The following is a 56,313-nucleotide window of genomic DNA, read 5'->3' as shown; positions in this document are numbered from 1 at the left end:
CGTTCACGTCGGCAAAATGCTTCTGCAGCTTGAGCACGCGGTCTCGCAGGCGGCCGAGGTCGTCGCCGAGCTTGATCACCTCGGTGCGGATCTGGTCGGCGGCATCGCGCATGCGCGCGTCCTTCATGATCTGCTGCATCACCTGGATCGCCAGCATCAGCAGCGACGGCGACACCAGCACGACGCGGGCGCGATAGGCCTTCTGGAACACGTCATCGAAGCCGTCATGGATCTCGGCGTAGACCGATTCCGACGGCACGAACATCAGCGCCATCTCCTGGGTCTCGCCGGTGACGAGATATTTTTCGGCGATGTCGCTGACATGCTTCATCACGTCGCTGCGCAGGCGCTGCGTGGCAACGCGCCGCTCCTCGTCGGTGCGGGCGTCGTGCAGCGCCGTCATCGCCTCCAGCGGAAACTTCGCGTCGATGCAGAGCGGGCGCTGGTCGGGCAGGAACACGACGCAGTCCGGGCGTTTTCCCGTCGAGAGCGTGAACTGGAACTCGTAGGAGCCCTTGGGCAGACCGTCCTGGACGATCGCCTCCATCCGGGCCTGGCCGAACGCGCCGCGCGACTGCTTGTTGGCGAGCACGTCGCGCAGGGTGGCCACCTGCGTGGTGAGGTCGGTGAGGTTCTTGTGCGCGTTGTCGATGATGCCGAGCCGTTCATGAAGCGCGCGCAGGCTCTCCATGGTGTTGCGGGTCGAATGTTCCATGGACTGGCCGACCCGATGCGTCACCGAATCCAGCCGCTCGTTGACCGCCCGCGCCATCTCGGCCTGGCGGCCGGCGAGTGCCTGGGTCATGGCATCGACCCGGCCCGACGACTCGCTCTGCGCCCGCAGCATCTCGCTCAGCCGTTCCTCAAGCTCGTCGGCACGGATAGCATTCGCCATGGCGAGTTCCGCGCCACGCCGCCCCGACCGCGCGATCACCACCGCGATCACAACCAGCAGGATGAGGACGAGGGCGCCGAAGCCGATCAGCGCATCGACGGTGCGCACCGGCCAGTCGCCAACCATGAAAATGATTTCGTTCATGCAGCCTTGTAGCCGATTCGCGGGCCGATGCGAACGAAGAGGGAACGATGAGGGTCACAACCCACTGATTTCTATGGTTAATGAAAGCTGAAGTTTCATGGTCAATGGAGGGTTAACGGGTTCCGGTCCGCATTGACCGCATCCGGCGCGCGGCTTAAATCGCGGCCATGGCCTTAAGAGAAATCATCATCCTGCCCGACAAGCAGCTGCGCCTGATCTCCAAGCCGATCGAGAAGGTCACATCGGAGATCCGCAAGCTTGCCGACGACATGTTCGAGACCATGTACGACGCGCCCGGCATTGGGCTGGCGGCGATCCAGGTCGCGCAGCCCTTGCGTCTGATCACCATGGACCTCGCCAAGCGGGACGAGAGGGGCGAGACCAAGCACGAGCCGCGCGTCTTAATCAACCCTGAAATCATCGCCTCGTCCGAGGAACTGTCGGTGTACGAGGAAGGCTGCCTCTCGATCCCCGAATATTACGAGGAGGTCGAGCGGCCCGCGAGGGTGCGCGTGCGCTTCACCGATCTCGACGGCAAGGTGCATGAGGAGGATGCCGAAGGCCTCTACGCCACCTGCATCCAGCACGAGATCGACCATCTCAACGGCGTCTTGTTCGTCGACTATCTGTCAAAGCTCAAGCGCGACCGCGTCATGAAGAAGTTCGAGAAAGCCGCCAAGCGCGCGGCGGAGTAAATTGCAAGCGCTTGGTGTCGCGACACGCTCCGCTCCCTCCCCCTTGTGGGTAGGGGAGGGGTAGCCCAGCAAATGGTTTAATTGGGCGAAGCATTAATTCGCGCTTGAGCCGTGAGAGCGCGTCGTGTGGCACCCCCCTCCCTAGCCCTCCCCCACAAGGGGGGAGGGAACGTACCTGAGTCCTTGTCATGCCCCTCCGCCTCATCTTCATGGGCACGCCCGATTTCTCCGTGCCGACGCTGCTCGAGCTGGTCGCGCATGGCCACGAGATCGCGGCGGTCTACACCCGCGCGCCGAAGCCGGGCGGGCGGCGCGGCCTGCAATTGCAGCCGACCCCGGTTGAGGAAGCCGCGCGGAAACTCGGCATCCCCGTGCTGACGCCGAAGACGCTGAAGACCCAGGAGGCGCTCGAAGAATTTCGCGCCTTTGAGGCCGATGCGGCCGTTGTCGTCGCCTACGGCATGATCCTGCCGCAGGCGATCCTCGATGCGCCAAAACTCGGCTGCTACAATCTGCACGCCTCGCTGTTGCCGCGCTGGCGCGGCGCCGCGCCGATCAACCGCGCCATCATGGCCGGCGACGCCGAGAGCGGCGTGATGGTGATGAAGATGGATGTCGGCCTCGATACGGGTGACGTCGCCATGGCCGAGCGCATCGCGATCACGGACAATATGACCGCGCTCGACCTGCACGATCGCCTCTCGCGCCTCGGCGCCGACCTGATGGTGCGCGCCATGGCCGCGCTCGAACGCGGCGGGCTCCAGCTCAAGGCGCAGAGCGAGGACGGCGTGACCTACGCCGCCAAGGTCGAGAAGGCCGAGGCGCGGATCGACTGGAGCAAGCCGGCGCGCGCGGTGCTGCGCCACATCCATGGCCTGTCGCCGTTCCCCGGCGCCTGGGCCGAGCTCGAGAATGCACGCGTCAAGATCCTTCGCTGCGAATTGGGACAAGGCTCCGGCGCCCCTGGCGAAGTGCTCGACGATCTTCTTACTATCGCCTGCGGCGACGGCGCCATCCGCATCATCGAGCTGCAGCGCGAGGGCAAGGCCCGCATGCAGGCCGCGGACTTCCTGCGCGGCGTGCCGTTGAAGTCGGGATCCAAGTTCACCTGACACTTCGTCATACGCGGGCTTGACCCGCGTATCCATCTTCCAACAAGACTCTTTCCTCGGCGATGGATTGCCGGGTCAAGCCCGGGAATGACGTCGAATAGACTGGACACGATGCCCCGCTACAAGCTCACCATCGAATATGACGGCGCGCCGTTCTTCGGCTGGCAGGTGCAGGACACGCTGCCGTCGGTGCAGGGGGCGCTTCAGGCGGCCGTGAAGGCGATGACCGGCGCGGATCTGCGCGTGCACGGCGCCGGGCGCACCGATGCCGGCGTGCATGCCCGCGGCCAGGTCGCGCATGTCGACGTCGAAAAGCCATTTCCGCCGGGCCGTTTTCGCGACGGGCTCAACGCGCATCTGCGACCACATCCGATCGCGGTGCTGGAAGCCGAGATCGTGCCTGACGATTTCGAAGCGCGCTTCTCGGCGGTCAAGCGCCATTACCGCTATCGCATCGTCAACACCCGCGCCAATCTCGCGCTCGATCTCGGCCACGCCTGGCGCGTGCCGCGCAAGCTCGATGCCGACGCGATGCATGCGGCGGCGCAGCGCCTGCTCGGCAAGCATGATTTCACCACCTTCCGCGACACCGAGTGCCAGGCCAAGTCGCCGGAGAAGACGCTCGACCAGCTCGACGTGATTCGCGACGGCCGCGAGATCAATGTCATCACCTCGGCGCGCTCATTCCTGCACAGCCAGGTGCGCTCGATGGTGGGATCCCTGGTCTGGGTCGGCGAGGGCCGCTGGACCGCCGACGATCTCTCCGCCGCCCTCGCCGCCCGCAACCGCGCCGCCTGCGGCATCGTCGCCCCGCCGGAAGGGCTGTATCTGATGAAGGTGGAATATTGAGCGCCTGATACCGCAACGGGCATCATGGCAAGCGCACCCAACGGCATTCTGTATGTCGGTGCGACGAGCGACATTGTCCGTCGCATCTACGAGCATCGAAATGGACTCGTGCCTGGCTTCACAAAGAAGTACGGCGTTAAGCTACTGGTCTATTTCGAGCGTTATGAAGACATTCAAACTGCCATACAGCGCGAGCACAACATCAAGCACTGGTCTCGGACGTGGAAGGTCAGGCTGATCCTCAGGGATAATCCCGAATGGAAGGATCTGTACGACACGATTATCCAGTAAGGGTTGCCAAGCTCTCTCCACATCGTCATGGCGGGCCTGTCCCGGCCATCCACGTTCTTGTTGTTAGTGGCGCCGAAGAACGTGGATGCCCGGGACAAACCCGGGCATGACGGCAGAATGTATGGCGATATCCAGTCTAAGCAAAATACCTTGCCAAAATCCCGCGATACACCTTCGTCAGCTTTTCCAGATCGGCCACCGGCACGCGCTCGTCGATCTGATGCATGGTCTGCCCGACCAGGCCGAACTCGATCACGGGGCAATAGAAGGAAATGAAGCGTGCATCCGACGTGCCGCCTGAGGTCGACAGCTCGGGCTTGCGGCCCGTCACCTCCTCGATCGCGGACACCGCGAGATCGGTGAACGGTCCCGGCTTGGTCACGAACACGTTCGAGTTCGAGGGCTCCCAGACGATGCGGGCCTTGATGCGGTTGCCGCAGGCTTTGGCAAGGCGCGTCTCGACCAATTCGCGCAAGGAGCCTTGCGTGTGGTTGTCGTTGTAGCGGATGTTGAATCTTGCGCGGGCCTCGCCGGGAATGACGTTGAAGGCCTTGTTGCCGACGTCGACCGAGACGAATTCGAGATTGGACGCCTGGAATTGCGCGCTGCCATGGTCGAGCGGCTCGTCAGAGATCGCAACGATCAGCCGGGCAATATCCGGCACCGGATTGGAGGCGCGGTGCGGATAGGCGACATGGCCCTGCACGCCGTCGACGACGAGCGTGCCGGATTGCGAGCCGCGCCGGCCGACCTTGATGGTGTCGCCGAGCGTCTCGACGTTGGAAGGCTCGCCGAGCACGCAATGGTCGAATTTCTCGCCGCGCTCGGCGACCCATTCGAGCAGCTTGATGGTGCCGTTGATGGAGACGTCTTCCTCGTCGCCCGTGATCAGGAACGAGATCGAGCCCGCCCCGTCCGCGCGCGGCTTGCCGCCATTGGCCGCGAGATGCTCCAGCACCGCCGCGACCGAGCAGGCGATGCCGCCCTTCATGTCGACCGCACCGCGGCCATGCAGCACGCCGTCCTTAACGTCTCCGGAGAACGCACCGACGCTCCAGGCGCTCTCGTCGCCGGGCGGCACCACGTCGGTGTGGCCTGCGAAGGTGATGTGCGGACCGTCGGTGCCGATCCGAGCGTAGAGATTGTCGACGTCGGCGGTGCCTTCCTCGCTGAACGTCACGCGGTGACAGGTGAAGCCGGCAGCGCCCAGGACTTTTTCGAGCACCCCGAGCGCGCCGGCATCGGCCGGGGTGACCGAGGGACAGCGGATGAGGTCGCGGGCGATCGAGAGAGCGTCGGTCATGCGCGTCGGATCAATCCCGCAGCAGCTCGTTGATGCTGGTCTTGGAGCGCGTGCGCTCGTCGACGCGCTTGACGATGACGGCACAGGCGGTGCTCGGGCCGATCTGGCCGTTCTTCATCGGCTTGCCTGGCAGCGCGCCGGGCACCACCACGGAATATTCCGGCACTTCGCCCATGAAGACCTCGCCGGTCTCGCGGTCGACGATCTTGGTCGAGGCGCCCAGGAACACGCCCATCGCCAGCACCGCGCCCTTGCGCACGATCACGCCTTCGGCGACTTCCGAGCGCGCGCCGATGAAGCAATCGTCTTCGATGATGACGGGCTCGGCCTGCAGCGGCTCGAGCACGCCGCCGATGCCGGCGCCGCCCGAGATGTGCACGCGCTTGCCGATCTGCGCGCAGGAGCCGACGGTGGCCCAGGTGTCGACCATCGTGCTCTCATCGACATAGGCGCCGAGATTGACGAAGGACGGCATCAAGACGACGTTCTTGGCGATGAACGCCGAGCGGCGCACCACCGCGCCGGGCACCGCGCGAAAGCCGGCATCGCGAAAACGGTTCTCGCCCCAGCCTTCGAACTTCGAAGGCACCTTGTCCCACCAGGTCGCCTTGCCCGGGCCGCCGGGAATGACGCCCATGTCGTTGAGGCGGAACGACAGCAGCACGGCCTTCTTCAGCCATTGATTGACCTTCCACTTGCCGTCGCTTCCGCGCTCGGCAACGCGGGCCTCGCCCTTGTCCAGAATCTCCAGCGACTGGTCCACGGCCTCGCGCACCTCGCCCTTGGTCGTGGTCGAGATGCCGTCACGCGCCTCGAAGGCGCTGTTGATGGTGGATTCGAGGGCTGCAAGGGACATCGTGATTTCCTCTGGGGAGCGCGTGGTTTCGCGGGAATTGGAGCGCTTTTTCGGGATTTGACAGAGCGGAGTCAAGGCAAACTCCACCGTTACCCATACTCCGCTGTCGTCCCGGACAAGCGCGCCCTAAGCGCGCGCCGATCCGGGACCCATACCCACAGGAAAAGGTTTTGCGAAGACTCGGAGTTGCCAATCCGGTGCTACGACTGGATCCTGTGGTTATGGGGCCCGGGTCTGCGCTGACGCTTGCCCGGGACGACGCCGGTTATTGTGGCGACAGCCGCGCCAAAAACCCCGCCAGATCATCCGTGACGTGGTCGACATGGGCCGCGTCGCGGCCTTCCAGCTCCCAATCCTCGCGCACCACCTCCTTGGTGCCGTCGGGCACCACCAGCACGGTGGTCATGCCGAGCCGGTGCGGGACGGTGAGGTTGCGGGCGAGGTCCTCGAACATGGCGGCGCGGGTCGGATCGACGGCATGGTCGCTCAGGAACTTGCGATAGGTCTGCTCCGCCGGCTTCGGTTCGAACTCGGCGGCGATGATGTCGAACACGGCGTCGAAATGGCCGGCGAAGCCGAGCCGCGCCAGCACGGCATCGACATGGTCGACCGAGCCGTTGGTGAGGATCAGCTTGCGGCCCGGCAGCTTTGCGATGGCCGCGCCAAGCGCCGGGTTCGGCTCCAGCGGCGAGTGGTCGATCTTGTGGACATAGGCGAGGTAGTCGTCGGCGGAGACGCCATGCAGGGTCATCATGCCGCGCATCGTGGTGCCGAAGCGCCGGTAATAGTCCTTCTGGATCGCCCGCGCTTCCTCCGGGCCGACATTCAGCCAGTTGCAGACGAACTCGCCGATTCTAGCATCGACCTGCTGCCACAGATTGACGTGATGCGGATAGAGCGTGTTGTCGAGGTCGAATACCCAGGTGTCGACATGGGCGAAGCTGCGGGGGGAGGTCATATCGGCATTCTCAACTCGTCGTCCCGGGGCGCGCGAAGCGCGAGCCCGGGACCCATAACCCCAGGGAGGAGTTCGGCGAAGACTCAGGGTGACCAGCTTCCTGCCGTAACCCCTCCCTGGGGTTATGGGTCCCCGCCTTCACGGGGACGACGACGGAGCTTGTAAATGCTTGCGTGCTGATCATGACGTCAATCTCATGGCACGGCGAAGCGCAGCGTTTTGCCGCCGCTCGACATGTCCACGGCGCCGAAGCCCGTCGGCGCAAAGCCGCGCGCGCCGCAATCGGTCTGCTCGCTGGTCTCGAACTTGGTCTCGCGTGTGCAGAGCTGCCTGTCGCCGCCCCAGTTCAGCGGCTTGTCCTTCAGCTTCACGACGCGGTTGTCGGCGTCGACCGCTTCCGCGAAGCTGAAGATCTGCTTCGGCTGGCCGGTCACATCGGGGTGCAGGCAGGTCTTGGGATCGATGCGATACCAGCCGCGGCTCGTCACCGCCTTGCCGTCGTCGGTCGCGATCGCCGCCATCACCTTGTGCGGGGTGTCGTTGCACCAGGTCAGGCCGGTCGCGGATGGCGTCTGCACGGCATCCACCATGGTCTTGAAGAAGTTTTGCGAGCCCACGATGTCGGACGACAAGCCCCGGCTCTTCAGGAATGCGGCCAGCGCCGCTTGCGTCTTTGGCCCGTCGACGCCATCGATCGGCGCGGCGTCGTAGCCTGCGATCACCAGGAGCCGCTGGATGCCGGCGAGGCGCGCCTGCTCGTCGTCATATTCGGAATCCTCGGCGAGATAAGCGACGAGGTTGCCGTCCGCGGCTTGCGTCGGCGTCACCTGCGTGAACGGGACCTGGGTCTGGCCGCTGCGGCACTGCCGTGCCGCCGCTATGACGAAATTGTCCTGCGCGACGCACAGCATGTCGTTGCCGCTTTGCGGGATCGGGGACGCGCCGTAGACGCCGAGCGCGCGGGCGTTGAGCAGGATGCGGTCGGCGGTCAGCGTGCCCTGCACCACCACGCGGCAGGCGGCGGGATCGATCCTGAACCAGCCGCGCGTCGCCGTGGCCGCCTTGTCGTCGATGCCGATCGCGGCCTCCACGACATAGGACATGCGGTTGCAGATCTTGAGGTCGGCGATCGCCGGCGCCGAGGAGAAGAAGAAGGAGGCAGCTGCGGCAGGCAGCGTCATCAGGAAGCGGGTGAGGGGAGAGCGGCGGTGGTGCCGCTCTCTCCGTTCGTCATGGCCGGGCTTGACCCGGCCATCCACGTCTTTGCCACGAGAAGAAAGATCGTGGATGCCCGGACCTTTGCCGCGCCGAAGCGGCTTCGGCCGCGCAGGCGGGACAAGCCCGGGCATGACGGCTCTCGTGCGTGGCGTCTCCCGTCTCACTTGTGGATCAGCGTGCCGGTGCCCTGGTTGGTGAAGAGCTCGAGCAGCACCGCGTGCTGCATCTTGCCGTCGATGATGACGACGCCCTCGACGCCCTGCTCCAGCGCGTAGATGCAGGTCTCGACCTTCGGGATCATGCCGCCGGAGATGGTGCCGTCGGCGATCAGCTTGCGCGCGTCTTTCACCGACAATTGCGGGATCAGCTTCTTCGACTTGTCGAGCACGCCGGGCACGTCGGTGAGCAGCAGCAGGCGTTTTGCCTTCAGCGCGCCGGCCACGGCCCCTGCAAAGGTGTCGGCGTTGATGTTCAGCGTCTGGCCTTCTTTCGAGGTCGCGAGCGGCGCCAGCACCGGGATCAGCTCGTAGCCGATCAGCTGGTTGAGCAAAGTGAGGTCGACCTTCTCGGGATCGCCGACGAAGCCGAGGTCGACCGCCTTCTCGATGTGCGAGTCCGGATCGACGATGGTGCGCGTCGTCTTGGTCGCCTTCACCATGTTGCCGTCCTTGCCGGACAGGCCCACCGCCTTGCCGCCGGCCTCGTTGATGTAGCCGACGATCTGCTTGTTGACGGAGCCGGCGAGCACCATCTCGACGATCTCGATGGTCGCGGCATCGGTGATGCGCAGGCCAGCGGCGAATTCCGAGACGATGCCGAGGCGCTTGAGCATGGTCGCGATCTGCGGCCCGCCGCCATGCACCACCACCGGATTGATCGCGGTCTGCTCGAGCAGCACGATGTCGCGGGCAAAGTTCTTCGCGGTCTCCTCGTCGCCCATGGCATGGCCGCCATATTTGATGACGATCGTTTCCTCGTCATATTGCTGCATGTGCGGCAGCGCTTCGGACAGGATGCGGGCCTGGTCGAGCGGAGAGATGTCGGTCATGTCGCGGGTCTCGCTGGCGGGATTGACGCGGCCTGCGTTCTATCCGATTGGCGGGGACAGCGCAAAGCGTGGTGTTCGCTCTCTTACCCGCCCCTGGAGGGGGAGGGTCGATCGCGCGAAGCGCGAGCGGGGTGGGGTGATCTCTCCACACGGGCACTGCTTCTGGGGAGAGACTGTCACCCCACCCCGCTACGCATTTCGCTTCGCTCCATGCGTAGCGACCCACGGGCGAGCTGCGCTCGTCCCGGACCCCTCCAGGGAGGGTAAGAAAGAGCGTCACTTCCTTGCCGTCACCGCCGCCAGCGTCAGCGCGATCCAGCCCAAGATCATCACCGTCCCGCCCGTCGGCGCTGCCATCGGAAACAGCGCGTGCCCGGCATATTGCCGCAAGGTGAGGTCGCCTGCGAACAGCGCGGCACCGATCGCGAAACCGAACGCTGCCACGAGCCCAATTCCGCCGTGCAGAAGACCGCGCGTCAGCAAGGCGATGGTCGCGAGTATGGCACTTGCATGAAACAGCAGCATGGCGCTGGCGGAGGCAAGACGGCTCGCGTCCGCGCCATGGGCGGATGCGGCGGCCAGCGCGACGCCGGCGGCGCCCATTAAGCCGGCAAGCCCGATCAGCAGGCGCTGCGCGAGCATCACGAGGCCCGCTCTTCCAGGAGCTTCGCCATGGCGGCGCGAAGCTCGGCCATGCCGGTCGCGCTGCGCGACGAGGTCGCGAGCACGGTCGGGAACGCGGCCGGGTGCTTGGCCAGCGCGGCCTCGGTCTCGGCGATGCGTGCTTGCAGCTCGGTGGCCTTCACCTGGTCGGCCTTGGTCAGCACGATCTGGTAGCTGACGGCGGAGCGATCAAGCGTCTTCAGCACCTCGAGATCGACGTCCTTGATCCCATGCCGCGCGTCGATCAGCACGTAGACGCGCGCGAGGCTGGCGCGTCCCAGCAGGAATTTGTGGATCAACTCGGTCCAGGACGCGACCTGGCTCTTCGGCGCCTTGGCATAGCCGTAGCCGGGCATGTCGACGAGGCGCAGGTCGTTCTTGCCTGGAACCTCGAAGAAGATCAGCTCCTGGGTGCGGCCCGGCGTATGCGAGGTGCGCGCCAGCGCGTTGCGGCCGGTGAGCGCGTTGATCAGGCTCGACTTGCCGACATTGGAGCGCCCCGCAAAGGCGATCTCCAGCCCCGCCATCGGCGGCAGCGTTTCGATCGAAGGCGAGGCCCAGATGAACTGCCAGTCGCGGGCGAACAGTTTGCGCCCCGCCTCGATCAGTCGCTCGTCGATCTTCTCGTTCATGCGAGCGGTCTATCCTCTCGTCATGGCCGGGCTTGTCCCGGCCATCCACGTCTGTCTGTCGAGCATCCTCCTAAACGTGGATGCCCGGGACGAGCCCGGGCATGACAACGTGGAGGCATTTGCGCCCGCAATGACGACGCTTACGTCGCCTTCCTCGCGAACGTCGCCTTGAGATTGTCGAATAACTCCACCTTCACGCCGTTGCGGCGCATGATGTAGCTCTGCTGGATCACCGAGAGCAGGTTGTTCCAGGCCCAGTAGATCACGAGACCTGCCGGGAAGCCCGCCAGCATGAAGGTGAAGATCAGCGGCATCCAGTTGAAGATGATCTGCTGTGTCGGATCCGGCGGCGTCGGATTCAGCTTCATCTGGATCCACATCGTGATGCCCATGATGATCGGCCAGATGCCGAGCGCGAGGTAATGGCCGAACACCGGAATCGTGGTCGGATCGAACGGGATCAGCCCGAACAGGTTGAAGAGGTTGGTCGGATCCGGCGCCGAGAGGTCCTTGATCCAGCCGTAGAACGGCGCGTGCCGCATCTCGATGGTGACGAACAGCACCTTGTAGAGCGAGAAGAACACCGGGATCTGGATCAGCACGGGAAGACAGCCGGCGACCGGATTGATCTTCTCCTTGCGGTAGATCTCCATCATCTCCTGCTGCTGCTTCACCTTGTCGTCGGGATAGCGCTCCTTCAGCGCCAGAAGCTGCGGCTGGATCGACTTCATCTTCGCCATCGAGGCGTAAGACTTGTTCGCCAGCGGGAAGAACAACAGCTTCACGATCACCGTCACCAGCAGAATCGAGATGCCGAAATTGCCGAAGAAGCGGAAGAAGAAGTCGAGGCCGAGGAACATCGGCTTGGTGATGAAGTAGAACCAGCCCCAGTCGATCAACAGGTCGAATTGGTTGAGGCCGAGCGCCTTGTTGTAGCCGCCGAGGCCTGCGAGCGGGAAGTTGATGCCGACCACGCCGGCTTCCTTGGCGCCTGCGAACAGCCGCGCGTTGGCCGTCGCGGTGCCGCCGATCGCGACGGTGACGGGGTCGAGCAGATAGTCGGTCTGGTAGGTATGGACCCTGCCGACCGGGTTCGACGAGAAACGCGCCTGGAGCTGGGCGTTGGTATCGGGCAGCAGCGCGGAGGCCCAGTATTTGTCGGTGATGCCGAGCCAGCCATTGGTGGCCTTGAAGTTCACCTGCTTGGCTTCGTCGATCTTGCTGTAGGCATATTCCTGCAGCCTGTGTTCGCCGAGATAGCCGATCAGGCCTTCATGCAGGATGTAATAGCCCGAGACCTGCGGCGCGCCATGGCGCGAGATCAACGCGAACGGATAGAGCGTGACCGGCGCGTTGCCGACATTGCTCACCTCGTCCTTGATGGTGAAGAGATAATGGTCGTCGACGGTGATGGTGCGGCGGAAGGTCAGGCCGTCGCCATTTTCCCATTTCAGCACCACGGGTGTCGACGGCGTCAGGCTGCCGCTGCCCTCCTGCTGCCAAACGGTCTGGGCATCCGGCATCTTTGCCGTCACGCCCGTCGCCGCAACCCAGCCGAACTCGGCGTAATAGGGCTCCGCCGTGCCCGACGGCGAATAGAGGACGATCGGCGGCGATTTCGGATCGACCGTCTCCCGATATTGCACCAGCGCGATATCGTCGATGCGGCCGCCCTTCAGCGAGATGCTGCCGGCGATCCGCGGCGTCTCGATCTTGACGCGCGGGCTCGCTGCAATGGCGGTCTCGCGGGAAACGACCAATTGGGGCTGGCTCGCGGCCGGCGTTGCCGGCTGGGCCGCACCGCCCGGCTGCGGCGCGGTGCCCGGCGTCGCCGGCGCGCCGCCTGGCGTCGCCGAGGCGGTTGGCTGCGGCGTCGTCTTCTGGAGCTCGGCCTGCGCCTGCTGTTGGGCGCGCTGCTTCTCCATCTGCGGCACATTGTAGAAATACTGCCAGGCGATCAGGACCAAGCCGGACAGAATGACGGCGAGGATGGTATTGCGATTGTCGGTCATCTCGATTGTCTCGTCATCAATCCGGTTTGCGGCTGGTCGCTGCGGCGTGACCCGGCCTGTGGCCGCGCGCTTTGGCCGTATGCCGCGCGGGCTTCGTGAACGCTATGCGCAGATCGTCGAGCATGGTGGCGAAGTCGCGCGAGAGCGCGTCCCTTCGTCCGACCAGGACATAATCATGGTGGGGCTGCATCGATGTCGGATCGAGCCGCTTCACCAGTTCGCGCAACCGGCGCCGGATGCGATTGCGCTCGGGGGCGTTGCCGTTCTTCTTGGTGACGGTGAAGCCGATCCTGACAGGGCCGGAATCATCGCGGCGGCGGCTTTGCAGGACGAACGCGGGACTATTCACCCGCGCGCCATTGGCAACGGCGAGGAAATCCGCCCGCTGCCTCAGCCGATCCATGATGAAATCCCAAAAAGGGGGTCCGGCTCAGGCGCTCAGACGCTTGCGGCCGCGGGCGCGGCGGGCGGCGAGAACCTTGCGGCCGCCGGCAGTGGCGAGACGGGCACGGAAGCCGTGACGGCGCTTGCGCACCAGTTTGCTGGGTTGATAAGTCCGCTTCACGGGTTTTTCTCCGCTGACCGGGCAATTTGCCTGTAGAATTGATGGTAAAGTCCGGAAGATGCGGCCCAAAACGGGCCCTTTTTCGGCCCCAAGAGAGCCGCTCCCGGTGTCGCACCGGGTCATCGCGGACAATTCGCGCGGCTTATAAGGGAGCGCCTTGTTTTCGTCAACGCCGCACAAGCGCGCGATTGTCGTGAATATCGCTGTTTGCGCGCCGTTTTTAACCCTTGAGGTGGCGACTCGCGCTATCAGCGCTTACATCCCACCTCGGCAGATTAGCGATCCGTAATTTGACCGGGCTTCGGTCGGGTCGCATCCTCCATCAGCCAAGGTCAACAGGGGCGAGTTTCGTGGCAGCCACAGATCGCCAGCCGATCCAGGATCTGGATCAGCCGGACCAGCCGGCGACGCGGCCCCGCGGCTCTCGCGGGCTCGGGCTGTCGGGCAAGCTGCTGCTGCTCACCGTGCCCCTGGTGATGATCGCCGCCAGCCTGCTTTACGTCCCCGCCATCGCCAATTTCTGGGTCAACCGTCTCAACGATCGCGTGGCGGCCGCCAACACCGCGGCGCTGGTGCTGGATGCGGCGCCGCTCGGCATGGTTCCCGATTCGCTGTCGCGCCAGATCCTCAAAAGCATCAATGCCCGTGCCGTCGCCATCAAGATGGGCCAGCAGCGGCGGCTGCTCGCCAGCGACAACATTCCGGCCGCCATCGAGCACGACATCGACCTGCGCGACATGACGGCCTGGGAGGCGATCACCGGCTCGTTCCGGATGATGCTGGAGACCGGCAACCAGGCCATCCGCATCGTCGGTCCCGGCGTCGGCAATGCCCAGTTCATCGAGATCGTCACCGACGAGCTGCCGCTGCGGCAGCAGATGTACCGCTTCTCCCGCAACGTCGTCGTGGTTGCACTGATCATCGCGGTGCTGACCGCCGGCCTCGTCTATCTCGCGCTTCATTATCTCTTCGTGCGGCCGATGCGGCGGCTGACCGCCAGCCTGGTCGGCTTCCATGAGAATCCCGAGAGCTCGGCCGGCATCATCGTGCCGAGCCAGCGCAGCGACGAGATCGGGGTGGCCGAACGCGAATTGTCGGACATGCAGCGCGACCTGATGTCGATGCTGCACCAGAAGAGCCGGCTCGCCGCCCTCGGCCTCGCCGTCTCCAAGATCAACCACGATCTGCGCAATCTGCTCGCCTCGGCCCAGCTGCTGTCGGACCAGCTCGCCAGCGTGCCGGATCCGCGCGTGCAGCGCTTTGCGCCCAAGCTCGTGCGCTCGCTCGAGCGCGCCATCGCCTTCTGCCAGTCGACATTGTCCTACGGACGCGCCCAGGAGGCCGCGCCCGACCGCCGCATGATCCTGATCGAGCCTGTGGTGATGGAGGTGCGGGAGACCGCGGGGCTCGCCAACGACGCCTCGATCGCCTGGGTCGCTGCGATCGAGCGCGGGCTCACGGTCGATGCCGATCCGGACCAGCTGTTCCGCGTCTTGCTCAACCTCGTCCGCAACGCCGCCCAAGCGCTCGAAAGCCATGCGGCGGGCGAGGGGGGTGTGCAGCAGATCCGGATCACCGGGAAGCGCGAAGGCGCCGTCGCGATTCTCGAGGTCTCCGACACCGGCCCCGGCGTCCCCCCGAAGACCCGGGAGCGCCTGTTCGAGGCCTTCCAGACCTCGGGCCGCCCCGGCGGCAGCGGCCTTGGCCTCGCCATCGCCGCCGAGCTGGTCCGCGCCCATGGCGGCGACATCCACCTGGTCGAAGGCACCATCGGCGCTACTTTCCGCATCGTCATCCCCGACCGTCCCGTGGAACTGCTCTCCATCCGCAACGAGCGCCAGAGGGCGTAGTCGGCCGGCGGCCGACCGAACGAGCGGACGCGATCTCCATGATTTCCGTCATTCCGGGATGGGCCGAAGGGCCAGGCCCGGAATCCATAACCCCGGCTGGTGGTCATGGATTCCGGGCTCGCGAATTCGTCGCGCCCGGGAATGACGGCCTGAGATGCGGAAATGCGCAAAAATCTCCCTCTCCCGGACCTTGCCAATCGGGACAAGAGCGGTTAGTCAGAGCGCTCTTTCGCACCCCCTCCGGCTCCGCCGGGGGCTGCTTGCGGGCCCTGCCCGCGCTGTTTGCGAAACACGCGCCCGTAGCTCAGCTGGATAGAGCATCAGACTACGAATCTGAGGGTCGGACGTTCGAATCGTTCCGGGCGCGCCATCCTTCGCCGAAAGGTCAGGACAGGACAGCATCTGGTCGCCAGACCGGCCCGAAACCGGATGGCCATGCCGTGTGGGGAGCTGGATGAGGATATCGCAGGCGTTCAAGTTCGAGGCGGCGCATCGGCTGCCAAACGTGCCCGAGACTCACAGGTGCAGCCGGCTGCATGGTCATTCCTATCGGGTCGAGGTCCAGCTGGACGGACCGGTCGACCCGCACACCGGCTTCGTCGCTGATTTCTTCGATATCGAGAAAAGCTTCGCCGGCATCATGGCCGCGCTGGATCACCAGTGCCTGAACGAGGTCGATGGCCTCGCGAACCCGACCGCTGAGAATATCGCGGTCTGGATCTGGGACCGGCTGAAGCCGAGCCTGCCGCAGCTGTGGGCGGTCCGGGTCTATGAGACGGCGGATTGCTGGGCCGAATATCAGGGGCGGTGACGACGGCCCGGCGCTGAGCCGGCGCCGGCCTCGCCGCCATGAGCTGCAGCCGCTCATCGTGTGGATGGAGCATCAGGCTGCGAAGCGGCGGGGGCAGACGTTCGAAGCGTTCCTGATCAGCCGTATGCGCGGAGTGCCGCTGCCTGCACGCCGCCGGACGGGCTCATACTCACGCATATATGAGCTGTGTTGATAACCGTATGCGGTCCGGAAGGTTTAATTTCAAGCTGGCGTCGAATGTCCGCAATGCCAGTTTGTGCCTGGCCCCTGTACAGGGAAACCGTTAATGGAACGCAAGCTCGCCGCGATCATGGCCGCCGATATCGTCAGCTACAGCCTGATGATGGCCGAAAACGAGGTCTCCACCTATAAAGAGCTGTGCACCGTCTTCGACAATCTGATCGAACCCACGGTCGCGCAGCATGGTGGACGCATCTTCAAGAAGACCGGCGACGGGTTTCTGGCGATGTTTCCCAGCGTCAACGAAGCCGTTGATGCCGGCACCGCTATCCAGCAAGGGTTCGACAACGCCCCGTTTGAGCTGCGCATAGGCATCAACCTCGGTGATGTCATCGAGGATAATGGCGATATGTACGGCGATGGCGTTAATGTCGCCACACGGCTTGAGGCGATGGCCGATCCCGGTAGCATCTTTGTCAGCGGCGCTGTCGTCATGGCCGCAGACCGCAATCGCGGCGACGTGTTCGCGCGTGTGGGCCGCAGGCGCGCCAAAAACATTCCCGAGCGTCTTAATGTCTACCGGGTCCGGCGCGCGCAATCCTCGTGGTCTCGCTGGCGAAAAATCCCGCGCGTTCTACACGGTACCGCTGCGCGCTGGTCGTATGGCGTCGTCGCCGTAGCCCTTGTCCTCATCGGTACCCAGATCCAACCGCTTTCCCTGGCGGCGATGGTCAGCCGGCTCCCGGCCGCGCTGTTTTCCGACCAGACCCGCACCGACCCGCGGCCGTCAGTCGCGGTCATGCCCTTTGCGACCATGGGCGGCGACCAGTCGTACTTTGCAGACGGGCTGACCGAGGATGTGACCACGGCGCTTGCAAGGAATTCCGAGCTTCAGATCATCGCGCGCGACTCCACATATGCCGTGCGCGGGCAAGAAAGCGATATGCGCAGGCTCGGGGCAAAGCTGGGCGTTTCCTACGTGGTGGAAGGCAGCGCGCGCCGCGAGGGGGACCGGCTTCGCGTCTCGGCGCAGCTGATCGACGTGAAATCGGGCGCGCATCTTTGGTCGCGCAGCTTCGACAGGCAGGTTGCCGACGTCTTCACCGTACAAAGCGAGCTGACCACGGAAATCGTCTCTCAGCTCGCGCCGTATATCGGCCGAAATGAAGCCGCCGCTGCCGCGCAACGTCCGACCGACAACCTTCAGGCTTACGATCTTCTCCTGCGGGCTCGTCATCGATACCGGCATGGCGTCCAGGATGCGGAAGCACTCATGGAGGCACGCGGCCTATATCAGCGCGCGCTGGAAATGGACCCGGCCTATGCCGCCGCCCGTGCGGGGTTGGCTCTCACTTACATCGCGGATGTGGCCAGGAGGTCGAATGGTCGGGCGACAGCGCATGAGCTGGAACTAGGTCTTAGCGAAGCGCGCCAGGCTGTGCGCCTCGATCCCAATCTCTCGCTCGGCTATCAGGTGATCAGCTTCGGGCTGGCGGTGCAGGGCGATTATGCGGGCGGCTTGCAGGCCGCCAAGCGCGCTGTCGAACTGAATCCCAATGACCCGGATAGCATGATGGCATTGGCAAAAGCGCAAGTCCGTTTCGGGGACTACGCGGACGCCGTTGCCAATGCCGAGCGGGCACGTCGCCTTCATCCCATGGCGCCGGAATATTACGCCTATGTGCATGGCCAGGCTCTTTACGCCGCTGATCGTCGCGATGACTCGGCTACCGTGATCTCCGAATGCCTTGTAAGGGCGCCGCGCGATGCCAACTGCCTGCTGATCCAGGCTGCGCTGCAAGGCCGGCGCGGTGATATAGAGGCGGCGCAGCTGACGATGGCAAACCTGGTAGCGGCCCAACCGACATTTTCGTTGGAGGCAGAGCGCTCTTATCGCCGGTTTGGCAACAAGCCGCTCATGGAGCAGTTCCTAAAGGACCTGACGGTGGCGAAGGCACCAGGGGCTGCGTAATAGGATTTTGTGTAGCTTCTCAGTTTCATCTCGTCGGGCGCGCCGTTTCGATAGTAAGTTCGTCCGATGCGCATTATCGATTATCTGTTCTCCCGCCTCGTTTTATTCCTTGCCATCGGAGCCGCCCCGGTGCTCCCCGTGCGCGCAGCCGAGACCTGCCCGTTCATCAGCGCCCAGGAGCTCGCCCGCGCGATGCCGGCGCACAAATGGACGCTGATCTCGAACCAGGACGGCCGCGGCTGCATCTACCAGGCCGGGCGCGGCGACACGATGATGCTGTCCGTGTTCCGCAATCCCGACAAGGACCGCGCCAAGGAATTGTACGCGACCTTCGTCGAGACGCTCAGTGAGCGCATGAAGCTGAGCGCAGTGGCTGACATCGGCGACGAGGGCCAGGGCGGAACCAGCGCCGCCGGCGCCGAGCGCCAGGAGGCCTCGGTCGTCGCTCTCTCCGGCGACTACATTCTGCAGATCAGTGTCTATCCGATCGGCCGCCGCGCCGACGATGCGCTGCTCGGCCCCATCACCGAAGCCGCAAGAATTGCCGTCGCCAACGTGAGCAAGAGCAGCGAGCGGTTCGGCAATTGCGAGTGGCTCACGGCCGCCGATGCCGACGGCTTTCTCGACAACAGCACGCTGACGGTACAGCGGACCGGCGCGGGCAGCTGCCTGATGTTCGATCGCGAGGCCAACACCATGACGGTCGCAGTGATCGCGATGTCGCGCGACACCGTCCTCGGCATGATGAAGCGGGCGGGTCCCTGCACGCACGTGGCGATACCCGAGCTCGGCCGCGAAGCCTTCGGCGAGCATTCCTGCACCAAGGGCAACGGCAACGCCGTCAACATCTATGTCTGGAGGAACGGCAGGCAGGCCTCGATCCTGTTCGCCCCGGTCAAGCCGCATCCGCAGTCCGGCTCCGTCGAGCGCCTCAAGGCGGTGGCCGCGCGGGTGTATGGGAAACTGTGATGGTGCTGCGAGGCATTGCGGGCGCATGCGCCCGTCGCTCGGCCGGAAACGGGATTTCGGTAGGAACGGTTCGCTACCGAGCGCGAGTCAGCTCCACGCCATCGACCACCATCTTCCATGTTCCCGCCTCCTGGTGAGGCGGTTTCGAGACCTCGAATATCGTCGACAGGAATGGAATTCCAACGACGAAATTATCACCCTCGAACCGGCGCAGCGGCGCATTGATCGTCGTCGAGACCTGGCCGATCGCGGTGTCCTTCCTGACGCGCTTGTAGTGGACGGTCCCGTCCTTGGTGATTTGCACGTCCATCGCCTGGGCGTGCCATTCGCCGACATAAGCGGCCTTGTCTTCCGTCACCGGCTGTCCGCACGCGGAGAGCAGCGGCACGGCCGCAACGAGAACCGTCAAAGAAGTCAGCTTTCTCATATTTCGCTCGACAGCAGCAGGCATCACGAAGATGCAGGTAGCACCCCTCTTCGTCGGCCATGGCGTCATTTCGGTTCACGGTCTCCCAGCACCTCCTTGCACTTTGCCGCGAACGCGTTGAGGTATGCGCCGAGCTCGCTCGCCAGCGCGTCGGAGCGCTCGACGTTCTGCAGACTCATGTTGAGCGCGTAGACCGGAAGGCCGTCGAGCACGATGGGTGTTGCGACCGCGAGAACGGCGGGCTGCCACGACACCGCGCAATAGCCGTCGCGTTCGACGGCGCTGATCGATCGCCTGACCTCTGCCAGCAGCGCCCTGGTCGCAGCAGCGCTGCGCCGCTTGAACTGCTTCAGCAATCGCTCGCGCTCAGTCTCTGTAATGCCGGCGAGGTAGGCGCGGCCCAGCGACGTCAGCTCCATCGGCACCTGCTGGCCGGCGACCACATTGCGCAGCGCCGCGCGCGGGCTGTAACGGATCGACTCCAGGTAAACCATCATGGTCCTGTCCGCAGTCGCGAGCCCGACGTTCAGCCGGCGCCTGGCCGATTCCGCCCGCATCATCGGGCCGATCGCGTTGAGCACGGGCGATCCCGTCCGCATGGCGTGACCGATGCTGATGACCGATGCGGCAAGGCGGTAGGCCCGCTCGCTGCGGACTTCGTCGAGCATTCCGGAATTGACCAGCGTCCGGGTCAGCCGACTGACGGTTGATCGCGGCAAGCCTGTTCGCTCCGCGATCTCGCCGTTGCCCAGCGTATCGACGCCGGGGCGGAACGCCCGGAGGATCTCGATGCCCCGTTCGAGCGAACGGTTGCCGTCGACCCCGCCCGCATATCTGCGCGCCATCTTCGCTCTCCCGGGCGTTTCCACTAAGTGGAATTAAGGGGATGTTCGGTTGGCTGCAAGCCGCTATAGGCAGCGGAAAGAATAATGCCGGGCTGCGCACGGCTCGACGAGGAAACCGCAGTTGCGGAGCTCGCGCCGATCATTCGTCGCGCGCCGACCGATCCGACTCCCAGGAGTTTGCCATGGCCTATCAGCTCATCGAATTTTCCGTCGAGGACGGAATTGCGACGATCGCCTTCAACCGGCCGGACCGGCGCAATGCCATGAGCGACGAGATGCGCGCCGAGTTCTCAGGCGCGCTGGAAACCGTGTCCCGCGACAGGGCGATCAAGGCGCTGGTGCTGACCGGGCGCGGCAACGCCTTCTGTGCCGGCGGCGACATCGCCGGCATGAAGCGCCGGCTCGAAGCGCCGCAGGGCGAAGTCGCATTCAACGGATGGAGTCGTCAGCAGGGCGTGCATCATGTGCAGTCGCTGCTGCTGGGTCTGCCGAAACCGACCATCGCCGCCGTCAACGGCGCCGCGGCGGGCCTCGGCGCCGACACCGCGCTCGCCTGCGACTTCGTCATGGGCACGGAGCGATCGAAATTCACCTGGTCCTACATCAAGCGCGGCTTGATCCCCGATGGCGGCGGGCTGTATTTCCTGCCGCGCCGGGTCGGGCTTGCCAGGGCCAAGGAGCTGATCTTCACCGGCCGCGTCGTCGAGGCCGACGAAGCGCTCGCGCTCGGCATCGTCGATCGCAAGGTGGCCGCGACCGAGCTGCTGTCGGCCGCACAGGCCTGGGCAGCGGAACTGGCTCAAGGGTCTGCCACCGCGCTCGCGCTCGGCAAGAAGATCCTGAACGAGACGTTCGAGCATTCCGCGCACGATATCTTCAATCTGGGCAGCCAGGCGCAGGCCATCTGCTACACCAGCGCCGAGCATCGCGAGGCCGTGGCGGCGTTCCTCGCGCAATCCTCGGCGAAGGGTTGAGCGATGAGTGCGATCGAACGCCTGATCCGGCCGCGCAGCATCGCCGTGATCGGTGCATCGGCGGACCCGGGCAAGACCTCGGGGCGACCGGTCTCCTATCTCCGGAAGCACGGCTTCGCGGGAGCGATCTATCCGGTCAACCCGAAGGTCAAGGAAATCGGCGGTCTCGCCTGCTACGCCGACGTCGCCTCGCTGCCCGACGTGCCTGACGTCGGCCTCGTCCTGCTCGGCGCCGAACGCGCCCACGTCGCGGTGCGCGAATTGTCCGCGCGCGGGGCTGCCGCGGCGATCGTTCTCGCCAGCGGCTTCACCGAAACGGGAGCGGAAGGCGCCGCGCGCCAGCAGCAGCTGATGCAAGCCGCCGGATCCATGCGCCTGCTCGGGCCGAACACGATCGGCCTCGTCAATCTCACCGACAATATTGTGCTGTCGGCCTCGGGCGCGCTGGCCATGGACCATTTTCCGGCAGGTCCGGTCGCGTTGGTCTCGCAGAGCGGAGGCATTCTCGGCGCCATCTTGTCGCGCGCCGCGGCGCGCGGGGTCGGGCTGTCGAAGCTGGTGTCGACCAGCAACGAAGCCGATCTCGAACTCGCTGATTTCATCGACTTTCTCGCCGACGACAATGCGACCAAGGTCATCGCGCTCTACATCGAGGCGATCCGCAATCCGGCCCGCTTCCGCGAGGCGGTGCTCAAGGCACGAGGTGCCGGCAAGCCAATCGTCGCCTTCAAGATCGGGCGATCGGAAGCGGGCGCAAAGGCGGCTATCTCGCACACGGGCGCGCTCGCAGGCTCCGACCGCATGTACGATTCCTTGTTCAGGCAGCTCGGCGTGATCCGCGCGAATACGTTCGAAGACCTGCTCGACATTCCGGCAGCGCTTGCCGCAGGACGGAAACTTTCCGGCCGGCGCGTGGCGATCCTTACCTCGACCGGCGGCGCCGGCACCATCGTGTCCGACAGTCTGGGCGTCGCAGGCTTCGCAACGCCCGCTCCCGACGCGGATACGGCCGCGCAACTCCGCGCCTTGCAGTCGGGATCGCACGCCATGCTCGACCGCAACCCGATCGACGTGACCCTGGCCGGCCTACAGCCGGATCTGCTGCGCGCCGCAATCCGCATCCTGCTCGCCAGCCCGTCCTACGATGCGCTGGTCGTCATCGCCGGCTCGTCAGCCGTGGGTTCGCCGGCGCTGATGGCCGACGCCATCTACGACTGCCTGCCGCTCAGCGGCAAGCCCGTCATTGCCTATGTGAGCCCTGACGCGCCCGACGCGGTCTCCGTCCTCACGCAACGAGGCGTCCCCGCCTATACCTCCGCCGAAAGCTGTGCCGCTGCGCTCGACGGATTGTTGCAGGCCGGAATGTCCGAGCAGGTCCCGACGTCCGGCTCGGCTGGGGCGGCCGTCGACATCACCGATCTCCCGGCGGGATCGCTGGACGAAGCACAGGCCAAGGCGTTGTTCGCCCGCTTTGGTATTCTGATCGCTGCAGAGCAGGTGGTCGCAACGGCTGAAGACGCGGAACGGGCGGCGCGAGACTTCGGCGGCAAAGTCGTGCTCAAGATTCTCTCGCGCGAGATCGCGCACAAGAGCGACGTCGGCGGCGTCGCGGTCAACCTGACAGCCGAGACCATTGGCGGCCGGCTGACGGCGATGGCCGACGAAGTCGAGACAAGGACCGGGAAGCGGCCCGAGCAATTCCTGGTTCAGGAGATGATTTCAGGCGGCATCGAAATCATCCTCGGGATGCACCGGGATGCCTTGGGCGTCGCCATCCTCCTCGGCATGGGCGGCGTCGCCGCCGAGCTGTTCAAGGACACCACGATGCGCCTGCTGCCGCCGGAAGGCGGCCTCGGCCTCACCGAGGCGCGCGCGATGGCGCGCGACCTCGTCACATGGCCGTTGCTGGACGGCTTCCGCGGCCGGCCGAAATGCGATGTCGAAGCGCTCGCAGCAGCGATCGTCGCTTTCTCGCAGATGGTCGCGCAGCTCGGCGACCGGCTCCTCGAGGCCGAGATCAATCCGGTCTTCGTGCTGCCGGCCGGCCAGGGCGTGAAGGCGGCCGACGGACTGGCTGTTCTGGGCGCAAGCAAATGAAGCCGCACCGCTGTCGCTTGCCAAGAACGCGCAAGATGGCAGGCGGCTGCGTTCGTCGAAACAACAAGCCTCGTTGAATAACCCGAAAAGAGCCGGATGGGAGGTCCGCATGGCAATCGGCAAGATCATCAGTCGCGACCGCGCTGCACGGAGGGGTTGGCCGCGCTCCGCCGTTCTCGTCTCGTCGGCGTTGCTGGCGGTGGCGGGATTGAGCGCTGCGCCGGCGCGGGCCGAGTATCCCGAGAAGATCGTCAAGATCGTGGTGCCCTTCGCGGCCGGCGGCGGGACCGACATTGTCGCGCGAACGACCGCCCAGGAAATTCAAACGGACCTCGGCAAGCCCGTCATCATCGAGAACAAGCCGGGCGCCGGGACGATCGTCGGAACCCAGACGGTGGCGACGAGCGAGCCTGACGGCTATTCGCTGCTGCTGGCGACGTTCGCGCACGCGGTCAACCCGAGCCTCTACAACAAGCTGCCGTTCGATCCGCACAAGGATTTCGCTGCGGTGTCGTTGATCGCGCGGTCCTTCAATGTCGTCGTCGTCAACCCCACGTCCAAGATCAACTCGATCTCCGATCTGATCGCTGAAGCCAAGGCCAGGCCGGGCAAGCTCAATTTCGGCACGTTCGGCATCGGCACCTCGGCCCATCTCGCCGGCGAGCTGTTCAATGCCATGGCGAACGTCAAGATGACGGCGGTCCCCTACAAGGGCGCGGCGCCTGCGATCAGCGATCTCTTAGGGGGGCAGATCGACGTGATGTTCACCACCGTGGCGAGCGCCGCGTCGCTGGTGGCGGCGGGGCAGCTCCGCGCCTTGGCCGTCACCTCGGCCGAGCGTTCGGCCGCGTTCCCGCAATTGCCGACCGTTTCGGAGGCCGGATTGCCCGGCTACGCCGCCGAGTCCTGGTACGGATTGTACGCGCCGGCCAAGACGCCCGCTCCGGTGATTGCGCGCCTTGCCCAGGCGATCGCGAAGGCCATTCGGTCCGGTGCCTTCAAGCAGCTGTCGACCAACGAAGGCCTCATCATGGTCGGCAGCGCGCCCGAAGAGCTCGACCGCTACGTTCGGCAGGAGGAGGAACGCTGGCGCAAGCTGGTCAAGGACGCGAACATCGAGGTGCAATAGCCTGGAAACCAGCAACATCCGGGACCCAACAGAGGTCCCGGATGTCATCCGCCTAGACCGTCAGTCCGCAAGCCCGCCGGATCGCGATCTGAACGGGCGAAGGTGGCAGCGCCGGATCGAACGCGCGCTGCGGCAGCAGCGGAGGCTGTGCCATGAAGCGCGGCCGTTTCCCGCGGTGGGGTTGCGCGGCGTGAACAAGGAACGGGTGGCACAGATAGACGGTGCCTGCCTTGCCGGTCGCAAGTTCAACCTCGCAATCCTTCGTCGACGCCCAGTCGCCGGCAGCAAGCTGCCGGAGGGTTGCGCCCGCCTCGCCATAGGGCAGTAGCTCCCGCGCGATGGCCGCATGCGAGCCTTTCCGGATTCGCGTGGGCGCATCATCGTTTCCGACATCCGACAACAGGAAGAGCATCAGCAGCGCACGCCCGCTGCTCTTCACATTGGCACGCCATTCCATGAAATCCGGAACGGCGGTGCCGAAGCTCATGTCCACATGCCAGCCGTCATCGCCCGGCGATTGCGATGACGGGAAGCGGATCGGAAAGGTACCGAGGCCCCTGGGCGCAAACCAGCGCCCTTCGCCGACGAGCTGATCATAGGCCTTGTGCAGAAGCGGCGTATTCGCGGCTTCAATGAAGGGGGGCGTTGCCTTGGACGCTACCCGGACAACGGGCTGGGTCCAATGTTCGGGCTCGTCCGGCGACAAGCCGATATCCGCCCACAGTTCGTCCCTGCATTGCTTGGCAAGGTCGGCGCTGAAGGCACTCTCCAGTTTGGCGAAACCGTCGTCGATGAAGGTCTGGATCTGATGGGGCGTCAGGCCAGCCTGTTCGGTCTTGGGCATTGCACATCTCTCCGTTCGGCTACCGCATTGCGCGAAGCCGTTTGATCTGAGTGGCGCAGGAGCGCCGGAACGACGTTCGGCCGTTCAGATCAGCGGGAAGGATGTGGAGATGAACATCATGGCAGGAACGTATAGCCCGGCGGAGCGCGGAATCAAGTCACGGACAAACCGATGGGCGAGGCTTTCACCGCAAGCCCTGCTCGTCGATCAGGATGCGGTGGATCTCGATGCGCTCCGGCAGCTCGATCAGGAACTCCGCGTCGCGCGCGAGATGATGGACGTTGGTCGGCTCGCCCTTGGTGAAAGCCGCCATGGCTGCGATGTCCGCCCAATAGGAAATGGTGGTGAACCACGTCTCCTCGTCGCGGTCCTCGCGCAATTGCTGCACACCGAGCGCGGTCTTGAGCAGCGGCGGGATGCCCTCGGCTTGCAGATAGGCCTGGTAGTCGTCGGCGAGGTCGCGGCGGGTACGGCCGCGCCAGATGCGGGCGATGGTCGGCTTGATCGGCATGGCAGGACTCTCCTCGCTGCCGAACGCCGTCCGGGCGATTCTCGTTCCAGCGTCCCCATGTCACGGCGATTGGCGGCCGCAGCTGGAACCTGGCGACGGTCGGTCCGGCGAATCGGCGGCCGGTTCTTGACGGACGCCGTCGCACCACTTCCACATCATTGATCTGAAACAATGATGGTCACCGCCACAAATGCTAGGGCGAGTCGCAAGGTCACGTGCGAGGCTCCCCCAGGCCGATCAAGACACACTCCGCGCGTGATGAAATCCGAGGGCTCAATGGGACGACTGCTGAACATCGTGACGCCACTGCACACTGCGACCAAGCGCGACTACATGGGCCGAATGAACGACGACAAGATCGGCTGCTCGCTGAAGGCGCGGGAATACGAGGCCGATTACTGGGACGGCGACCGCCGCTTCGGCTATGGCGGCTACCGCTTCATCGAGGGCCGCTGGGCCCCCGTCGCCAAGGCGCTGATCGAGACCTATGGTCTAAAGGACGGATCGAGCGTGCTCGACGTCGGCTGCGGCAAGGGTTTTCTGCTGTACGAGATGCAGAAGATCCTGCCGGGCCTGAAGGTCACCGGCTTCGACATCTCCAGGCACGGTCTTGCCAATGCGCACGAGCAGGTGAAGCCGTATCTGTTCAACTATCGCGCCCAGGACGTCTATCCCTATGGCGACGGCAGCTTCGATCTCGTCATCTCGCTCGGCACCCTGCACAATCTCAGGCTCTACGAGCTCGAGGCCGCGCTCAAGGAAATCGAGCGGGTCGGCAAGAACAAATACGTCATGGTCGAGGGCTACCGGAACGTCGCCGAGCTGCACAATCTCGAATGCTGGGCGCTGACGGCAGAATCCATCCTGCACACCTCGGAATGGATCTGGCTCTACGGCAAGCTCGGCTACACCGGCGATTACGAATTCATCTATTTCGAGTGACCGCGCGCGACCCATGGACATCAAGACTGCCAAGGCGGCCATTCTCGTCGAATCCGGCAAGCCGCTGATCGTCGACGAGTTCACCCTGCCCGACAGGCTCGAGCACGGTCAGGTGCTCGCCCATGTGCACACGTCGAGCATTTGCGGCGCACAGATCAACGAGATCGACGCCGTCAAAGGCGTCGACAAGTTCCTGCCGCATCTGTTGGGGCACGAGGCGCTGGCGACCATCGTCGAAACCGGACCCGGCGTCGTCTCCTGCAAGCAGGCCGACACCGTCGTCATGCATTGGCGGCCCGGCAAGGGCATCCAGTCGAACACGCCGGTCTATTCCTGGCGCGGCAAGCGCCTCAATGCGGGCTGGGTCACCACCTTCAACGAATACGCCGTGGTGTCGGAGAATCGCGTCACGCCCGTGCCCGCCTCGATCGACCGCACCAGCGCGCCGCTGCTCGGCTGCGCCGTGACGACCGCGCTAGGTGTCGTCAACAACGATGCGCAGATCGCGATCGGCGAGGCGGTCGTCGTGTTCGGGGTCGGCGGGGTCGGATTGAACATCGTGCAATTCGCCGCAATGGTCGGCGCCTGGCCGGTCATTGCGATCGACCGTCTCGACAACAAGCTGGCCATGGCGAAGGATTTCGGCGCCACCCACATCATCAATTCCGAGACGGTGAAGGATGTGGCCGCCGAGGTCCGGTCCATCACGGGGGCCGACGGACCCGACAAGGTCATCGAGACCACCGGCGTCAAGAACCTGATCGAGCTCGCCTACGAGATCACGGCCAAGAAGGGCCGCTGCATCCTGGTCGGCGTGCCCCGCGAGAAGGCGGAGATCTATACTCTGCCGTTGCACTTCGAGAAGGTGCTGAAGGGCTCGGAAGGCGGGCAGTGCCAGCCCGCGCGCGATTCCCGCGCCTGGTTCGCCTCAGCGATGCCGGCAAGGTGAGCTACCGCGGCATCGTCACCCACGAGTTCGCGCTCGACGACATAAACGACGCGCTGGACTTGATGCGCAGCGGCACATCGGGACGGATCCTTCTGAACATCAGCTGAGCGCTGCGCTCGCCGCGCACGCGCGAACATCGAGGTGCAATAGGTCACTAGTCGATCTCCGCCTTGGTCTTCAGTCCGGGCAACACGGTGCGGACGTGCTCGGCCAGCGTCGTCGCCAGCAGCGAGGGCCTCGTCTTCGAGAATTCGAGCGCGATGCCGATGGTCGGAAGCAGGGGCAGTCCGGCCGAGACGACGTGAAGATCGAACGGAACGGCGGTTCGTGTCAGGACGCTGATCGCATGACCGGACCGCGCGATCGCGATCAGGCCGGCGAGGCTGTTGCTCGCGTAGGCGACCCTGTAGCGCCGATTGACCGCGTCCATTGCGGCGCAGGCGGCGCGGTAGTCCAGGCTCATCGGCGCCGCCAGCGCCAGCGGCAGCACATCCTGCGTCAGTATTTTCGGTTCGGCCTCGTTCGCGACCCAGACGAAGCGCTCCTCACGGATCACCTCGCGCGCTCCGGCATCGGACAGCGAGACCAGCGCCATGTCGATCTGGCGCCGCACCAGCATCGGGCGCAGCTCGGAGGTCGGTGCGCAGACCATGCGCAGCTCGACATTGGGATGCAGCGCGCAGAACCCCTTCAGCAGCGCCGGCAGGAAAGCGATCGAATAGTCCTCCGGGCAGCCGAGGCTCAGCGTCCCCTTGAGACTCTCGCCGCTCATGTCGGCGAGAATCTCGTCGTGCTGCGCCAGCAGCGTCTCGGCGTGGGCGAGCAGTTTCTCGCCGGCCGCGGTCAGCCTCATGCCGGATCCGCTGCGGTGAAACAGCGGCTGCGTGATCGTCTCTTCCAGCCGTTGCATCTGCATGCTGAGCGCGGACTGCGTCCGGCCAATCTGCAGGGCCGCCAGGCTGATCGAGCCGGTGCGGGCCACGACGACGAAATTCCTCAGAAGAGTGAGATCTAGCACCGACATCAGAAAGATTGATATCCAGATTGAATTATATCAATTAGCCTGAAGCCAAATTCTTGACTAGAGGTCAGACATCCCAAGCGCAGGTGGCTGTCATGACCTTGAATGCCGATCCCGATTTCTGGGCGTCCGCCAACACGCATCTGACCCGCTATGGGCCGAGTTTCGAACCCGTCATCATCGAGCGTGCGGCCGGCAGTTTCGTCTACGACGCCGACGGACGCGCCATCCTCGACTTCACCTCGGGTCAGATGAGCGCCGTGCTGGGGCACACGCATCCCGACATCGTCGCCACGGTCGCACGGCAAATGGGGGCGGTCGCTCATCTCTTCAGCGGCATGCTCTCGCGTCCGGTGGTGACGCTGGCCGAGCGTCTCGCTGCGCTTGCGTCCGGTCTCGACCGCGTGCAGCTGCTGACGACAGGCGCGGAAGCCAATGAAGCGGCGATCCGGATGGCCAAGCTCGTCACCGGCAGGCACGAAATCGTCGCCTTCGCGCAAAGCTGGCACGGCATGACCGGCGCGGCGGCGTCGGCGACCTACAGCGCGGGCCGGCGCGGTTATGGGCCGGCCGCGGTCGGATCGTTCGTCATTCCCGCGCCGAACGCCTATCGGCCGCGCTTCAGGAACGTCGACGGCAGCAACGACTGGCAGACCGAGCTGGACGATGCGTTTGCCCTGATCGACAGCCAGTCGACCGGTAATCTGGCGGCCTTCATCGCCGAGCCGATCCTCTCCAGCGGCGGCATTCTGGAACTGCCGCTCGGCTATCTCGCGGCCTTGAAGCAAAAATGCGAGCAGCGCGGCATGCTGCTGATCCTCGACGAAGCTCAGACCGGAATTGGCCGCACCGGGCACATGTTCGCCTTCGAGCGCGACGGCGTGGTGCCTGATATTCTCACGCTGTCGAAGACGCTCGGCGCCGGCCTGCCGCTCGCCGCGGTCATGACGACAAAGGCCATCGAGCAGACCGCGTTCGAGCGCGGCTTCCTGTTCTACACCACGCATGTCTCCGATCCCTTGCCCGCCGCGATCGGCGTCACGGTGCTCGACGTGGTCGCGCGCGACGGGTTGGTGGCGCAGGCAACCGCCAGGGGCAACAGGCTCCGGGATGGATTGCTGTCGCTGCAGCAAAAGTTCGAATGCGTCGGTGACGTCAGGGGCCGCGGGCTTCTGCTCGGTCTCGAAATCGTCGTCGACCGGCAGTCTAAGACGCCGGGGTTTGAACTCGGCGCGCGGATCATGGAGGAGACCATGCGGCGCGGTCTCAGCATGAACATCGTCAAATTGCCCAGCATGGGCGGCGTATTCCGCATCGCGCCGCCGCTCACAGTGTCCGAGGCCGAAATCGATCGCGGTCTCGAGATCATGTCAGAGGCGATCCAGGCTGCTGCGACAACGCACTGATCGGCGGAAGGCCTTTTCCGGATGCAACTCGCCAGGACATATGGGCGTCCGACGCTGTTCTCGCGGCACGGCATGGTCGCCGCCGCGCATCCGCTCGCGGCACAGGCCGGTGCACGAATCCTGATGCAGGGCGGCAATGCGTTCGATGCGGCTGTCGCCACGGCGGCCGCCCTCAACGTGGTCGAGCCGTTCATGTCGGGGCTTGCCGGGTTTGGACTGGCCACGATCTGGGTGGCGATCGAGCAGCGCGTTCGCGTGCTCGACTTCGCGCCGCCGATGCCCGCGAGCTTCCCGGTCGGCAGATACACCAGCAGATTCGAGCTCGAGCGCGGCGCGCAGGCGGCCTCAACTCCCGGAAATCTCGCGGGCTGGTGCGAGCTGCTCTCGCGCTATGGACGCAAATCGCTTCCAGACGTCTTTGCGCCGGCAATCAGGCTGGCGCGCGACGGCTTTGCGCTCTCGGACTTCGGTGTTGACGAGATCAACGAGCAGGTGCCGCTGCTCGAACCCTGGCCGGAGCTGCACGCCGCACTGATCAGGAACTATCTCCCGGATGGAATGCCGGTGAAGCTCGGCAGCATCGTCGCGCAGCCTGATCTCGCGCAGACTCTTGCCGAGATCTCCGAATGGGGGCCCGAGTATCTGTATGGCGGCAAGCTCGGCCGGCGGATCGTGGACTATCTCGCCACGCTCGGCGGCAGCCTGACGCTGGACGATGTCATCGCCGTCAAGCCGCATTGGTTCGATCCCCTGACCGTGTCCTATCGGGGGCTCGAGCTTCACGTCCCGGCGCAGCAATGCGGCGGCTTCCAGTTCGCCCTGACCCTCAAGATCCTTGAAGGCTTTGACGTCGGGCGTCTGCCGAAGGACGGCGCCGATCATCTCGATACGGTCTATCGCGCGATCCGTCTCGCCGCCGGCGAGCGCATCGCCCATGGCAATCTGGGACCGGATCAAGCCGCTGGAGGAATGTCCGAGGCGACGATCGCGCGGCTTCGCCAGCGTGTGAGCGACGGCCAGCCGATCACGGGCCCGACAGAGCAATGGATGCCGCAGGATCGTGCCGATCCCGGCCACACCACCTCGTTCTCGATCGCCGACGCGGAAGGCAATCTGGTCTGCATTACGCAAAGTCTCGGCAGCCCGTTCGGCAGCGGCGTCGTGGTGCCGGGGACCGGCGTTTGCCTCAACAATCATCTGCATTGGGCCGACGTGCAGCCGGGAAGCCCGAACCTCGCCAAGCCGGGCGACGCGTTGCCGGTGACGATGGCACCGTCGATTGCGACGCGCGGCAGCCGTCCGGTGCTCGCGCTGGGGACGCCCGGCAGCTACGGCATCCCGCAAACCCAAGCCCAGGCTTATGTGCAGCACATCGAGTTCGGCCTTCCGCTGCAGCAGGCGATCGAGGCGCCGCGTTCACGGCTGTGGGACGGCTGCTTCATTCAGGCAGAGAACCGCATCGCGCCGGAGACCATCGCCGAACTGAAGCGCCGCGGCCATGAGATCGAGATTTTGGACACCGGATGGACCATGCTCTGCGGAGGCATGCAGGCCGTCGCGCTCGATCCGGTAACCGGCGTGATGACGGGTGCCGCCGATCCGAGGCGGGACGGGTATGTCATCGGATTGTGAGAGGTCGCACATCGAGGCGAGCGCAGGCAGGCGCCGCCGATGTGCGCCCCCGCCTGAGTGGCTGGCCGCGTCTCGTTAACGAATCGTTCACCGCCCAAGACCAGCCAAGGCCAGCCCCGCCGTAACCGGCGGTTAACCATGGATATTTACGGTGTAGCAAGCCTCTGAGCTATGACTGTCAGTTGATTTCGAGTCCAACCCATGGCGTTCGGTAGCCGCGCATCTCCGCGAAGCATCGCCCCGACGGAGCAAGCGGCTTCGTGGGAAGCGCCGCGGGCTGCGAAGGCGAAGCCTGACGGCGCCTCGCCGGGACTGACCAAGGGATCGCTGACCGTCTCTGGGACGCTGTCCTTCCTGCGCGAGAACGGCCGGCGCATTCTGACGCTGGCCTTGGCGCTGTTCGCCCTCGGCGTCGTCGCTCTGATGGTGCTTCCGGTCCGCTATGCCGCAACGGCGCTGGTCGTGCTCGATCCGCGCGAGCTGCGCGTGACCTCGGAGCAGGACGTGCTGCCCGGCATCGGCCAGGATGCCGCGGCGCTGCAGAGCCAGATCGAGATCGCCAAATCCGACGGCTTCCTCCGTCCCCTGATCGAGCAGCTCAAGATCGCCAACGACGAGGACGTCGCGGGCGGTTATACCGACATGACGCGCCTGCTCGAGAAATTCCGCAACCGCCTCGAGATCACCCGGCGCGGGCTGACCTACGTCATCGCGATTTCCTTCACCTCCAACCGGCCGGATCGCGCCGCTTACTACGCCAATGCCATCGCCGAGGCCTTCGTTGCCAGCCAGGGCCGCGTCCGCACCGAGGCGACGGACGAGGCGGCCGACTGGCTCAAGGACCGGCTGAAGACGCTGAGCGAGCGCCTGCGCGCGTCGGAAGACGCCGTCGCCGCCTTCCGGCTCGAGCACAACATCGTCAATGCCGGCAAGGAATCCACCACGCAGCAATTGCGGGTGACCGACCTGACCCAGCAGGTCTCCGCCGCCCGCGCGCGCACCGAGGAGGCCAAGGCGCGCTACGAGCAGGTGCAACGCGACGTCAAGGCCAATGTCGAAGGGCCGGTGAAGCAGGATCTCCTCAGCATGCTGCGCGCACAGCGCTCGGCCCTGAACGACCAGATCGCGCAGAAGAAGGCGGTCTATGGCGACCGCCATCCGGACCTTGCGATCTCCTACAGCCAGCTGGCGGATATCAACCGGCAGATCGAGATCGAGCGAAAGAAGAACATCGACACGGCCAAATCCGAATATGAGGCCCAGCTGGAGCAGCAGAACGCGCTGGAAAAGCAGCTCAAGGCGGTCGAGACCAAGATGCTGCGCGACGGCCAGGCTCTGGTGAAGCTGCAGGAGCTGCAGCGCGACGCCGATGCCAACCGCAACATCTACGAGCAGTTCCTGTCGCGGTTCAAGACCACCAACGAGCAGCGTCAGCTGCAGGCGTCCCAGACCAAGATCGCCTCGGTTGCCATTCCGCCGTTGCGCTCGACGCGTCCGCCGCTCGCTTTGCTGCTTGCGGCGCTGGCGATCGGCTCGCTGTTGACGTCGACCGCCGCCGTTGCGGTGACGACGAGCCTGTCCGCCGACGAGGCGGCATCCGTTCAGGCGCCTGTCTCACGTGAAGCGGAGGAGGCGCCCAACCGGCAAGTTCCCGCGGCCTCCGCCGCGCGCCCGGCCGAGGCGATGCCCCGCCTTCCTGTCTGGGCCCGCATCCCCGAGCTGGCGCCAGGAGGCGGAATCAACACGGTTTGGCAAAGACCGGTCAGCGCGTCGGCCGAGCTCGATCTCGGCCCTCATCTGCGGCCGCTGCTCGAACGCATCGACCGCGTGCCGGTGCGCGGCTGCAAGGTCGCGCTGGTCCTGTCGGTCGGCAAGAGCGCCGGCGGCAACACCGTGGCGCGCTCCCTCAATCGCGCCGTCGTGAACCGGGGCATGATGAGCGTGCTGATCCGGCTCCAGCCGGAATTTGCCGGCGCCCAGCCGCCCGTGACCGAATGGCAGGACGGCTCGACCACGGCGGGACTTCAGTCGATCGATGAGCTGCTCAGTGCCGGCCGGAAGCCCGATGCGCGGCCCGAGGACGATATCCGCTCGGAGTTCGACCTGATCGTCGTCCACGCCGGCAACCTCGCCTTGCAGCCCGACGCCATCGCGCTGGCCGCGCATGCCGACCTGATCGTCCTGGTAGCGCGCGCCGGCGAGCTCGGGTCGTCCGCGATGCGGAGGGTGACCGCGGCGCTGTCGAAATATGCGGCGGTGCCGACCGGCCTCGTCGTCAATCACGTGCCCGCCGATTCCGTGGCGCCTCAGCCCGACGGTGGCGCTTTGGGTCTTGCGGTTTGACGATGACTGCCTTGCGCCGCCGTCTGCTGGATGCGGCGATGCTGTTGTCGATCTCGGTCGGCCGGCCGGTGTTCGCCGGCGATTGCGTGCCCCTGCCGTCGACGGTCGCGCCCGAGCGGCTTGCCGCGCTCTCGCGCGGCTTCAACGCCGACGGCTGGATCAACGGTGCGCCGCCGAGCCGCGAGCTGCTGCAGCAGTTGCGCAAGGCGGGCATGAGCCATGTCCGTCTGCCGGTGCCGGCGGAGCGCGTGATGCCGCGCTTTGCCGCAAAGGACGAGCGCGAGGCGACGCAGCGCGTGCTCGACAGCGCGTTGAAGCAGCTGACCTCGCTCGGCTATTCCAGCTCCGTCGACCTTCATCCGGGCGAGCGCTTCAATCGCCTGCACAAGGACGATGCGGATGCGGCGATGGGCGAGATGCAGGAGGCATGGCGCGCGCTTGCAGCGGTCATTCGGTCCTATCCTGCCGATCGAATCTTCGCCGAACTGCTCAACGAGCCCGATATCGAAGCGGACAGATGGCAAAAGGAGGTCGAGGCGCTCGCTGCCTTCGTTCGCCGGTTGCTGCCGGCCACCACGCTCATCGTCGGCCCGGTCAATTGGCAGCGCGCGGATTCGCTGCCGCGGTTTCGCCCGCTGGCGGACCCTGACGTCGTCTACGCCATCCATTTCTACGACCCGATGGTGTTCACTCATCAGGGCCACTGGGACGTGCGCGATCCGCTGCACGACATCATGGATCTGCCTTATCCGATCAACGCCGGCGATCCCAAGGTCCAGGCGCTTCGGCAGGATTTGCAGGCTAGGGCCGCGGTCAAGGCGCTTGCCATGCTCGATACCGCGATTGCCGCCGCCAAGGACAAGCCGGAAGCCGATCGCTGGCTCGCGCCTGCGCTTCAATGGCAGCAGCAATTTTCGCGGCCGATCATCGTCAATGAGTTCGGCGTGTTGAAAGCCGGCGCGCCCCGCCAAAGCCGCTTGCGCTGGCTGGCGGAGGTCACTGCCTATGCCCGCGCGCATTGCTGGGGCTGGGCGCATTGGGAACTGGCGCAAGGCTTTGGGCTCGTCGACGCCGCAACCGGCAAGCCTGACGCCGACGTGATGCGGGCGCTGCTCGGCACGCCCGGCCGGCTTGAAGGGGCTCCCACCGCGCGCCGTGATCGTTAACGGATCCTTACACCTCGCGCGGCTATCGTGTCCCGGCGCGATGGCAAAGGACGATTGATGAGCGCCGGGTACTCACCGCAAGGCCAGAGCGTGCAGGCCGCGTCGCCTCCGGCCTGGCGCGAACTGGCCGCGACCTTCTGCATCGCCATCGCGGCGATCGGCTCTGCGCCGGTTCTGCACCTCGCCAATCCGGCCCTGGCCATCACCATCGAGGTCCTGATCGGCATCGCCATCGTCGTTGCGGTCCCGACCTGTGCGCCGGCCGTCGCGATCTTCGTCCTGTTCTTCCAGAACCTGTTCGTCTCCGTCCTGTCGCCGCTGGTGCCGCTGCCGTCCGATCTCGATTTCATCAAGGGTTACAATTTCCTGGTTTGCTCCGTGATGTGGCTGGCGACGCTTGCGCTCTACGTGCTGGGCCAGAGGAATCAGTCGGCTGAAGTGAACAGGATCATGCGCTGGGGCGTCATCACCCTCGCCGTGGTGTCGCTGTATTTCGCGATCGGCTTCGTCCAGGACGGACAGCCGGCGGCGGTCTATTTGCGCAACATCGTTCTGCCGCTGTTTCTGTTTCAGCTGTCGCTCCTGACCGCCGCGACCTATGAGGTGCGCATCACGCCGTTTTTGGTGACGCTCGCGATCATCCTCATGCTGTGCGGCTATGTCGAGCTCGTCTTGCGCGATGTCTGGCTGGCCATCACCAACGGCCATACGTTCTGGGGCTTCGACGAGCTCAAGGCGACCCATTCGGGCGTCTGGGAGGCCCAGATGCGGCAGACCGGCAACGTGCCCGTCACGCTCAAGGATCGGTTCAGCTTCGACTTCCTCAACACGCCGTTACTCGAAGGCTTCGGCCTGTCGAAGATGCTGCGCATCAACGGTCCGAACATGCACCCGATCAGCTTCGCCTACGGGCTCGGCTTTCTCGCCCTGTTCCTGTTCTCGGTCGGACGCCCGCTGCTCGCCCTGGCAGCCCTGCCGCTGCTGGTCTTCTGCAGCGTGAAGGGAGCACTCATCACGGTCATCTTCGTGGCTGCGGGCTGGATCGGGACTCGCCTCATCGGTGCCGTAGCGACGTTATTGCTGGGTTTCGCCGGCATGATCGGCTTTGCGATCCTGGCGATCCGCCTCGGCCTGCAGATCGGCGACTATCACGTCATCGGCCTGATGGGCGGCCTCGACGGATTCGTGCAGAGACCTTACGGCCGGGGCCTCGGCATCGGCGGCAATCTGTCGGACAGCTATTTTTCCATCGATTGGAGCGCTGCGCAGGCGGCCGGCACGATCGATGGCGCGGTCGAGAGCGCGATCGGCGTGCTCCTGTACCAGATGGGCGTTGCTTCCTTCGTGCTGCTGGCGTTCTATTTCGCGATCGCGCTCAAAGCCTGGCGCCTGTACGCGTCATCGGGATATCTGACGCAGGGCCTCGCCGGCTTCGGCGTCCTGGTCGTTCTGCTCAACGGATTGTTTCAGGAAGAGGCGCTGTTCGCGCCGCTTGCGCTGGGCCTGATGCTCTCGCTCGCCGGCCTCGTCATCGGCAGCCATGCGAGGGTGCAGACCGTCGCGGAGGCCGAGCCCGCTCGGCTCACCGGTTACCAGCCCGTGACGTAAGCTGCGGCGCGGCGACGGTCCGGGTACTCGGACCTCGCCATCCAGGAACTTCCATTTTTTCCCGGCGTTGAACCGGACCCGCAGAAGCGGCCGACGCACGCGATGAAGAATTTTTCCAACGCCGAGTTTTCTCCCGAGGTGATCGAGATCATGACGACAGCCCTGGAAGCTGCCGTTGCAACCCTGCCGGAGCCCGTGCATTCCTCGCACGTCAACGCGCTCGCCGAATCCATCCTGCGCACCGCCAGCGCTGGCGAGCGGAACGTCTCCGACCTGCAAAGGATCGCCCTGATGGAGCTGCAACTGGCGCCGCGCAAGTGACGAGGCAGACATGAAGACACTGCTTGCCGCAATCATCGCGCTCTGTGCGACGTCATCAATTGCCTCGGCCAACGGCTGGAGGACCTACCGCATCCCGGAATCCGGAACGTCGGTCGACATTCCCGCCGCGATCTTCACCGAGTCGGCCGGCAAGCCAGATGGATATGGGCAGCGGTTTCGCAGCTCCGACGGCAGTGCGGACCTCACTGTTCAAGCCGTCGAGAACCAGCAAGGTCTGTCGCCGGCCGAATTCCTCGCCAGGAAGAATCCGCCGAGCGGGATCATCTACCAGCGGATCACGTCGAACTTCTTCGTGGTCTCCAGCATCAAGCGCGACAAGATCTGGTACGACCGGTGCAATTTCTCGCGCGGCTATGTGCACTGCGTTCTGATCAATTATCCGGCCGCCCAGAAGCGGCGATGGGATGCCGTCGTGACCCGGATCAGCCGCAGCCTGCGTGGCGGCTGAGCGAGGTCGCAAGCGGAAAGAGCTGCCCGAGCAAGCCGGGCAGCAGGTCGTGAGGAATAGAGCCGCGCGAATTCTAGCGCGCCGTCGTCGAGGTGGTCGACATGGTGGGCTTCGAACCCGGCACATGCGACATCGTCTTGGTGGTCGAGCCGACTTGCTCGCCGGCCTTGACCTTGGTGCGCGTATGCGAACGGCTGAACGTGCCGCCCTCATGGGCTTGCGCGCGGGCGTTGGAGTTCAGCACCGGACCGTGGCCCTTGTTCATGCTGACGCCGGTCTGCGTCTTGCCGCTGGCGGCAGCCGCGCTTCCGCCGGCGGCGATCGAAGAGCCGGTGCGGCCCGTCGCCGAGGTCGACGTTCCGCCGGTGCCGACGGTGGAAGCGGAGGTGCCGCCTGCTGCGGCCGAGCCGCCGCTGCCGCCGGTGACGCTGGTCTGCGCCAGCACTGGTGAAGTGGCGGCAAGCAAAAGCGCGACCGCCGAGGTCGTGACAAGCATTCTCATGGTTCAATCCTCTGTTCGATGGCTACTGGTGTTAAGGCGACGAGGTCGAGATCGTGCAGCCGTTGACGGTGATGGTGCTGGCGCTGGTGGAGCCAGGCCCGCCCGCCGTCGACGAGGAGCTTGAGACGTGGCCGCCGCCTGCTTGCACATGGACCGACGATCCGCCGGCCGAGCTCGAGCTCGACAGCGAACCGCTCGATGCGGTCGAGCCCGTCGTGCCCGAAGCCGACGCGCCGGCCGCGCTGATGCTGCCATCTGCGTGCTTCACCACCGTCACCTTGCAGGTCTCGCCCGACGCCGTCTTGCCGGTCTTTTCCATGGTTTCTGCCGATGCAGCGCCACCCATCAGGGCCAGCGCCGTGATCGCAACGATTGACTTGTTCATTGCGTCTCCTCCTCAACATGGACAAAGGGAGCGGCACCGTGCCGCTCCCCGGATCGGACTAGTTCTTGTCCTTCTTCCACTCGTCCTTGTTGTGGCCCTTGCCCTTTTCGAGGCCCATGTCGCTCGCGTGGCTGCCGGACTTACCGTCGCCCATGCCGGGCGATTTCGACGAACCGGACTGGCCAACCGTGGAGCCGCCTGCAGCGGAGCCGCCGGTGCCGACGCTGGACGAGCTCTTGCCGCTCCCCGCCGATGAACCACCGGTGCCGAGCGTCGAAGCCGAGCCGCTCCCGGAGCCACTGCCGGCCGCCGAGCCGCCGGTGCCGACCGTCGAAGAGCTGGTGCCGCCGCCGGCCGACGAACCGCCGGTGCCGAGCGTCGATGCAGAGCCCGACCCGCTGCCGCCAGCCGAAGAGCCACCGGTGCCCACCGTCGAAGAGCTGGTGCCGCCGCCGGCCGATGAACCGCCGGTGCCGATCGTCGAGCTCGATTGCGCGACGGCGAGCGCCGTGCCGGCCAGCAGCGCGGCCGCAGCCGCAGAGAGCTTCAGGATCCTCATCTTCATTTCCTCCAGGTTTCCAAAAATCAGATCGCCAATCAGGCACGGGATAAATTGGCAATTGCGCAAACGTTCCCTTGTGTCCGACACGTTGACGCGTTTGTTCCTCGGAGTCAGTTCCGAGACGCGAAGCGTGTCGCCTCTTGTTCATCCGGCGTTCATCTGCTGCGGCCATGACGCAGCGTTCGCTGCGATCACCAGCTCTCAGAATGCTCCGACCGTCACCAGAGGCGTGGAGAGACGAGAGGAAGCCGCGCGGGCATTCCGATTCGAATGCAGATCGGCTGCTCGCGCTGCGCGGCGTCGAGATGCCGGCGTGACGTCCGGCTTTCGCATTTCAAGCCTCACCGATGCGTTGCTCTCACCATGATCCGGCGAATCGGCGGCGAGCAGGGGAGTGGCGGCCATCTCAGTGGACGTGTCGAAGATGATTTTTTCAGGCAGGGCCCGTGCGGAGCGGATGCGAATGGTGGTTCGATCGACGTCCGGGCCGGCAGCACGCTCCCCGAGCGGCGGCAGAGAGCGATCCAACAAGAAGAGCAGCGCCACGACGAAACTGCTTGCAAATACGACGTATCGAACAAGGGGCATCAGGCGCTACCGCAAACGAAGCTATTGAAAAATGCACGGGCGGGCCGCCTCGACGGCCCGCCGTGCGCAGCAGTTAGTCAACCTCCTGAACGACCATGCGGGTGTCGGGGTCGACCAACATCACGCGGTTGCCCGAATAGACGTAGCGGTACTTGGTGAGCGAGGGACCCCAGTCACTCGGGACGGCCGCGAGCTCGACGTCGCTCGGCACGGGCGAGCCCACGACGATCTTTTCGCGCGTTTCGACCGGACGGATCTTGCGCTCGGTGACATAGGACCGGATCTTGGTGCGGTATTCCGGTTCGATCTGCACGGCCGCGCCGTGTCCGGCGCCGGTCGTCGTGGTGACGGTGGTTTGTGCCATCGCGCCCGTCGAGACGAGCAAAGCGGCGGCCGAAATCAACATGAGCTTCTTCATCGCGTTCTCCTTCGCCGCTGCATGCGGCGCTGCGATGAACTCGCGATCAGCTGCACCGTTCCGGGGAACCCGGAACGTTTGCCGCTTTCTCCCGTTCCTTCCCGGGGAGGTTCAACTGGAGGAGAGGAAAATGCCTGTATTGATTCTCTGGGCAGTGCCCGCCATCGTGGTCGTCGGCGGCGGCATCTATCTCATTAGCCACATGCACTGAATGTGGAGGCCCCGGTTTCCAGGCAAAGCAAGAAACCGGGGCCGCATATCCAATCACCTTCCATCGATCTCGGAATGTGGAGCATCACGCTCTTGCATGCATTGATCATGCCTGGCCAGTTCGGCCCTGGCTTTCTCATGCATGAAACGATACGCGCGCAGGTCGGCGCTTCGGTCGCGGAGTCGACTTCGGCTTTCCGATCATCACATTGTCATGCTCCGGTCATCTCCGCTGCATCGTCCGTTGCTCTTGTCCCGCGCGCCAGAGCTTCGCTCCAATGACATCAAAGCGGAGCTCTGGATCTTGTTTGACGCGCTTTCGCGATGCGAGCCCGACGCCGCTTCGCTCGAAAACGCTCTGGGGAGAGCTGACATGCAACCGATCAGGACGATTTCAGCGGACCGCCGCGCGATGCTCAAGGGCCTCGCGGCAGCGGTCGTGGCGCCGCTTGCGGCGCCGGCCTTTGCCGCCGAGGGCCTTCCGGCGCAGCCGACCGGCTCAATGGCCGCCATCGCCACCGACAAGTCCTATTGGGCGGCCGTGAAGGGGCTCTATGCCGTGACGCCCGAAATCGTCAATTTCGAGAACGGCTATTGGGGCATCATGGCCGAGCCCGTGCGGCGCGAGTTCATTCGCCAGTCCGACATGGTCAATTATCAGAACACCTATTACGCGCGGCTGCGTGCCGGTGCGGATTTCGAGGCCGTGCGCACCAAGGTGGCGGAGGCGGTCGGCGCGCTTCCGGCGGAGATCGCGCTCACCCGCGGCGCCACGGAAGCGCTTCAGCTCCTGATCGGCGGCTACAACAGGCTGAAGCCGGGCGATGGCGTGCTCTATGCCGATCTCGATTATGATTCGATGCAATATGCGATGAACGCGCTGAAGGCGCGCCGCGGCGTCGACGTGGTCAAGTTCGACGTGCCGGAGCCCGCCACCCGCCAGGCGGTGCTCGACGCCTATGCCCGTGCCATCGAGGCGAACCCGAAGACGAGGCTCCTGCTTCTGACCCATGTCAGCCACCGCACCGGCTTCGTCATGCCGGTCGCCGAGATCGCCCGCATGGCCAAGGCCAAGGGCATCGACACCATCGTCGATGCCGCCCATTCCTGGGGACAGCTCGACTTCCGGGTGAGCGAGCTCGAGGCCGATTTCGTCGGCTTCAACCTGCACAAATGGATCGGCGCGCCGCTCGGCGTCGGCTTCCTCTACATCAGGAAGGATCGCCTTTCGGCCATCGATCGCGACATGGGCGACGAGGATTTTCCGGAAAGCGACATCCGCTCGCGGGTGCATACCGGCACGGTCAATTTCGCCACGGTGCTGACGGTGCCGACGGCGCTGGCGCTACATCAAGAGATCGGCGCGGCGGCCAAGCAGGCGCGCCTGCGTCATTTGCGCGATTATTGGGTGAGCCGCGTCCGCGGCTTCAAGGACATCGAGATCCTGACGCCGGATGAAGCCGGCTCCTATGGCGCGATCACGTCCTTCCGCCTCGCCGGCAAGACCGGCAAGGCCGACAACGAGGCCATCGTTGCGAAGCTTCGGGACAGCCACAGGATCATGACGGTGCGCCGCGCCGGCGTCGCCAGGGGCCAGTGCATCCGCGTGACCCCGGCGCTCTTCACCAACGAGGCCGATCTCGACCGCCTCGTCGAGGCGCTGGCCGTCATCACGGGGACGAAGACGGGGTGAGGGTTCGTCAATGAGGGAGCATTGAGCCGTCGTGTAGTTGAGTAGGGTCGAACTTGATCACCTCGACTTTGGTGACTCCATCCAAGCGCTCCCTCAGTCCTTTGATGCGAGGTTCCAAATCGGCACCGTCCATGCTTGCAAGTAAGAGAACGTCCGGGCGCACTCGGGTGCAGACGGCCGCGAGCTGGTCCATTTCACCGCTGCTTAGTCGCGAACCTGCCTTGACCTCGCAGAGGTATAAGGTTCCGTCCACCACTGCCAAGGCATCTATCTCAGCAGCTGGTTCGGGAGCATTTTCGGGATATTCGTCCCACAATGAATTCGACGGCGCAAAGTAAAATGAGTCTCTCGCGCGTTCTGACAACTGCCACAGAGTCCAAATCAGGGGCTCGATTCCGTGATCTCGATACGCCTCCAAGACGAAGCTATTGAGACGAAAGGCCCAATCACCTGAGACAGGAGCTGATCTCGTTGTGCCGCAGACGTCACACCGCAGCAAACGCGACATCTGCTCAATCGAGACCCAATTTCGGCTAAAGCATTTTTCGCATTGCCATTCTCTGCCTTGAAACAGGATCTGTGCGTCACAAAGAGCCTGAATTGATCGGTCGAGATGGTGACTACCTTGATAGTATTCCTTATCGCGCTCCGAAAGATCGGTCGCGTCCTCCATATCCTTTCGAACCAACTCCTCCCATTTGGACTTGAGTTGGCTATACTGAACGAAGCGCCTTTCCCTTTGGACTTTGCGGCCGAACTGCAGAGCCACACGTGCAAGCTGATTCCACTGCTCCTCACCTGCCACTGTGAGCGTGCTCGACTTGGACGCTAATCGCTTCTTTAAGGTCGCCACCAGTTCCTTTTGAAGCGTAACATTCTTTTCTGGAGAAATACCTCCAAGATGAATGACGATGTCTCGCCAATAGCCATTCATCAAGAACTCGAACGCTGTCGGCACTTCTTCAAAGTGCCCTAGTACGCCAAGCAGATATCGACCTTTGTCAGATGGCTCTGCGTAACGATATCGGCTGAAGCCGTGGACATTCGTCTCGCGTTTGAAGGGTAGCCACTCCCTTTCGGCGCAAAGCGCGTACCGAAATGCGTCGATGTCTTCCGGGATTGCGAGTGTGCCGAAGTCAATGTCGGATCCACCAGCCACCGATAGCCTGCCAAAACGGTCGGTCCGAATAAAGTTGGCATTGTACTGGAACGGCTGTTCATTTCTCGTAAGCTTAAAAGCGCCCTGTAGTCGGAGTCTTCTCGGCAAGACCCAATTGTGCACTACGTTGGAGTATAGAGAATGATTGACAGCGCGACTGATTGAAAGATCGATCATCCAATAGCCGTCGCGGATCGATGCCGGCGGTTTGGACTCGTGTATGTGCCACGGAGTGGCTGCCGGAACTCGCGTTTCGCTTCCTGCGAAATCGATGTCCGCTGTCGTCCTTGGCTCCGGACCAAAGTTGTATCCGTATGAGTAACCGATGTACCTCTCTTGATCTTTGAATTGAGGGATGCAACTAGCATGCGTTCTATCCGCGAGGACCTGCACGGAAATCCATCCGCCATCGCTAAGCTCACGTCCTATCTCGCGGAGATCTTCGATAGAAAGCGAGCAAGAGTGTAGCGACAAATGGTGATGTCCTTGACTGACTGGGCCTCTTCGTTTGATCAGCTCGCAAAGAGCTGTCATAAAATTCGTATCGTTAGTCTTCTCTCTGTAAAGATGAAGCGAGCTTAGCTCATGAAGGCCACGATTGCTTCGGTGATGACCGTTCCAGAATAGGAGTCTGTCATCGATACTATCCCCGACGACGAGCGTTAGCGCGGTCTCGGCAGCGTAGTTGTTGGTTTCTAAGCGGGGTGCAAATACGTCGGATAGGTCAGACAGACCAAAAATCTGGTTTGGCTTCGACAGCGCGTCTAGAATTGAGATCTCATGGGTGAAGTACTCGGCGCTGGAACTCTTTCGAAGGCGACCGTCCGAAAGCGAGCTTTCCGAGATCAAGGTAGCGCACCTGTAGTATTCGGGCGCCGCCTCAGAGCGGTTAGAGTTTTTGAAGGAGGTGCGGATGAATCCGAAATTCTCCCTCAGGAACGCACTTTCACTTCTATCGAAGTATTTGTCGATAACTCGGATATCAGTTAAGCGCTCCCAGAATATTGACTGACGGCCCTGCAAGAATGGGACGATAGAAAGAGAATTTAGTCCTCGCCAGGGGAGCGCGGGTTCGTAGTTTGTCCGGTCAGGAGAAAAACGTCGATCACTGTGAGCGACCAAGTACGCCGGACAAAGCGATTCATTCAGGTAAGCCACGGCTGAGTCGTCAAGCGACACGTAGCTATAGATAATGTCAGGATCGAAGAGTCGAAGCCACTGGAAGTATCTTGCGTCGATCCCGGTTTGAACCGTTGGAACAATAAGGGTGCGACGACCACCCCAGCGGCTGTATGATTCATCGAATACGGCGTCTAGCAGGTCGTGCGGACATTCCTCAAGCGCAATCAGGTACGCGACGCGTACTGGCCGAGCGGATCCAAGTGCAGTGAGCTTTGATAGAGATTCAGGCATAACTTTCGTAATGGTAAACGGAATTGAGCTGCCTTGTATGGAAAGTTTGTGAGCGCGGATGGAACTCTACTGGACTAGGAACGACGGCTTCATGATAATCAGAATAGCGGTCGTCAAACGAAAATGAAATTGTCTCCAAGACAGCGAGCCGCAAGACAATTTCGCGTCTCAATCAAGGCAGGCTGGAGCCGTGAGTGGGTTCGTGAGTGATGTTCATGCTTGTTTTCCGTACACTCACTCACCGCCACCCCAACGCCGGTGCCACATGCATCAGGATCGCCTCGATCGCATGCGCGCAATAATCCACGCCGAGCTGGTTCGGGATCGTCAGCAGCAGCGTATCAGCTTCGGTGATGGCCTCGTCCTGCCGCAGCTGCGCGATCAGCAGGTCCGGCTCGGCCGCATAACTCCGGCCGAAGATCGCGCGGGTGCGTGGGTCGATGAAGCCGATCTGGTCTTCGCTGCCGCGCTCGCCACCGAAATAGGCGCGGTCGCGATCGTCGATCAGCGCGAAGATGCTGCGGCTGACGGAGACGCGGGGCTCGCGGCTGTGGCCGGCTTCCTTCCACGCCGCACGATAGGCTCGGATCTGCGCCGCCTGCTGCACGTGAAAGGCCTCGCCGGTCTCGTCGTTCTTCAGTGTCGAGCTCTGCAGGTTCATACCGAGCTTCGCCGCCCACACCGCGGTGGCGTTCGAGCCGGCGCCCCACCAGATCCGCTCGCGCAAGCCCGGCGCATGCGGCTCCAGGCGCAGCAGCCCCGGCGGATTGGGAAACATCGGCTGCGGATTGGGCTCGGCAAAACCTTCGCCGCGCAGGAGGTCGAGGAAGACTTCCGCATGGCGCCGCCCCATGTCGGCATCGCTCTGGCCTTCGGCCGGCCGATAGCCGAAATACCGCCAGCCGTCGATCACCTGCTCGGGCGAGCCGCGGCTGATGCCGAGCTGCAGCCGCCCGCCGGCGATCAGGTCGGCGCTGCCGGCGTCCTCCACCATGTAGAGCGGGTTCTCGTAGCGCATGTCGATCACGGCCGTGCCGATCTCGATCCTGCTGGTCTTGGCGCCGACCGCGGCGAGCAGCGGAAAGGGCGAAGCCAGCTGCCGCGCGAAATGGTGGACGCGGAAATAGGCGCCGTCGGCGCCTAGCTGTTCGGCCGCGACCGCCAGCTCGATCGATTGCAGCAGCGTATCCGCCGCCGAGCGCGTCCGGGATTGCGGCGAGGGCGTCCAGTGCCCGAAGGAGAGGAATCCGATCTTTTTCATGCCTTCACCCTAGCGCATGTAGCGGCGGATGAGTGCCCTGCCGTGTTGACGAAGCTGTGACACCTCAAGCGCAGGCCACCGAGCTGCAAGAGCGCGGCGAACGCGCGCTACTGCGCCTCGGCGATCCTCGGTCCGGGTGACGGCATCTGCGCGCTGGTTGCCGACGGCCGGCTCGACGGCGACGCCGGGTCCGGCGATCGGGATGCGGCATCGGGCGGCGCACCCTGGGACGGTCGACGCGTCGCATTTGTCGGAAGCACGATCACCTTCGCGCCGACCTTCACCCGCTCGTAGAGGTCGACGACGTCCTCGTTGGTCAGGCGGATACAGCCGGACGACACCCGCTTGCCGATCGTGTCGGGCTTGTTGGTGCCGTGAATTCGATATTCAGTCTCGCCGAGATACATCGCCCGGGCGCCGAGCGGATTGCCGGGGCCGCCTGCCATGAATCGCGGCAGATAAGGCTGACGCGAGACCATCTCCGCAGGTGGGCGCCAGTCCGGCCATTCGGCCTTGCGCGCCACAGTCTGCTCACCGGACCATGCAAAACCTTCGCGGCCCACGCCGATGCCATATCGCATCGCCTGCGTATCGTTCAGGACGAGGTAGAGGAATGTGTTGTCGGTATCGATGATCACGGTGCCCGGCGTCTGGCGGCTAGCATAGTCGACCACCTGCCGGACCAAGGCTCCGGGACCATCCGCGTCGGTTTTGGGCGGCTCGACCAGCGGCGCCGGAGCCGGAATCGGAGCAGGAGCCGGCGCTGATGCATGAACCGGAGGCGCCACGTAGACCGGAGTTGACGATGCCATCGCCTGGGGCGCGGACGGCTTCCGCACCGGTTGAACGCTCGCCGGGGGAGCCAGCAAGCCGTACCCCAATGCGGCAACGGCCACGGCGCCAATTCCAACTCTCGCTGCCATCGGCAGTGCGATCGTCTCGACCTTCCGGCGTTTGGCCCGCTTGCTCATGTCCTCTCCCAGGTCGCCACGCCCAGGAGAGGTACCCCGCAACATTTAAGAAACTTCGAAGCGACTTCGCTGAGGCTGGAACCGTCGGCGATGGTTAACGCCGGCCGGGACCACCGCTTGATGGATCAGGCAGGCGACATGAACGCCGCGGTTCTCGCGAGGCCGTCGAACGAAGAGGCGTCATTCATCCTTTTGCTTTGGCTGCTCCTGCTTGCGTCCAAGAAACGTGTCGGGCTTCGACTGCCGGAGCAGGTCGAGCGACTTGAGCGACAGCTTCCGTGTCTGCTCGATCGTCTGGCGGAAATATTGCTCAAGCCACAAGCGGGACGGTGGGCGCTGATTCATGTGGCGCTCCCTCGCAGTGCAGGCGGGAGCGCTCTCGGTCTCTCAGCCACCGACGCCTACGGGGCGTGCCTCGGCCGGTGATACGTGTGAACCCTGTGAATGGATCCGGTTCCGAGAAAAGGCGCCGCGCGACAGGCGATGACCGCTTCATGCGCGAGACCGGAGGATCGATGCCGGCGTGCGCAGGCATCTCGTCAGCTACACAAACCAATCATGCACCGGATGGTGATCAATGCCTTTTGCGTGATCGACCGCGCCTTGCTCCGCGTGCGAATGGCCAATCAGGTCCGCATCTGGGATCAGCGACAGTTCAATATGTCCGGCACGGTGCGGGCCATGTTCTGCCGTTTCGGCTCCGTAGCCATTCGCACGATGATCCGAATCCCTGGCCGGTGGCATATCATTCTTGAAATGAAAGGAATCTCCGCCCCCGGGCGCGGCAGCCGTTTGTGCCGGACCGGCGTCATGGTTCGCTTGGCCGTTGCCGCCAGCCTTTTGGTCCGGCTCCGCATGCAGATTTTGAGACCCGTTTGAATGCGCCTGGTGCAAGTCACGCTGCGATTGGCCGGAACTGGCATGGCTTGCCGGTCCGTCATCGTCGGCACGCTGCTCGGCAGCGGCGGAACCGGGCTCCGAAGCGCGATACGATTGCTCATGATTGGAGTCGTGTCCGGCTGAGTCCTGCTTGGCTTGATGCTGACTGGCTGCTGCGCTGTCTTCTGAGTCCTGCAAATCACGCTGCGATTGTCCACGCGTGGAATCGTCCCCCGCCGGGACGAGTTCGGCGTGCTTCTTGCCGGCTGCGGCGCCGCTCTCCGAAGCGTGCGATTGCCCTTGATCTGCTGCGTGGTCCGGCGGCGCGTGCTCGGCATTCGGCTTTCCTGCTTCGGCGCCGTTTTCCGAGACCTGAAAATCACGCTGCGATTGTTCATGATCGCGTGCGTCTATCGCGGTCGCCTGTGTCATGCCGTGTTCGGCATTCTTCGCGCCCGTTGTGGCTGCCTGTTCGAAGCCACCATCAGCACTCAGCGCGTCGATGGCACCGGATCCGATGTGAGGGTTATCGCTGACACTGAAGCCGTCCTCGCGGGCGGCCGCATCGATGATCTGAACCTCGTCGCCTCTGGCCATGGCATCGGCTCGGGCAGTCTCGAAGGCGAATGATTCATCGTGTATGTCGGGATCGAGCCAGGGCAGCTTGTCGAAGCCGTTGAGGCCGGGCCTGCCGGGACTATTGAGGGCGACCAACTCGCGGGGGGCGTTCGCGTCAGCCCACGCAAAGACATCGCTCGGGCTATCCCAGGCATTGAACGCCTGGGCGTGACTGCTGAGGAGCGAGACCCCGACTGCCGTCATCATGAACGTGCCGGCGCTGCTCAGGCCCGCCCTTGAAGGGGTGAGTGTCGGCACTGTGATCGTGCTGTGGGCAATATCGGCTCGGGATTCGATGAGCTTGCTCGCCCGCGTCGGCATGTCAGCCAGCGAATTCTCGACGCGGACGGCTTTGGCCGTTTTCCCCGAAGCAGCGTTCGCCCTTTGGGGGGCAATCTTGATGGTCATGACCGCGCCGGTGCCATCTGCGGTCATGACCGTGACAGTGTCTGCATCCGCAGCATCGACTTCGGTCGCGCTGGCGGATCGAACGTCCTCGAGCGCTGCCCAAATCAGAGCTGCAAGCGCGCCGACCCCGCCGTAGAGGCGCGACAGGGTGAACCTTGCGAGTTCCGTCCGGTTCTTGATGCCAAGCTGCGCAGCGATGTGATCGATCCGCGCCTGGATGGTGCCTGTGGTGGCCTTGAGCTGACGCGCAATCTCCTTGTTCGACATTCCGCTGGCGACCAAGCGTATGATCTTGTGTTCCTGGTCCGTCAGCGCTGCCAGTCCATTTTCGCCAAATTCGCCATTGCCGGCCGTCGCATGGTGCGCGGTCGGCGCCACCAGCCTGAGGGACTGCAACAGGTTCTCGGGCTCCTCGCGCATCGGTATAGCCGTACAGGCACCCGCTGCGATGGCCGCAGCAAGATCACCGCGCGCGATCGATGCGGTGTAGAAGACCAGCCGTGTGGGAAGGCTTTCGGCAATGGCGGCGGCGAGCATTGCCGAGGCCGTCACGTCGGAAAATCCGTCCTCGACCAGCGCGACATCCGGCGTCAACGTCCGGACGGCTTCGAGGCAATCGGCTCCATTGATGCAGGACGCAACGATCTCGAAGTCACGCTCCGTCGCAAAGAGCGTCGCAAAACCCTGCAAAACGATCGGGCGGCGATCTGCGATCACGAGTCGGATACGACGCATCTGCTCTGGCTCGCCCGGCGTTCCCGTGTTGATTGGCCCAGCGAAGGCGACCTGGCTTCAGCCGCGTCACCTTCGAAGAGCAGCGCTGCAACGCGCAACACCCCCCTTGGTTCCGCGAGGTATGAAGCCCAGGGATGTCAGTACGGAGCAGCGGATGGGGTTCGGCCCATCCTGATTCTTCCGATGCAGCCATCCTGCTCCTGTTTTGCCCGACGGTGCAACCGTTCGCAAAACCAGCAGAATGCGCCGCGGTCATTCGAAGGATCGTGCTCGCCGGAGCAGCCAAGGCCGCTGCGGAGGTCTATCCCGTCTCGTCGAGCTCTAAGCCGTTGATTTTGTTGCCCGCCTGACCGACGATCAGACCTTCTGCCTCATCGGCACGTGGTCCAGCCAGGATGCGCTGGTCGCGGCACGATCGGCGATGATCAATATCCTCGACAGTTTCAGGTCGGTGCTCGAGGACCAGGGCAACGGAAGAAATAGTCCCCGAGCGATCTTGAGCGCAGCGCGGGCGGACCTACAGCCCAAAGCCTTGGCCAACGTCGCGTATCAGCCTCAGCGCGGCGTCAGTATTGCGGCCGTAGAAGAGAGCGCGATCGAGCTGCGAAAGCATGCTCATTCCAAAAAGCGCGATAGCATGCCTCTAAACATGGTTGTGGACCGGGTTGAACGATGCTGCAAAAGTTCAAAACGGCCCCAGCCGCAGGATTGGGGTAACAGCCGGGGCCGGCATTCCCATTCCAATGTGCCGCAATCGGCGGTAATCGGCACGCGCCCAGCTAGTCACAAGAAAGCTAACGAACTGTTTCGCTTGTCTCTGTCGGGCGGTCCAGCGCCGCTGCGTGCTCCCGAGTGTAGCGCAGCGGTGACACTCCAGGCCCGGGCCTCGTCGCGAGCGGACCATTGCAACTCGCAGAACTCACATTGTTTGCAACAATATCATTCCGACGACGGTCACAAGGAAGCCGATTGCCGTCACTGCGGCGAAGCACCGCTCTACGCTATCCATGAACGCAACCCCCGCCAAAAGAATAGTTCAGCTTTTTTCGTGATGTACTCTGCTATTCCAACCGCTGACTGGCTCGTGCCCCGCAAGGACGTTGAGACCTCCTCCAGCCAGAACAGCACGCTCTTAAAAAGTGAGAGCTGGCTTCCCTCGTCGAGGGGACTTGAGCAACCGAAAGCGCTCATGCCGCCATACCGTGCCGATTGCGTGGTGCTCGCATCATCTCCGATTGCTGGGAGCGAGAAGCCAGATGTGCACGGTTTGAAGTGATCGCCCACCGCATCGTTAGCTAAATGCTCCCAATACTCAGCTTCGGCGAGCAGTTTCCAACTTCGATCGGGATGATGCGCGGCGGTCTGACGGCACAGCGATGCCATCGCGCGCAAGCGACGCACAGTATCCATTTACTCCTCCCGTTATTCTTGTTTTTTTGCACTCTATTTTTTTCCACCCTATTTTCTATCTTTGCGTCGGAGTCATCATAGTTATGACTTAGAACCAAATTTAGCTCCACGAAGCGCTTTTCTTTCGTTGCGCCTGCAAATCGCGCCTCGATCACAATCAGCGCAATCCAGTACATTCATTCGCGATCAATGATCGGCCCCCCGGGCAAAGCGTTCCTATCGAGCATGCAGTATTTGCACTGCAAAGGTCCGTCATGGCCGTAATTCTACGAGATTGCGCGCCCGTAGTGTTTGGCGCCTACTTCCGATTGTTTTTATGACGATTAGCTTTCTTAGCGAGAGGTCATGAGCGTTAAAGCCATGATGGGCGACGATCCTTGAGAACCAACTGACTTTGCGCGGCGTGCATTCACTGACGTCATCCGACTACGAAGAAATCGTAGAACATTTGGTCGAACAGCCGAGAGAGCTCGAGCTTGGCTGGCCGCTCGCGAATTGGAGCCGTGTGAATTCAGCAATTCGGACTGGCTCGAATGGATGACCTGGTTTTCTGCATGACCACGCAAAAATGTATGTATGAACGATCATCACCAGTGCGGTCTCCGGTCAAAAATTGATCTGAAAGTTCAAGCCGCCATATACGCCTTTGCCGTAGTTGCTATCGCTGACATAGCCGAGCGAAACGCCCGTATTCATGCTGCCGACGGTAAACCCGGTAATGTGTCCTCCAAGTCGAAGCTGGTTGTAGGTCCAACTGCCTGAATAGGCCGCTTCAGGTCCCACAAAAATATTGGGGGCGATTGCAATGCCTGTCTTGCCCTGCGCGTAATAGAACTCGGATGCAGTATTGTAGTGTGCTTGGACATAGACCATCGTGTGGTCAGTTGGCTTGCCGTACAGCGAAGTGAGCACCTTCAGTCCGTACAGCTGCGCGTCGGATCGCGGCAAGCCAGGCGCGGCATAGACGTGACTGTTGACGCCCGTCACCCCGGCGGCGACAAGCCATGACCAGCCGTTCGGGGTGAATTGGTATCCCGCGAGCAGATCCAGCGTTGCATCGAGCCCGACGCGTTTCTGGCCGTCTTCGACAAAGCTGTAGCGGCGGGCTGAGGCAATGCCTTCCACACGCCAGCCAGGCTCCCACAAGGTCCCGAACGGAGAATACAAGGCCGTAAGGTCAGTGTAAAAAGCGCCGTAGGATGCAAAATCGCTGGTGCTCTGCAGGGAAAGGCGCGGCGCCTCCTCTGCGGCTGCGAGGCCTGCCAAAGTAGCCGTCAAGACCGAAGCGAAGCCCTTTAGCAACTTCACCGGCGTCGTCCGACGGCATGTCATCGGTGAAATGCCATGTGATTACACCTGAAGGCTCGACTGCTTAGCAAGCGCCGTCGCTTCTCCGCGCACGTAACGGCCGGTTTTTCGCACCGAGATACCAGCTCTGATATCTTCGATGGCATCGCGCCATCCAATCAGGCGCGAGATTCCATACAAGAGAAACGCGGCATTTGCTGCAGAGAAGCCAGAGAGGAGCACGCTACCTCCCCACAGATTGGCTGCAGCCGAAACAAGGGAAGTAGTCAGAAGACCGGCGAGGAAGATCAGATGGGACGGCGGCGCTGCGGTCCGGCCCTCGATCTTGGGAGTGCGGGCGAACGCACTTTTGCGCCCAGTAACTATTTGCTCCAGGGATCGGTAGACTCCAGCGAGATTAACAGGCACGAGCAACAGCGTCAGCGCATAGATCCGCACCGCATCCGACCATTTGTATCCGCAACGGAGAAGGTCTCGTCCATACAAGAGGTAATACGGCGCCGCAGCCAGCGGAAACCAGATGTTCGAGAATCCCTCGCCGAAGGGAATCACGAGAAGTAACAACAAGCCGACATTGGCGAGCGCGGGAGAGATTAGGTAGTGAGACCGAACGAATGTTTCGAGGCCACCCGCGCGGGCCGGGCTGCGATCACGCCAATGCGCAAGAAGGCTCGGTAATATGATCAGGCCGCCATTTGCCCAACGACGCCGCTGAATGACAAGCGCGCCGAAGTCAGGAGGCGTGGCGCTATATGCGAGCCGTTCGGGATGATTGTGCAAGCGCCATCCCTTTGCGACGAGGTCAATCGTCGAGCCCGTATCTTCAATAAGCGTTTTGTCTTGGATAAAAACGGGCACGGCATGACCACGCTCCGTCGTCATGGCTTTGATGTCGTGCAAAGCCGAATGGCGTAGCACCGCATTGGCGCCTACCCAGAAGGTTGCGTTGTAGGCAGTAAATCCTTGATGGACGAGGTATTGAATATCGGTCGTTGCAGCTGCAACCCGCTCCAGCATTGAAGGTGGATTCGGATAAGCGGAGTACGGCGTCTGTGCAATGGCGATTGCTGGATCTGCCTGCATAATGGAGACGAGCTTGCCGATATAGTTGGGCAGGATGATACTGTCGGCGTCAATGGTGAGGACGTAATCTGCCGCTGGCACAATGAGGTCTGCTTCGCCTTCGGGACAGTCTTTGAGAACCGGCCTGCCATCAGATCCCTTGGATACCTGAAAGGCGCGTCCAATCAGGCCAATATAGCTGTTGAGGTTCATGGCCTTATTCGGCGCATGAGAGAGGTTTCCAAATCGCTTGCGCTCGAAACAGCCGATCGGCACCTCGAAAAGGCTGACCAAACGTCTGTACTCGGAGCGAATGCGCTCAAGATCGAGGTCCGCTGGATTGCGAAGAGCGTCGGCAAGCCTCCGATATTCGGCATCGAGCTGACCGATGACTTCGCGAGCGAAAACTTCGTCTCCATGAGCAAACACGGGCTGAGAACGCTCCGCGTAAAGCAGCCCCAGCCCGCTCACGAAATCAGCGGCTTCTACGTAGAGTCCGGCGAGGACAATGCCCTCTTTCTCCAGGGAAAAGTCGGTCGAGGCACGGCGAAGGTTGAAGTCATCGGCGGCCGAGTGAAATCGCTGCGACACTCCACGGAAAAGATCATGCAGTTCAGAGACCAGAGCGCGCGCGGCCTCAAGTCCCGCCAAATCGGCCCCCTTGCTCGTCGGTGGATCGTCAAGGAGCAACGTGATTCGCCGATTCGGATGCTCGGAAAGAGCCGCCGACAAAATCGTCTGCATTATAACCGGGATCTGCTCTTTATAGGACGGTATGAGGATGCTGATCCGTGGCGCTTCCGTATCTTTGGCCGGGCGGCAGTGGTTTGCCTCCTCGCGGTGGGTGGCATGCCGTCTGATCTCGCCAAGTCGCGTCAGCTGATAAACGATGTTCCCATAGAACAGGCTGATCACGGCAGCACAGAAAACCAACGTTAGGAAGGCTTTCTGCAGGAAAGGGCCATTGAAGGCCGGTTCTAATCCAGAAAGCACAGTGGTGAGGCCAAGCGCAAACGCGAGCGTGCTCACGCCCGCGGCGAAGCGGGTCAACAGGATCTCGTGCTTCATTTAGGAATGATGCCCCAGTGATGCGGAAGTGCGGTGATGACGGATTTGCGGACGTCAAATGCGAGGTGAAAGGTGACGCAAATGCGGCCCGGTTCGTGGGAAAAAGTGGCAATCCCCGTGCATTTTACGGCATCCGCGTCTTTGAAAACCAAAGTCCGGCCGCCGCATCACGAGCGCTCAAGTTGCTGGAAGAGGCCGTGCAGTTGAACCCGAGATCTGCATCGGCATCAGGAAGAACGGGCAAAGCGCGTGTGGACATCTATCAGCCACTTGGAGTTTGGGATCCTTACGGCGCTGAGCCGCTCGCGCAAACAGCCGCCGCTATCCAGCCGCCTGCCAAGTTTGGATCGACTGCTAGCGACGTCATTCGGCGATTTTCGCTTTGGGTCAAAAGCGCCGTTTTGACCGGCCGTCGGTCGCTTCCGGTTTACCCCCGACTCCGGACAACTCGCCGCGACGCACTAACGGAAGCGATGGGCCATGAGTGGGCTGGTCTACCCAGCTGCGTCTGTTTCTCCGCGGCGACTCAAGGCAAAGCTAGCGTGGCGGGGCGCCGCCGACGGCGGATTTATTGGCTTGCCGATGCCGCAGCACTCGCCACGTATTTCGTGTAGAACTCGGCGACCCGGCCGCGCCACATACCGACGAACGCCTCCGACGTCACGTTGTCCACCGATTTCCAGGTGCGCTTGAAGGCCGGAAGTGCATTGCCCCAAATCGCCCGTTTGCACCACCTCTCACCCTTCTCCTTGCCTTCGCTGGTGGCGCACATTGATTTCCATGCGGTGCGAGCGGGCCGGCTGATGTGCTCGGCGGCGCCTTCCCAGCCCTGCTGATGGATCAGGTAGAGATCGCTCATGTCCGGCTTGCGGTGCGTGATCCACTCGAACTGGACGCCCTCGGTAATGATCTTGTAGGCGGCCGCAACGGCGTTATCCCGCGGACTGCGAATCTGCCCGAAGCCGAATTTGCCGAACTCATAATGGCTCAGCTGAAACAGGCCGATATACGAGCCGGTGCGTTGATTGGGGTTGAAACCGGATTCGATCTTGGCGACCGCCATCATGAAATTGACATCGAGACCAAACGCGTCGGCAGCGCGTTTGATCTCCTCAGTCGGCGTTCCCACCGGAATGTCCTTGAACGCACGCAAGACGATCTCCGCGGGTTTCTCGGCGGGCGGCAGTTCGGACCAGACGTAGTAAATCAGATGACGGAAATCCTGCGGCGACGCCGGTTTCGAAGCACCGCTGGACGCATCGCGTTCCGCCGGCAGCGATTGGACGACATCCTGTCCCAACGACGCCAATTTTGGCGCGACGGGTTCAGGGGTGATCTCGGCTTCGGTGCTTAGCGGCTTGGCGCCTGCTGACGTCACCGCGACAGGCTCTGCTCCTTCTGCCCGAAGCGCTGCCGCAAGTCTTGCGGATGCCTCTGCGTACGCCGCAGGCGTCACCACGTTCGCAGGAGCCGACGTGCGCGCTGCAGCCGGTATGCTCGCTGCCGCTTCCGGCAGAACATCGGGCAACGTCGCGGCCGGCCTGTTACCGGCGGCCAGAAAGAGTCCCACGGATGCGAGAACAGCCACGATGCAGCTGGTCTGCCAGACCTTCATTGCCCGAAATTCACCGATGGCTTCTGTATGAAGGCTGTTGGCATGGTCCTGCGGCCTGTGGGTGAGTACTCTTCGTAGAAACTTAAGGTTTAAATGTGGTGAACGAGAGCAGGGCGTTGTGCCTCGCGCTCGATGTGTCCCCTTTGGGTCACAGCGGCCCCTGGCGGGGAGACGCTCGGGGGGCTATGGGTCATGAGCGCCCTTCGTAGTGCCGGCCGGCTGCTTCCGGTCTACCCCTATGACCCGACAACCAGGACGCTGCCTAGACTTCGCGGATGGGCCAAGAGCCGAGGTCGGCTTCACAGGCAATAATCCGGTCATTAGCTATTGCTGTTGATGAA

52 protein-coding genes and 1 tRNA gene (1 of these 53 running past the window's edge) are annotated in these 56,313 nt (G+C 63.5%); 23 read left to right on the top strand and 30 right to left on the bottom strand.

Annotated features, from left to right (window positions below):
• A protein-coding gene (locus HZZ16_RS28390; RefSeq protein WP_197953123.1) for a DNA recombination protein RmuC crosses the window boundary here: on the bottom strand, positions 1 to 1,039 show its 5' portion. The gene continues 161 nt to the left of window position 1, outside the view; only the first 1,039 of its 1,200 coding nucleotides appear in the window; the start codon lies at positions 1,037 to 1,039; its stop codon lies off the left edge, out of view.
• Between the two features lie 167 nt (positions 1,040 to 1,206).
• Here HZZ16_RS28390 and def point away from each other — a divergent pair, with 167 nt between their 5' ends.
• The 4 genes from def (at position 1,207) to HZZ16_RS28370 (ending at position 3,986) form a co-directional block, all read left to right on the top strand.
• Positions 1,207 to 1,734 (top strand): peptide deformylase, encoded by a 528-nt coding sequence (gene def, locus HZZ16_RS28385; protein WP_197953122.1) that lies wholly within the window; start codon positions 1,207 to 1,209, stop codon positions 1,732 to 1,734.
• A gap of 188 nt (positions 1,735 to 1,922) precedes the next feature.
• Positions 1,923 to 2,846 (top strand): methionyl-tRNA formyltransferase, encoded by a 924-nt coding sequence (fmt, locus tag HZZ16_RS28380; protein ID WP_197953121.1) that lies wholly within the window; start codon positions 1,923 to 1,925, stop codon positions 2,844 to 2,846.
• A 111-nt stretch (positions 2,847 to 2,957) separates the two neighbouring features.
• The gene (truA, locus tag HZZ16_RS28375) at positions 2,958 to 3,695 is read left to right on the top strand and encodes a tRNA pseudouridine(38-40) synthase TruA (protein ID WP_197953142.1); all 738 of its coding nucleotides are present in this window, start codon (positions 2,958 to 2,960) and stop codon (positions 3,693 to 3,695) included.
• A gap of 24 nt (positions 3,696 to 3,719) precedes the next feature.
• Complete coding sequence (locus HZZ16_RS28370; protein ID WP_197953120.1) at positions 3,720 to 3,986, top strand: GIY-YIG nuclease family protein; 267 nt, start codon at positions 3,720 to 3,722, stop codon at positions 3,984 to 3,986.
• A 136-nt stretch (positions 3,987 to 4,122) separates the two neighbouring features.
• Here HZZ16_RS28370 and dapE read toward each other — a convergent pair whose 3' ends face one another.
• The 10 genes from dapE to rpmH all read right to left on the bottom strand — a co-directional run bounded on the left by dapE (position 4,123) and on the right by rpmH (position 13,241).
• On the bottom strand, positions 4,123 to 5,289 hold the full coding sequence (dapE, locus tag HZZ16_RS28365) for a succinyl-diaminopimelate desuccinylase (RefSeq protein ID WP_197953119.1): 1,167 nt from the start codon (positions 5,287 to 5,289) through the stop codon (positions 4,123 to 4,125).
• 10 nt (positions 5,290 to 5,299) lie between these two features.
• The gene (gene dapD, locus HZZ16_RS28360; protein WP_197953118.1) at positions 5,300 to 6,145 is read right to left on the bottom strand and encodes a 2,3,4,5-tetrahydropyridine-2,6-dicarboxylate N-succinyltransferase; all 846 of its coding nucleotides are present in this window, start codon (positions 6,143 to 6,145) and stop codon (positions 5,300 to 5,302) included.
• A gap of 265 nt (positions 6,146 to 6,410) precedes the next feature.
• Positions 6,411 to 7,103 (bottom strand): pyrimidine 5'-nucleotidase, encoded by a 693-nt coding sequence (locus HZZ16_RS28355; protein WP_197953117.1) that lies wholly within the window; start codon positions 7,101 to 7,103, stop codon positions 6,411 to 6,413.
• Between the two features lie 194 nt (positions 7,104 to 7,297).
• Positions 7,298 to 8,284: a DUF1036 domain-containing protein gene (locus HZZ16_RS28350; RefSeq protein ID WP_197953141.1), complete on the bottom strand. Its 987-nt coding sequence runs from the start codon at positions 8,282 to 8,284 to the stop codon at positions 7,298 to 7,300.
• A gap of 197 nt (positions 8,285 to 8,481) precedes the next feature.
• Positions 8,482 to 9,369: an acetylglutamate kinase gene (argB, locus tag HZZ16_RS28345; RefSeq protein WP_130363552.1), complete on the bottom strand. Its 888-nt coding sequence runs from the start codon at positions 9,367 to 9,369 to the stop codon at positions 8,482 to 8,484.
• A gap of 276 nt (positions 9,370 to 9,645) precedes the next feature.
• Positions 9,646 to 10,011: a DUF423 domain-containing protein gene (locus HZZ16_RS28340; protein ID WP_197953140.1), complete on the bottom strand. Its 366-nt coding sequence runs from the start codon at positions 10,009 to 10,011 to the stop codon at positions 9,646 to 9,648.
• Positions 10,011 to 10,664, bottom strand: a complete 654-nt coding sequence (gene yihA, locus HZZ16_RS28335; protein ID WP_197953116.1) for a ribosome biogenesis GTP-binding protein YihA/YsxC — start codon at positions 10,662 to 10,664, stop codon at positions 10,011 to 10,013. The genes HZZ16_RS28340 and yihA overlap by 1 nt, the downstream gene beginning before the upstream one ends.
• 140 nt (positions 10,665 to 10,804) lie before the next feature.
• Entirely contained in the window at positions 10,805 to 12,676 is a 1,872-nt protein-coding gene (yidC, locus tag HZZ16_RS28330) for a membrane protein insertase YidC (RefSeq protein WP_197953115.1), read from the bottom strand.
• 16 nt (positions 12,677 to 12,692) lie between these two features.
• Positions 12,693 to 13,079 carry a ribonuclease P protein component gene (rnpA, locus tag HZZ16_RS28325; protein ID WP_197953114.1) on the bottom strand — a complete coding sequence of 129 codons (387 nt, stop codon included), beginning with the start codon at positions 13,077 to 13,079 and terminating at the stop codon, positions 12,693 to 12,695.
• 27 nt (positions 13,080 to 13,106) lie between these two features.
• A complete protein-coding gene (rpmH, locus tag HZZ16_RS28320; protein ID WP_008542748.1) occupies positions 13,107 to 13,241 on the bottom strand; it encodes a 50S ribosomal protein L34 in 135 nt (44 codons plus the stop codon).
• Positions 13,242 to 13,591: 350 nt separating this feature from the next.
• On the opposite strand from rpmH, the gene HZZ16_RS28315 reads away from it, so the two are divergent.
• The 5 genes from HZZ16_RS28315 to HZZ16_RS28295 all read left to right on the top strand — a co-directional run bounded on the left by HZZ16_RS28315 (position 13,592) and on the right by HZZ16_RS28295 (position 19,023).
• Entirely contained in the window at positions 13,592 to 15,091 is a 1,500-nt protein-coding gene (locus HZZ16_RS28315; RefSeq protein ID WP_197953113.1) for an ATP-binding protein, read from the top strand.
• A 293-nt stretch (positions 15,092 to 15,384) separates the two neighbouring features.
• Positions 15,385 to 15,461, top strand: a tRNA-Arg gene (locus HZZ16_RS28310).
• Between the two features lie 84 nt (positions 15,462 to 15,545).
• A complete protein-coding gene (queD, locus tag HZZ16_RS28305; protein WP_109145451.1) occupies positions 15,546 to 15,902 on the top strand; it encodes a 6-carboxytetrahydropterin synthase QueD in 357 nt (118 codons plus the stop codon).
• Positions 15,903 to 16,188: 286 nt separating this feature from the next.
• On the top strand, positions 16,189 to 18,054 hold the full coding sequence (locus HZZ16_RS28300; RefSeq protein WP_197953112.1) for an adenylate/guanylate cyclase domain-containing protein: 1,866 nt from the start codon (positions 16,189 to 16,191) through the stop codon (positions 18,052 to 18,054).
• Between the two features lie 66 nt (positions 18,055 to 18,120).
• Entirely contained in the window at positions 18,121 to 19,023 is a 903-nt protein-coding gene (locus HZZ16_RS28295; protein WP_197953111.1) for a hypothetical protein, read from the top strand.
• Between the two features lie 73 nt (positions 19,024 to 19,096).
• On the opposite strand, the gene HZZ16_RS28290 is transcribed toward HZZ16_RS28295, so the two are convergent.
• Together HZZ16_RS28290 and HZZ16_RS28285 are read right to left on the bottom strand one after the other, a co-directional pair.
• A complete protein-coding gene (locus tag HZZ16_RS28290; RefSeq protein ID WP_197953110.1) occupies positions 19,097 to 19,450 on the bottom strand; it encodes a hypothetical protein in 354 nt (117 codons plus the stop codon).
• A gap of 65 nt (positions 19,451 to 19,515) precedes the next feature.
• Positions 19,516 to 20,295, bottom strand: a complete 780-nt coding sequence (locus tag HZZ16_RS28285; protein WP_197953109.1) for an IclR family transcriptional regulator — start codon at positions 20,293 to 20,295, stop codon at positions 19,516 to 19,518.
• A gap of 182 nt (positions 20,296 to 20,477) precedes the next feature.
• Here HZZ16_RS28285 and HZZ16_RS28280 point away from each other — a divergent pair, with 182 nt between their 5' ends.
• From HZZ16_RS28280 to HZZ16_RS28270, 3 genes are all read left to right on the top strand, one after another.
• Positions 20,478 to 21,269 carry an enoyl-CoA hydratase/isomerase family protein gene (locus HZZ16_RS28280; protein ID WP_197953108.1) on the top strand — a complete coding sequence of 264 codons (792 nt, stop codon included), beginning with the start codon at positions 20,478 to 20,480 and terminating at the stop codon, positions 21,267 to 21,269.
• Positions 21,270 to 21,272: 3 nt separating this feature from the next.
• Positions 21,273 to 23,366, top strand: a complete 2,094-nt coding sequence (locus HZZ16_RS28275) for an acetate--CoA ligase family protein (protein ID WP_197953107.1) — start codon at positions 21,273 to 21,275, stop codon at positions 23,364 to 23,366.
• Between the two features lie 109 nt (positions 23,367 to 23,475).
• Positions 23,476 to 24,495, top strand: a complete 1,020-nt coding sequence (locus tag HZZ16_RS28270) for a Bug family tripartite tricarboxylate transporter substrate binding protein (protein WP_197953106.1) — start codon at positions 23,476 to 23,478, stop codon at positions 24,493 to 24,495.
• Positions 24,496 to 24,547: 52 nt separating this feature from the next.
• On the opposite strand, the gene HZZ16_RS28265 is transcribed toward HZZ16_RS28270, so the two are convergent.
• Together HZZ16_RS28265 and HZZ16_RS28260 are read right to left on the bottom strand one after the other, a co-directional pair.
• On the bottom strand, positions 24,548 to 25,339 hold the full coding sequence (locus HZZ16_RS28265; protein WP_197953105.1) for a phytanoyl-CoA dioxygenase family protein: 792 nt from the start codon (positions 25,337 to 25,339) through the stop codon (positions 24,548 to 24,550).
• Between the two features lie 184 nt (positions 25,340 to 25,523).
• Positions 25,524 to 25,850 carry a hypothetical protein gene (locus HZZ16_RS28260; RefSeq protein WP_197953104.1) on the bottom strand — a complete coding sequence of 109 codons (327 nt, stop codon included), beginning with the start codon at positions 25,848 to 25,850 and terminating at the stop codon, positions 25,524 to 25,526.
• A gap of 276 nt (positions 25,851 to 26,126) precedes the next feature.
• On the opposite strand from HZZ16_RS28260, the gene HZZ16_RS28255 reads away from it, so the two are divergent.
• Together HZZ16_RS28255 and HZZ16_RS28250 are read left to right on the top strand one after the other, a co-directional pair.
• Positions 26,127 to 26,792, top strand: coding sequence for a class I SAM-dependent methyltransferase (locus HZZ16_RS28255; RefSeq protein WP_246510482.1), 666 nt, complete (start codon positions 26,127 to 26,129; stop codon positions 26,790 to 26,792).
• A gap of 13 nt (positions 26,793 to 26,805) precedes the next feature.
• On the top strand, positions 26,806 to 27,741 hold the full coding sequence (locus tag HZZ16_RS28250; RefSeq protein ID WP_246510481.1) for a zinc-binding dehydrogenase: 936 nt from the start codon (positions 26,806 to 26,808) through the stop codon (positions 27,739 to 27,741).
• A gap of 154 nt (positions 27,742 to 27,895) precedes the next feature.
• Here the strand turns inward: HZZ16_RS28250 and HZZ16_RS28245 are convergent, their stop codons facing one another.
• Positions 27,896 to 28,765 carry a LysR family transcriptional regulator gene (locus tag HZZ16_RS28245; protein WP_197953102.1) on the bottom strand — a complete coding sequence of 290 codons (870 nt, stop codon included), beginning with the start codon at positions 28,763 to 28,765 and terminating at the stop codon, positions 27,896 to 27,898.
• A gap of 92 nt (positions 28,766 to 28,857) precedes the next feature.
• On the opposite strand from HZZ16_RS28245, the gene HZZ16_RS28240 reads away from it, so the two are divergent.
• The 7 genes from HZZ16_RS28240 to HZZ16_RS28210 all read left to right on the top strand — a co-directional run bounded on the left by HZZ16_RS28240 (position 28,858) and on the right by HZZ16_RS28210 (position 37,707).
• Positions 28,858 to 30,168 (top strand): aspartate aminotransferase family protein, encoded by a 1,311-nt coding sequence (locus HZZ16_RS28240; protein WP_197953101.1) that lies wholly within the window; start codon positions 28,858 to 28,860, stop codon positions 30,166 to 30,168.
• A 21-nt stretch (positions 30,169 to 30,189) separates the two neighbouring features.
• Positions 30,190 to 31,800, top strand: a complete 1,611-nt coding sequence (locus HZZ16_RS28235) for a gamma-glutamyltransferase family protein (protein ID WP_197953100.1) — start codon at positions 30,190 to 30,192, stop codon at positions 31,798 to 31,800.
• Between the two features lie 201 nt (positions 31,801 to 32,001).
• Positions 32,002 to 34,143, top strand: a complete 2,142-nt coding sequence (locus tag HZZ16_RS28230; protein ID WP_197953099.1) for a GumC family protein — start codon at positions 32,002 to 32,004, stop codon at positions 34,141 to 34,143.
• A 2-nt stretch (positions 34,144 to 34,145) separates the two neighbouring features.
• On the top strand, positions 34,146 to 35,309 hold the full coding sequence (locus HZZ16_RS28225) for a glycoside hydrolase family 5 protein (protein WP_197953098.1): 1,164 nt from the start codon (positions 34,146 to 34,148) through the stop codon (positions 35,307 to 35,309).
• A gap of 57 nt (positions 35,310 to 35,366) precedes the next feature.
• On the top strand, positions 35,367 to 36,917 hold the full coding sequence (locus HZZ16_RS28220) for a hypothetical protein (protein WP_197953097.1): 1,551 nt from the start codon (positions 35,367 to 35,369) through the stop codon (positions 36,915 to 36,917).
• A gap of 102 nt (positions 36,918 to 37,019) precedes the next feature.
• Entirely contained in the window at positions 37,020 to 37,238 is a 219-nt protein-coding gene (locus tag HZZ16_RS28215) for a hypothetical protein (protein WP_197953096.1), read from the top strand.
• A 10-nt stretch (positions 37,239 to 37,248) separates the two neighbouring features.
• Entirely contained in the window at positions 37,249 to 37,707 is a 459-nt protein-coding gene (locus HZZ16_RS28210) for a hypothetical protein (protein ID WP_197953095.1), read from the top strand.
• A gap of 73 nt (positions 37,708 to 37,780) precedes the next feature.
• Here HZZ16_RS28210 and HZZ16_RS28205 read toward each other — a convergent pair whose 3' ends face one another.
• The 5 genes from HZZ16_RS28205 to HZZ16_RS28185 form a co-directional block, all read right to left on the bottom strand.
• Positions 37,781 to 38,209 carry a hypothetical protein gene (locus HZZ16_RS28205; protein WP_197953094.1) on the bottom strand — a complete coding sequence of 143 codons (429 nt, stop codon included), beginning with the start codon at positions 38,207 to 38,209 and terminating at the stop codon, positions 37,781 to 37,783.
• Positions 38,210 to 38,240: 31 nt separating this feature from the next.
• Positions 38,241 to 38,594 (bottom strand): hypothetical protein, encoded by a 354-nt coding sequence (locus HZZ16_RS28200; RefSeq protein WP_197953093.1) that lies wholly within the window; start codon positions 38,592 to 38,594, stop codon positions 38,241 to 38,243.
• A gap of 58 nt (positions 38,595 to 38,652) precedes the next feature.
• Entirely contained in the window at positions 38,653 to 39,153 is a 501-nt protein-coding gene (locus HZZ16_RS28195) for a hypothetical protein (RefSeq protein ID WP_197953092.1), read from the bottom strand.
• A gap of 204 nt (positions 39,154 to 39,357) precedes the next feature.
• Positions 39,358 to 39,702, bottom strand: coding sequence for a hypothetical protein (locus HZZ16_RS28190; RefSeq protein WP_197953091.1), 345 nt, complete (start codon positions 39,700 to 39,702; stop codon positions 39,358 to 39,360).
• 115 nt (positions 39,703 to 39,817) lie between these two features.
• On the bottom strand, positions 39,818 to 40,162 hold the full coding sequence (locus tag HZZ16_RS28185; protein WP_197953090.1) for a DUF1236 domain-containing protein: 345 nt from the start codon (positions 40,160 to 40,162) through the stop codon (positions 39,818 to 39,820).
• Between HZZ16_RS28185 and HZZ16_RS28180 the strand changes: the two genes are divergently transcribed.
• Positions 40,149 to 40,373 (top strand): hypothetical protein, encoded by a 225-nt coding sequence (locus tag HZZ16_RS28180; RefSeq protein ID WP_197953089.1) that lies wholly within the window; start codon positions 40,149 to 40,151, stop codon positions 40,371 to 40,373. The genes HZZ16_RS28185 and HZZ16_RS28180 overlap by 14 nt on opposite strands.
• A gap of 372 nt (positions 40,374 to 40,745) precedes the next feature.
• On the top strand, positions 40,746 to 42,065 hold the full coding sequence (locus tag HZZ16_RS28175) for an aminotransferase class V-fold PLP-dependent enzyme (protein WP_197953088.1): 1,320 nt from the start codon (positions 40,746 to 40,748) through the stop codon (positions 42,063 to 42,065).
• Positions 42,066 to 42,072: 7 nt separating this feature from the next.
• Here HZZ16_RS28175 and HZZ16_RS28170 read toward each other — a convergent pair whose 3' ends face one another.
• From HZZ16_RS28170 to HZZ16_RS28130, 9 genes are all read right to left on the bottom strand, one after another.
• Positions 42,073 to 44,637: a hypothetical protein gene (locus HZZ16_RS28170; protein ID WP_197953087.1), complete on the bottom strand. Its 2,565-nt coding sequence runs from the start codon at positions 44,635 to 44,637 to the stop codon at positions 42,073 to 42,075.
• 238 nt (positions 44,638 to 44,875) lie between these two features.
• Positions 44,876 to 45,898 (bottom strand): LLM class flavin-dependent oxidoreductase, encoded by a 1,023-nt coding sequence (locus HZZ16_RS28165; RefSeq protein WP_197953086.1) that lies wholly within the window; start codon positions 45,896 to 45,898, stop codon positions 44,876 to 44,878.
• Between the two features lie 107 nt (positions 45,899 to 46,005).
• Positions 46,006 to 46,869 (bottom strand): L,D-transpeptidase, encoded by an 864-nt coding sequence (locus tag HZZ16_RS28160; protein ID WP_197953085.1) that lies wholly within the window; start codon positions 46,867 to 46,869, stop codon positions 46,006 to 46,008.
• Positions 46,870 to 47,049: 180 nt separating this feature from the next.
• Positions 47,050 to 47,214, bottom strand: a complete 165-nt coding sequence (locus tag HZZ16_RS28155) for a hypothetical protein (RefSeq protein WP_197953084.1) — start codon at positions 47,212 to 47,214, stop codon at positions 47,050 to 47,052.
• Positions 47,215 to 47,412: 198 nt separating this feature from the next.
• Positions 47,413 to 49,509: a LuxR C-terminal-related transcriptional regulator gene (locus HZZ16_RS28150; protein ID WP_197953083.1), complete on the bottom strand. Its 2,097-nt coding sequence runs from the start codon at positions 49,507 to 49,509 to the stop codon at positions 47,413 to 47,415.
• A 996-nt stretch (positions 49,510 to 50,505) separates the two neighbouring features.
• Positions 50,506 to 50,919, bottom strand: coding sequence for a hypothetical protein (locus tag HZZ16_RS28145; protein ID WP_197953143.1), 414 nt, complete (start codon positions 50,917 to 50,919; stop codon positions 50,506 to 50,508).
• A gap of 606 nt (positions 50,920 to 51,525) precedes the next feature.
• A complete protein-coding gene (bcsS, locus tag HZZ16_RS28140) occupies positions 51,526 to 52,227 on the bottom strand; it encodes a cellulose biosynthesis protein BcsS (protein ID WP_197953082.1) in 702 nt (233 codons plus the stop codon).
• A gap of 42 nt (positions 52,228 to 52,269) precedes the next feature.
• Positions 52,270 to 54,357 (bottom strand): glycosyltransferase family 2 protein, encoded by a 2,088-nt coding sequence (locus HZZ16_RS28135; RefSeq protein ID WP_197953081.1) that lies wholly within the window; start codon positions 54,355 to 54,357, stop codon positions 52,270 to 52,272.
• 568 nt (positions 54,358 to 54,925) lie between these two features.
• Positions 54,926 to 55,972, bottom strand: coding sequence for a transglycosylase SLT domain-containing protein (locus tag HZZ16_RS28130; protein WP_197953080.1), 1,047 nt, complete (start codon positions 55,970 to 55,972; stop codon positions 54,926 to 54,928).
• Positions 55,973 to 56,313 lie beyond the last annotated feature (341 nt).

The sequence above is a fragment of the Bradyrhizobium glycinis genome (genome assembly GCF_016031655.1).
GTDB classification, from domain to species: Bacteria; Pseudomonadota; Alphaproteobacteria; order Rhizobiales; family Xanthobacteraceae; genus Bradyrhizobium; species Bradyrhizobium glycinis.
Note: the sequence above shows the minus strand (reverse complement) of the source record. Positions and strands in the feature narration are given on the sequence as shown.

Coding starts and splice junctions, on each gene's coding strand:
- def (WP_197953122.1), top strand. CDS start 1,207: ATGGCCTTAAGAGAAATCATCATCCTGCCCGACAAGCAGCTGCGCCTG.
- fmt (WP_197953121.1), top strand. CDS start 1,923: ATGCCCCTCCGCCTCATCTTCATGGGCACGCCCGATTTCTCCGTGCCG.
- truA (WP_197953142.1), top strand. CDS start 2,958: ATGCCCCGCTACAAGCTCACCATCGAATATGACGGCGCGCCGTTCTTC.
- HZZ16_RS28370 (WP_197953120.1), top strand. CDS start 3,720: ATGGCAAGCGCACCCAACGGCATTCTGTATGTCGGTGCGACGAGCGAC.
- dapE (WP_197953119.1), bottom strand. CDS start 5,289: ATGACCGACGCTCTCTCGATCGCCCGCGACCTCATCCGCTGTCCCTCG.
- dapD (WP_197953118.1), bottom strand. CDS start 6,145: ATGTCCCTTGCAGCCCTCGAATCCACCATCAACAGCGCCTTCGAGGCG.
- HZZ16_RS28355 (WP_197953117.1), bottom strand. CDS start 7,103: ATGACCTCCCCCCGCAGCTTCGCCCATGTCGACACCTGGGTATTCGAC.
- HZZ16_RS28350 (WP_197953141.1), bottom strand. CDS start 8,284: ATGACGCTGCCTGCCGCAGCTGCCTCCTTCTTCTTCTCCTCGGCGCCG.
- argB (WP_130363552.1), bottom strand. CDS start 9,369: ATGACCGACATCTCTCCGCTCGACCAGGCCCGCATCCTGTCCGAAGCG.
- HZZ16_RS28340 (WP_197953140.1), bottom strand. CDS start 10,011: ATGCTCGCGCAGCGCCTGCTGATCGGGCTTGCCGGCTTAATGGGCGCC.
- yihA (WP_197953116.1), bottom strand. CDS start 10,664: ATGAACGAGAAGATCGACGAGCGACTGATCGAGGCGGGGCGCAAACTG.
- yidC (WP_197953115.1), bottom strand. CDS start 12,676: ATGACCGACAATCGCAATACCATCCTCGCCGTCATTCTGTCCGGCTTG.
- rnpA (WP_197953114.1), bottom strand. CDS start 13,079: ATGGATCGGCTGAGGCAGCGGGCGGATTTCCTCGCCGTTGCCAATGGC.
- queD (WP_109145451.1), top strand. CDS start 15,546: ATGAGGATATCGCAGGCGTTCAAGTTCGAGGCGGCGCATCGGCTGCCA.
- HZZ16_RS28300 (WP_197953112.1), top strand. CDS start 16,189: ATGGAACGCAAGCTCGCCGCGATCATGGCCGCCGATATCGTCAGCTAC.
- HZZ16_RS28295 (WP_197953111.1), top strand. CDS start 18,121: ATGCGCATTATCGATTATCTGTTCTCCCGCCTCGTTTTATTCCTTGCC.
- HZZ16_RS28290 (WP_197953110.1), bottom strand. CDS start 19,450: ATGAGAAAGCTGACTTCTTTGACGGTTCTCGTTGCGGCCGTGCCGCTG.
- HZZ16_RS28285 (WP_197953109.1), bottom strand. CDS start 20,295: ATGGCGCGCAGATATGCGGGCGGGGTCGACGGCAACCGTTCGCTCGAA.
- HZZ16_RS28280 (WP_197953108.1), top strand. CDS start 20,478: ATGGCCTATCAGCTCATCGAATTTTCCGTCGAGGACGGAATTGCGACG.
- HZZ16_RS28275 (WP_197953107.1), top strand. CDS start 21,273: ATGAGTGCGATCGAACGCCTGATCCGGCCGCGCAGCATCGCCGTGATC.
- HZZ16_RS28270 (WP_197953106.1), top strand. CDS start 23,476: ATGGCAATCGGCAAGATCATCAGTCGCGACCGCGCTGCACGGAGGGGT.
- HZZ16_RS28265 (WP_197953105.1), bottom strand. CDS start 25,339: ATGCCCAAGACCGAACAGGCTGGCCTGACGCCCCATCAGATCCAGACC.
- HZZ16_RS28260 (WP_197953104.1), bottom strand. CDS start 25,850: ATGCCGATCAAGCCGACCATCGCCCGCATCTGGCGCGGCCGTACCCGC.
- HZZ16_RS28255 (WP_246510482.1), top strand. CDS start 26,127: ATGGGACGACTGCTGAACATCGTGACGCCACTGCACACTGCGACCAAG.
- HZZ16_RS28250 (WP_246510481.1), top strand. CDS start 26,806: ATGGACATCAAGACTGCCAAGGCGGCCATTCTCGTCGAATCCGGCAAG.
- HZZ16_RS28245 (WP_197953102.1), bottom strand. CDS start 28,765: ATGTCGGTGCTAGATCTCACTCTTCTGAGGAATTTCGTCGTCGTGGCC.
- HZZ16_RS28240 (WP_197953101.1), top strand. CDS start 28,858: ATGACCTTGAATGCCGATCCCGATTTCTGGGCGTCCGCCAACACGCAT.
- HZZ16_RS28235 (WP_197953100.1), top strand. CDS start 30,190: ATGCAACTCGCCAGGACATATGGGCGTCCGACGCTGTTCTCGCGGCAC.
- HZZ16_RS28230 (WP_197953099.1), top strand. CDS start 32,002: ATGGCGTTCGGTAGCCGCGCATCTCCGCGAAGCATCGCCCCGACGGAG.
- HZZ16_RS28225 (WP_197953098.1), top strand. CDS start 34,146: ATGACTGCCTTGCGCCGCCGTCTGCTGGATGCGGCGATGCTGTTGTCG.
- HZZ16_RS28220 (WP_197953097.1), top strand. CDS start 35,367: ATGAGCGCCGGGTACTCACCGCAAGGCCAGAGCGTGCAGGCCGCGTCG.
- HZZ16_RS28215 (WP_197953096.1), top strand. CDS start 37,020: ATGAAGAATTTTTCCAACGCCGAGTTTTCTCCCGAGGTGATCGAGATC.
- HZZ16_RS28210 (WP_197953095.1), top strand. CDS start 37,249: ATGAAGACACTGCTTGCCGCAATCATCGCGCTCTGTGCGACGTCATCA.
- HZZ16_RS28205 (WP_197953094.1), bottom strand. CDS start 38,209: ATGAGAATGCTTGTCACGACCTCGGCGGTCGCGCTTTTGCTTGCCGCC.
- HZZ16_RS28200 (WP_197953093.1), bottom strand. CDS start 38,594: ATGAACAAGTCAATCGTTGCGATCACGGCGCTGGCCCTGATGGGTGGC.
- HZZ16_RS28195 (WP_197953092.1), bottom strand. CDS start 39,153: ATGAGGATCCTGAAGCTCTCTGCGGCTGCGGCCGCGCTGCTGGCCGGC.
- HZZ16_RS28180 (WP_197953089.1), top strand. CDS start 40,149: ATGAGCTTCTTCATCGCGTTCTCCTTCGCCGCTGCATGCGGCGCTGCG.
- HZZ16_RS28185 (WP_197953090.1), bottom strand. CDS start 40,162: ATGAAGAAGCTCATGTTGATTTCGGCCGCCGCTTTGCTCGTCTCGACG.
- HZZ16_RS28175 (WP_197953088.1), top strand. CDS start 40,746: ATGCAACCGATCAGGACGATTTCAGCGGACCGCCGCGCGATGCTCAAG.
- HZZ16_RS28170 (WP_197953087.1), bottom strand. CDS start 44,637: ATGCCTGAATCTCTATCAAAGCTCACTGCACTTGGATCCGCTCGGCCA.
- HZZ16_RS28165 (WP_197953086.1), bottom strand. CDS start 45,898: ATGAAAAAGATCGGATTCCTCTCCTTCGGGCACTGGACGCCCTCGCCG.
- HZZ16_RS28160 (WP_197953085.1), bottom strand. CDS start 46,869: ATGAGCAAGCGGGCCAAACGCCGGAAGGTCGAGACGATCGCACTGCCG.
- HZZ16_RS28155 (WP_197953084.1), bottom strand. CDS start 47,214: ATGAATCAGCGCCCACCGTCCCGCTTGTGGCTTGAGCAATATTTCCGC.
- HZZ16_RS28150 (WP_197953083.1), bottom strand. CDS start 49,509: ATGCGTCGTATCCGACTCGTGATCGCAGATCGCCGCCCGATCGTTTTG.
- HZZ16_RS28145 (WP_197953143.1), bottom strand. CDS start 50,919: ATGGATACTGTGCGTCGCTTGCGCGCGATGGCATCGCTGTGCCGTCAG.
- HZZ16_RS28135 (WP_197953081.1), bottom strand. CDS start 54,357: ATGAAGCACGAGATCCTGTTGACCCGCTTCGCCGCGGGCGTGAGCACG.
- HZZ16_RS28130 (WP_197953080.1), bottom strand. CDS start 55,972: ATGAAGGTCTGGCAGACCAGCTGCATCGTGGCTGTTCTCGCATCCGTG.